The organism is Streptomyces sp. NPDC005402 (genome assembly GCF_040606575.1).
Lineage (GTDB): Bacteria > Actinomycetota > Actinomycetes > Streptomycetales > Streptomycetaceae > Streptomyces.
The window spans coordinates 54,639-111,366 of record NZ_JBEXFB010000008.1; the positions used below are offsets into that span (position 1 = coordinate 54,639).

52 protein-coding genes (2 of these 52 only partly in view) are annotated in these 56,728 nt (G+C 71.0%); 21 read left to right on the forward strand and 31 right to left on the reverse strand.

The window, feature by feature from the left end:
• Window positions 1-110: the 3' portion of a lipase maturation factor family protein gene (locus tag ABZT02_RS17360; protein WP_356018716.1), read on the forward strand. The gene continues 1,312 nt to the left of window position 1, outside the view; only the last 110 of its 1,422 coding nucleotides appear in the window; its start codon lies beyond the left edge, outside the window; its stop codon occupies window positions 108-110.
• 14 nt (window positions 111-124) lie between these two features.
• Here the strand turns inward: ABZT02_RS17360 and ABZT02_RS17365 are convergent, their stop codons facing one another.
• From ABZT02_RS17365 to ABZT02_RS17400, 8 genes are all read right to left on the reverse strand, one after another.
• A complete protein-coding gene (locus ABZT02_RS17365; protein ID WP_356018718.1) occupies window positions 125-961 on the reverse strand; it encodes an amidohydrolase family protein in 837 nt (278 codons plus the stop codon).
• The gene (locus ABZT02_RS17370) at window positions 958-1,272 is read right to left on the reverse strand and encodes an L-rhamnose mutarotase (RefSeq protein ID WP_356018719.1); all 315 of its coding nucleotides are present in this window, start codon (window positions 1,270-1,272) and stop codon (window positions 958-960) included. Before ABZT02_RS17370 ends, ABZT02_RS17365 begins: the two co-directional genes overlap by 4 nt.
• Window positions 1,269-2,237, reverse strand: a complete 969-nt coding sequence (locus tag ABZT02_RS17375) for an aldo/keto reductase (RefSeq protein ID WP_356018720.1) — start codon at window positions 2,235-2,237, stop codon at window positions 1,269-1,271. Before ABZT02_RS17375 ends, ABZT02_RS17370 begins: the two co-directional genes overlap by 4 nt.
• Window positions 2,234-2,989: an SDR family oxidoreductase gene (locus tag ABZT02_RS17380; RefSeq protein WP_356018722.1), complete on the reverse strand. Its 756-nt coding sequence runs from the start codon at window positions 2,987-2,989 to the stop codon at window positions 2,234-2,236. Before ABZT02_RS17380 ends, ABZT02_RS17375 begins: the two co-directional genes overlap by 4 nt.
• Window positions 2,986-4,335, reverse strand: a complete 1,350-nt coding sequence (locus ABZT02_RS17385; RefSeq protein ID WP_356018723.1) for an L-fuconate dehydratase — start codon at window positions 4,333-4,335, stop codon at window positions 2,986-2,988. Before ABZT02_RS17385 ends, ABZT02_RS17380 begins: the two co-directional genes overlap by 4 nt.
• Before the next feature lie 35 nt (window positions 4,336-4,370).
• Window positions 4,371-5,276 carry an ABC transporter permease gene (locus tag ABZT02_RS17390; protein WP_355734092.1) on the reverse strand — a complete coding sequence of 302 codons (906 nt, stop codon included), beginning with the start codon at window positions 5,274-5,276 and terminating at the stop codon, window positions 4,371-4,373.
• Window positions 5,277-5,403: 127 nt separating this feature from the next.
• Window positions 5,404-6,960 carry a sugar ABC transporter ATP-binding protein gene (locus ABZT02_RS17395; protein ID WP_356018724.1) on the reverse strand — a complete coding sequence of 519 codons (1,557 nt, stop codon included), beginning with the start codon at window positions 6,958-6,960 and terminating at the stop codon, window positions 5,404-5,406.
• On the reverse strand, window positions 6,957-8,030 hold the full coding sequence (locus tag ABZT02_RS17400; protein ID WP_356018725.1) for a sugar ABC transporter substrate-binding protein: 1,074 nt from the start codon (window positions 8,028-8,030) through the stop codon (window positions 6,957-6,959). Before ABZT02_RS17400 ends, ABZT02_RS17395 begins: the two co-directional genes overlap by 4 nt.
• Before the next feature lie 203 nt (window positions 8,031-8,233).
• Here ABZT02_RS17400 and ABZT02_RS17405 point away from each other — a divergent pair, with 203 nt between their 5' ends.
• The gene (locus tag ABZT02_RS17405) at window positions 8,234-8,935 is read left to right on the forward strand and encodes a FadR/GntR family transcriptional regulator (RefSeq protein WP_356018727.1); all 702 of its coding nucleotides are present in this window, start codon (window positions 8,234-8,236) and stop codon (window positions 8,933-8,935) included.
• Window positions 8,936-8,977: 42 nt separating this feature from the next.
• Here the strand turns inward: ABZT02_RS17405 and ABZT02_RS17410 are convergent, their stop codons facing one another.
• The 6 genes from ABZT02_RS17410 to ABZT02_RS17435 are packed head-to-tail and all read right to left on the reverse strand — an operon-like array spanning window position 8,978 to window position 18,381.
• Complete coding sequence (locus tag ABZT02_RS17410) at window positions 8,978-11,992, reverse strand: glycoside hydrolase family 38 C-terminal domain-containing protein (RefSeq protein WP_356018728.1); 3,015 nt, start codon at window positions 11,990-11,992, stop codon at window positions 8,978-8,980.
• A gap of 49 nt (window positions 11,993-12,041) precedes the next feature.
• Window positions 12,042-14,033, reverse strand: a complete 1,992-nt coding sequence (locus tag ABZT02_RS17415) for an endo-beta-N-acetylglucosaminidase (protein ID WP_356018729.1) — start codon at window positions 14,031-14,033, stop codon at window positions 12,042-12,044.
• A gap of 13 nt (window positions 14,034-14,046) precedes the next feature.
• Window positions 14,047-15,294: a glycosyl hydrolase gene (locus ABZT02_RS17420; RefSeq protein WP_356018730.1), complete on the reverse strand. Its 1,248-nt coding sequence runs from the start codon at window positions 15,292-15,294 to the stop codon at window positions 14,047-14,049.
• A gap of 32 nt (window positions 15,295-15,326) precedes the next feature.
• Window positions 15,327-16,157, reverse strand: coding sequence for a carbohydrate ABC transporter permease (locus ABZT02_RS17425; protein ID WP_356018732.1), 831 nt, complete (start codon window positions 16,155-16,157; stop codon window positions 15,327-15,329).
• Entirely contained in the window at window positions 16,154-17,092 is a 939-nt protein-coding gene (locus tag ABZT02_RS17430) for a sugar ABC transporter permease (RefSeq protein WP_356018733.1), read from the reverse strand. The genes ABZT02_RS17425 and ABZT02_RS17430 overlap by 4 nt, the downstream gene beginning before the upstream one ends.
• Before the next feature lie 2 nt (window positions 17,093-17,094).
• Window positions 17,095-18,381 (reverse strand): sugar ABC transporter substrate-binding protein, encoded by a 1,287-nt coding sequence (locus ABZT02_RS17435; protein WP_356018734.1) that lies wholly within the window; start codon window positions 18,379-18,381, stop codon window positions 17,095-17,097.
• Window positions 18,382-18,601: 220 nt separating this feature from the next.
• On the opposite strand from ABZT02_RS17435, the gene ABZT02_RS17440 reads away from it, so the two are divergent.
• Entirely contained in the window at window positions 18,602-19,612 is a 1,011-nt protein-coding gene (locus ABZT02_RS17440; protein WP_356019002.1) for a LacI family DNA-binding transcriptional regulator, read from the forward strand.
• Window positions 19,613-19,677: 65 nt separating this feature from the next.
• On the opposite strand, the gene ABZT02_RS17445 is transcribed toward ABZT02_RS17440, so the two are convergent.
• Both ABZT02_RS17445 and ABZT02_RS17450 read right to left on the reverse strand, forming a co-directional pair.
• A complete protein-coding gene (locus tag ABZT02_RS17445; protein ID WP_356018735.1) occupies window positions 19,678-21,210 on the reverse strand; it encodes an alpha-L-fucosidase in 1,533 nt (510 codons plus the stop codon).
• 10 nt (window positions 21,211-21,220) lie between these two features.
• Window positions 21,221-23,041, reverse strand: coding sequence for a family 20 glycosylhydrolase (locus tag ABZT02_RS17450; RefSeq protein ID WP_356018736.1), 1,821 nt, complete (start codon window positions 23,039-23,041; stop codon window positions 21,221-21,223).
• Window positions 23,042-23,290: 249 nt separating this feature from the next.
• On the opposite strand from ABZT02_RS17450, the gene ABZT02_RS17455 reads away from it, so the two are divergent.
• Window positions 23,291-24,634, forward strand: a complete 1,344-nt coding sequence (locus ABZT02_RS17455) for an amidase family protein (RefSeq protein WP_356018737.1) — start codon at window positions 23,291-23,293, stop codon at window positions 24,632-24,634.
• A 235-nt stretch (window positions 24,635-24,869) separates the two neighbouring features.
• Here the strand turns inward: ABZT02_RS17455 and ABZT02_RS17460 are convergent, their stop codons facing one another.
• The 3 genes from ABZT02_RS17460 to ABZT02_RS17470 all read right to left on the reverse strand — a co-directional run bounded on the left by ABZT02_RS17460 (window position 24,870) and on the right by ABZT02_RS17470 (window position 26,340).
• Window positions 24,870-25,118, reverse strand: coding sequence for a hypothetical protein (locus ABZT02_RS17460; protein WP_356018739.1), 249 nt, complete (start codon window positions 25,116-25,118; stop codon window positions 24,870-24,872).
• A gap of 490 nt (window positions 25,119-25,608) precedes the next feature.
• Window positions 25,609-26,115 (reverse strand): GNAT family N-acetyltransferase, encoded by a 507-nt coding sequence (locus ABZT02_RS17465; protein ID WP_356018740.1) that lies wholly within the window; start codon window positions 26,113-26,115, stop codon window positions 25,609-25,611.
• 51 nt (window positions 26,116-26,166) lie between these two features.
• A complete protein-coding gene (locus tag ABZT02_RS17470) occupies window positions 26,167-26,340 on the reverse strand; it encodes a hypothetical protein (RefSeq protein ID WP_007386357.1) in 174 nt (57 codons plus the stop codon).
• A 466-nt stretch (window positions 26,341-26,806) separates the two neighbouring features.
• On the opposite strand from ABZT02_RS17470, the gene ABZT02_RS17475 reads away from it, so the two are divergent.
• Entirely contained in the window at window positions 26,807-27,157 is a 351-nt protein-coding gene (locus ABZT02_RS17475; RefSeq protein ID WP_356018741.1) for a hypothetical protein, read from the forward strand.
• Between the two features lie 25 nt (window positions 27,158-27,182).
• Window positions 27,183-27,974, forward strand: coding sequence for an SDR family oxidoreductase (locus ABZT02_RS17480; RefSeq protein ID WP_356018742.1), 792 nt, complete (start codon window positions 27,183-27,185; stop codon window positions 27,972-27,974).
• A gap of 5 nt (window positions 27,975-27,979) precedes the next feature.
• Here the strand turns inward: ABZT02_RS17480 and ABZT02_RS17485 are convergent, their stop codons facing one another.
• The 4 genes from ABZT02_RS17485 to ABZT02_RS17500 all read right to left on the reverse strand — a co-directional run bounded on the left by ABZT02_RS17485 (window position 27,980) and on the right by ABZT02_RS17500 (window position 34,003).
• On the reverse strand, window positions 27,980-28,210 hold the full coding sequence (locus ABZT02_RS17485; RefSeq protein ID WP_356018743.1) for a hypothetical protein: 231 nt from the start codon (window positions 28,208-28,210) through the stop codon (window positions 27,980-27,982).
• 77 nt (window positions 28,211-28,287) lie between these two features.
• A complete protein-coding gene (locus ABZT02_RS17490) occupies window positions 28,288-29,808 on the reverse strand; it encodes an SDR family NAD(P)-dependent oxidoreductase (RefSeq protein WP_356018745.1) in 1,521 nt (506 codons plus the stop codon).
• Between the two features lie 104 nt (window positions 29,809-29,912).
• Window positions 29,913-31,241, reverse strand: coding sequence for a wax ester/triacylglycerol synthase family O-acyltransferase (locus ABZT02_RS17495; protein ID WP_356018746.1), 1,329 nt, complete (start codon window positions 31,239-31,241; stop codon window positions 29,913-29,915).
• Window positions 31,242-31,399: 158 nt separating this feature from the next.
• On the reverse strand, window positions 31,400-34,003 hold the full coding sequence (locus ABZT02_RS17500; protein WP_356018747.1) for a PA14 domain-containing protein: 2,604 nt from the start codon (window positions 34,001-34,003) through the stop codon (window positions 31,400-31,402).
• Window positions 34,004-34,167: 164 nt separating this feature from the next.
• On the opposite strand from ABZT02_RS17500, the gene ABZT02_RS17505 reads away from it, so the two are divergent.
• Complete coding sequence (locus ABZT02_RS17505) at window positions 34,168-34,551, forward strand: hypothetical protein (RefSeq protein WP_356018749.1); 384 nt, start codon at window positions 34,168-34,170, stop codon at window positions 34,549-34,551.
• Window positions 34,552-34,558: 7 nt separating this feature from the next.
• Here the strand turns inward: ABZT02_RS17505 and glgC are convergent, their stop codons facing one another.
• Genes glgC through ABZT02_RS17520 form a run of 3 tightly spaced genes read right to left on the reverse strand, consistent with a single transcriptional unit; the run spans window position 34,559 to window position 37,771 of the window.
• Window positions 34,559-35,779, reverse strand: a complete 1,221-nt coding sequence (gene glgC, locus ABZT02_RS17510) for a glucose-1-phosphate adenylyltransferase (protein WP_356018750.1) — start codon at window positions 35,777-35,779, stop codon at window positions 34,559-34,561.
• A gap of 49 nt (window positions 35,780-35,828) precedes the next feature.
• Window positions 35,829-36,983: a glycogen synthase gene (gene glgA / locus ABZT02_RS17515; RefSeq protein WP_356018751.1), complete on the reverse strand. Its 1,155-nt coding sequence runs from the start codon at window positions 36,981-36,983 to the stop codon at window positions 35,829-35,831.
• Between the two features lie 44 nt (window positions 36,984-37,027).
• Entirely contained in the window at window positions 37,028-37,771 is a 744-nt protein-coding gene (locus tag ABZT02_RS17520; protein ID WP_356018752.1) for a (2Fe-2S)-binding protein, read from the reverse strand.
• A 210-nt stretch (window positions 37,772-37,981) separates the two neighbouring features.
• Between ABZT02_RS17520 and ABZT02_RS17525 the strand changes: the two genes are divergently transcribed.
• Window positions 37,982-39,112, forward strand: coding sequence for a DMT family transporter (locus tag ABZT02_RS17525; RefSeq protein WP_356018754.1), 1,131 nt, complete (start codon window positions 37,982-37,984; stop codon window positions 39,110-39,112).
• Here ABZT02_RS17525 and ABZT02_RS17530 read toward each other — a convergent pair.
• Entirely contained in the window at window positions 39,102-40,292 is a 1,191-nt protein-coding gene (locus ABZT02_RS17530) for a transglycosylase family protein (protein ID WP_356018755.1), read from the reverse strand. The two genes, ABZT02_RS17525 and ABZT02_RS17530, sit on opposite strands and share 11 nt — an antisense overlap.
• 266 nt (window positions 40,293-40,558) lie before the next feature.
• Between ABZT02_RS17530 and gndA the strand changes: the two genes are divergently transcribed.
• Window positions 40,559-41,998, forward strand: coding sequence for an NADP-dependent phosphogluconate dehydrogenase (gene gndA / locus ABZT02_RS17535; RefSeq protein ID WP_356018756.1), 1,440 nt, complete (start codon window positions 40,559-40,561; stop codon window positions 41,996-41,998).
• A 588-nt stretch (window positions 41,999-42,586) separates the two neighbouring features.
• Here gndA and ABZT02_RS17540 read toward each other — a convergent pair.
• Both ABZT02_RS17540 and panD read right to left on the reverse strand, forming a co-directional pair.
• Complete coding sequence (locus tag ABZT02_RS17540) at window positions 42,587-42,937, reverse strand: GNAT family N-acetyltransferase (RefSeq protein ID WP_356018757.1); 351 nt, start codon at window positions 42,935-42,937, stop codon at window positions 42,587-42,589.
• 38 nt (window positions 42,938-42,975) lie between these two features.
• Window positions 42,976-43,395, reverse strand: coding sequence for an aspartate 1-decarboxylase (gene panD, locus ABZT02_RS17545; RefSeq protein ID WP_266951894.1), 420 nt, complete (start codon window positions 43,393-43,395; stop codon window positions 42,976-42,978).
• A gap of 209 nt (window positions 43,396-43,604) precedes the next feature.
• On the opposite strand from panD, the gene ABZT02_RS17550 reads away from it, so the two are divergent.
• Window positions 43,605-44,594 carry an SDR family oxidoreductase gene (locus tag ABZT02_RS17550; RefSeq protein ID WP_356018758.1) on the forward strand — a complete coding sequence of 330 codons (990 nt, stop codon included), beginning with the start codon at window positions 43,605-43,607 and terminating at the stop codon, window positions 44,592-44,594.
• 116 nt (window positions 44,595-44,710) lie between these two features.
• On the opposite strand, the gene ABZT02_RS17555 is transcribed toward ABZT02_RS17550, so the two are convergent.
• Window positions 44,711-45,961: a cytochrome P450 gene (locus ABZT02_RS17555; protein ID WP_356018759.1), complete on the reverse strand. Its 1,251-nt coding sequence runs from the start codon at window positions 45,959-45,961 to the stop codon at window positions 44,711-44,713.
• Window positions 45,962-46,082: 121 nt separating this feature from the next.
• Here ABZT02_RS17555 and ABZT02_RS17560 point away from each other — a divergent pair, with 121 nt between their 5' ends.
• The 11 genes from ABZT02_RS17560 to ABZT02_RS17610 all read left to right on the forward strand — a co-directional run bounded on the left by ABZT02_RS17560 (window position 46,083) and on the right by ABZT02_RS17610 (window position 55,576).
• Window positions 46,083-46,793 carry a DUF2071 domain-containing protein gene (locus ABZT02_RS17560; protein WP_356018760.1) on the forward strand — a complete coding sequence of 237 codons (711 nt, stop codon included), beginning with the start codon at window positions 46,083-46,085 and terminating at the stop codon, window positions 46,791-46,793.
• Window positions 46,790-47,428, forward strand: a complete 639-nt coding sequence (locus ABZT02_RS17565) for a hypothetical protein (protein ID WP_356018762.1) — start codon at window positions 46,790-46,792, stop codon at window positions 47,426-47,428. Before ABZT02_RS17560 ends, ABZT02_RS17565 begins: the two co-directional genes overlap by 4 nt.
• A gap of 185 nt (window positions 47,429-47,613) precedes the next feature.
• Entirely contained in the window at window positions 47,614-47,805 is a 192-nt protein-coding gene (locus ABZT02_RS17570; RefSeq protein ID WP_356018763.1) for a hypothetical protein, read from the forward strand.
• Between the two features lie 202 nt (window positions 47,806-48,007).
• A complete protein-coding gene (locus ABZT02_RS17575) occupies window positions 48,008-48,577 on the forward strand; it encodes a phosphodiesterase (RefSeq protein WP_356018764.1) in 570 nt (189 codons plus the stop codon).
• A 65-nt stretch (window positions 48,578-48,642) separates the two neighbouring features.
• A complete protein-coding gene (gene ctaD / locus ABZT02_RS17580) occupies window positions 48,643-50,349 on the forward strand; it encodes a cytochrome c oxidase subunit I (RefSeq protein WP_356018765.1) in 1,707 nt (568 codons plus the stop codon).
• 4 nt (window positions 50,350-50,353) lie between these two features.
• The gene (locus ABZT02_RS17585; protein WP_356018766.1) at window positions 50,354-50,848 is read left to right on the forward strand and encodes a DUF2243 domain-containing protein; all 495 of its coding nucleotides are present in this window, start codon (window positions 50,354-50,356) and stop codon (window positions 50,846-50,848) included.
• Entirely contained in the window at window positions 50,845-51,720 is an 876-nt protein-coding gene (locus ABZT02_RS17590; protein ID WP_356018767.1) for a cytochrome c oxidase assembly protein, read from the forward strand. Before ABZT02_RS17585 ends, ABZT02_RS17590 begins: the two co-directional genes overlap by 4 nt.
• On the forward strand, window positions 51,717-52,289 hold the full coding sequence (locus ABZT02_RS17595) for a hypothetical protein (protein WP_356018768.1): 573 nt from the start codon (window positions 51,717-51,719) through the stop codon (window positions 52,287-52,289). Before ABZT02_RS17590 ends, ABZT02_RS17595 begins: the two co-directional genes overlap by 4 nt.
• Window positions 52,290-52,452: 163 nt before the next feature.
• Window positions 52,453-53,655 (forward strand): hypothetical protein, encoded by a 1,203-nt coding sequence (locus ABZT02_RS17600; protein ID WP_356018769.1) that lies wholly within the window; start codon window positions 52,453-52,455, stop codon window positions 53,653-53,655.
• 1 nt (window position 53,656) lies between these two features.
• Entirely contained in the window at window positions 53,657-54,226 is a 570-nt protein-coding gene (locus tag ABZT02_RS17605; RefSeq protein WP_356018770.1) for a hemerythrin domain-containing protein, read from the forward strand.
• Between the two features lie 129 nt (window positions 54,227-54,355).
• The gene (locus tag ABZT02_RS17610) at window positions 54,356-55,576 is read left to right on the forward strand and encodes a PP2C family protein-serine/threonine phosphatase (RefSeq protein ID WP_356018771.1); all 1,221 of its coding nucleotides are present in this window, start codon (window positions 54,356-54,358) and stop codon (window positions 55,574-55,576) included.
• 26 nt (window positions 55,577-55,602) lie between these two features.
• Here the strand turns inward: ABZT02_RS17610 and ABZT02_RS17615 are convergent, their stop codons facing one another.
• Window positions 55,603-56,728 carry the 3' portion of an ABC transporter ATP-binding protein gene (locus tag ABZT02_RS17615; protein ID WP_356019004.1) on the reverse strand. It continues 776 nt past the right edge of the window, so the window shows 1,126 of its 1,902 coding nt (coding positions 777-1,902); its start codon lies off the right edge, out of view; the stop codon is at window positions 55,603-55,605.

Below are 56,728 nucleotides of genomic sequence, written 5' to 3' on the forward strand. Positions count from 1 at the left end.
GGTACACGACGTGGCGGGAGCTGCGGGAGACGGGGGCGTGCTGGGAGCGGACGTATGTGCGGGAGTTCCTGCCACCCACCCGGTTGGCGCAGCCGACTCGGCAGACCTGACGCGTACCTCGGGGTCAGAGACCGTAGGTCCGGGCGGCCGTACCGCCGAAGACGTCGGCGCGTTCGGACGGACCGAGACCTGCGGTGAGTTCCTTCGTCACGGACACTGTCTCGCCGTAGGTCGCCCCCAGTGTGCACACCGGCCAGTCCGAGCCGAACATCAGGCGGTCCGGGCCGAAGGCGTCAAGGACGGTGTCGGCGTACGGGCGAAGGTCGTCGGTGGTCCAGGTGGCGAGGTCCGCCTCCGTCACCATGCCGGAGAGTTTGCAGACGGTGTTGGGGAGGCCGGCGAGGGCGCGGACGTCGGTCGCCCAGAGTTCCAGCGTGCCGGAGGCGATGGGCGGCTTGCCCAAGTGGTCCAGGACGAAGGTGAGTTGCGGCAGCGACGTGGCCGCCTTGACGCAGGCGGGGAGCTGGTGCGGGAGGACCACCAGGTCGTGGACCAGGCCGGCGTCCGCCACGGCGGCCAGGCCCCGGCACACGTCGGGGCGCAGCAGCCATTCGGGATCGGGCTCGCCCTGTACCTGGTGGCGGATGCCCTTGAGGTACATGCCGCCGGGGAGTTGACGCAGCCGGGCCAGCTCGTCGGCGACGTCGGGTCGGGTCAGGTCGGTCCAGCCGACGACGCCCGCGATCAGCTCGTGTTCGGCCGCGAGGGCGAGGAACTCCGGGGTCTCCTCGGGGACGGTGACCGTCTGGACGAGGACCGTGCGGTCGACTCCCGCCGCGCGGGCCTCTGGTGCGAGGTCCCGCACGGTGAAGTTCCGTCGCAGGGGGCTGTCCGCCGCGATCCAGTCCTGGTCCCGCACCGACAGGTCCCACACGTGGTGGTGCGCGTCCACGACCGTCACGGCAGCTCCCACACGACGGGCAGGCCGGCGTCGGCACCCTCGCCGGAGTAGTCGTGCACCACGTCGAGGAGTTCGGCCATGCGGGCCTGCCAGGTGACGTTCACCGGCAGTTTCTCCAGTTCGGCGAGGAGGCGGCCGTAGTCCTCGCACTCCAGGACGTGGAAGAGGTCGGTGCCGCTGCGCCAGATCGTCCAGGAGGTGGCCCCGGCGGCGCGGATCGCGTCGGTGAGCTCGACCGGGACCTCGCGGTGGGCGGCCTCGTACTCCTCGACGCGATCCGCGCGGACCTTGGTGTGCAGAGCGACCCTCATGACGGCTCCTCGGCGGTCAGCAGACCGGTGTCGCGCAGCTCCTGCCAGAAGGCGGGGGGCACCGGGGTGGCGAACTGGTCGGCGGCGTCCCGGACCTCGGCGGCCGAGCGGGCGCCCACGAGGACGCTCGCGACGGCCGGGTGGGCCGCGCAGAAGGCGAGGGCGGCGGCGCGCAGACTGATGCCGTGCCGCTCGGCGACCTCCCGCATACGCAGGGCCCGGTCCAGCAAGTCCGCTGGGACCTGTGCGTAGTTGTACGTCGCCTCCGGCCTCGGGTCCGCCAGCAGACCGGAGTTGAAGGCACCGCCGATCACCACGGAGACGCCCCGCTGGACGGCGGCGGGCAGCAGTTCGGTGAGCGCGCTCTGGTCGAGCAGGGTGTAGCGGCCGGCGCACAGCACCACGTCGACGTCGGTCTCGCGGACGAAGCGGGTGAGCATCTCGGTCTGGTTCATGCCGGCGCCGATCGCCCCGACGACACCCTCCGAACGGAGCTTCTCCAGGGCCGGACAGCCCTCGCGGAAGGCCTGTTCGGCGTGGTCGTCGGGGTCGTGGAGGTAGACGACGTCCACGCGGTCCAGGCCGAGGCGTTCGAGGCTCGCCTCCAGGGTGCGTCGTACGCCGTCCGCGCTGAAGTCCCAGACGCGGCGCCGGGTGGCGGGGACCGCGAAGCAGTTGGCGAGGTCGTCGCCGCCGTCCGTGGACGGCTCCAGGCGGCGGCCCACCTTCGTGGAGACCGTGAACTCCGAGCGCGGAAAGGCACGCAGCGCCTCGCCCAGCCTGCGTTCCGACAGGCCCAGGCCGTAGTGCGGGGCGGTGTCGAAATAGCGGATGCCGCTCTGCCAGGCGGCGTTGACCGCCTCATGGGCCTGCTCGTCGGTCACCTCGGTGAAGAGGTTGCCGATGACGGCGCCGCCGAAGGCCAGCCCGCTGACCGGGACGCCACTGCCGCCGAGGGTGTTCACTGACCCACCGGCCTCAGGCGCAGGCCCTGCATGCCGCCGTCGACGGCGAGGGAGGTGCCGGTGGTGGCGCCGGAGAGGGAACTCGCCAAGTAGGCGATGGCGCCCGCGACCTCGTCCGCCGAGACGAGCCGGCCGCTGGGCTGGCGGGCCTCCAGGGCGGCCCGCTCGGCGGCCGGGTCGGGAGCCTTGGCGAGGAGCCGGCCGATCCACGGGGTGTCCGCCGTACCCGGGTTGACGCAGTTCACGCGGATGCCCTCGCGGACGTGGTCGGCGGCCATGGCGAGGGTCAGGGAGTACACGGCCCCCTTGGTCGCGCTGTACAGGGCCCGTTGCGGGAGCCCTGCGGTGGCGGCGATGGAGGAGGTGTTCACGATCGCGGCGTGCGCGGACTCGCGCAGGTGGGGCAGGGCGGCGCGGGCCACCCGGACCATGCCGACGACGTTGACGTCGAGGACGCGGTGCCATTCCTCGTCGTCGTTGTCCGCGACCGTGCCCTGGGCGCCGATGCCCGCGTTGTTGACCACGATGTCGAGTCCGCCGAGGTCGGCGGCGGCAGCGGCGACGGCCTCGCGGACGGAGGCGTCGTCGGTGACGTCGGCGCGGTAGGCGAGCAGGGGCTTGTCGACCGAGGACGGATCGAGGTCGAGGACGGCGACCCGGGCGCCGCGCGCGAGAAGGAGTTCGGCGGTGGCCCGGCCGATGCCGGAGGCGCCGCCGGTCACCAGGGCCTTGAGACCCTCGAAGTCGCTCATGCCGCCTGCCCCTTCTTCTGTGTGTCGTCGGCGAGGTCTTCTGCCCAGAAGGCTCCGTCGGGGAACGTGTACCGGGCAATGGACTCCGGACGCATGGCCGCCGAGAAGCCCGGTGCCGTGGGTGCCGTGTAGTGGCCCTCACGGATCACCACGGGGTCGAGGAAGTGGTCGTGCAGATGGTCGACGTACTCGATGACCCGGTTCTCGGTGGTGCCGGTGACGGCCGCGTAGTCGAACATCGAGAGGTGCTGGACGAGTTCGCACAGGCCGACCCCGCCGGCGTGCGGGCAGACCGGCACGCCGAACTTGGCCGCCAGCAGCAGGATGGCCAGGTTCTCGTTGACGCCGCCGACGCGGGCCGCGTCGATCTGGACCACGTCGAGGGCGCCGGCCTGGAGGAGCTGCTTGAAGACGACCCGGTTCTGGACGTGCTCGCCGGTGGCGACCTTCACCGGGGCGACCGCCCTGCGGATCGTCGCGTGGCCGAGGATGTCGTCGGGGCTGGTGGGCTCCTCGATCCAGTACGGGTCGAACTCGGCGAGGGCCTTGGTCCAGCGGATCGCCTCGTCGACGTCCCACCGCTGGTTGGCGTCGATCGCCATGCGGATGTCGGGGCCGACGACCTGGCGGGCGACGCGGCAGCGCCGTATGTCGTCCTCCAGATCCGCGCCGACCTTGAGCTTGATCTGCCGGAAGCCGTCCGCGACGGCCTGGGCGGCGAGCCGGGTGAGTTTCTCGTCGTCGTAGCCGAGCCAGCCGGCGGAGGTGGTGTAGGCGGGGTAGCCGCGCTCCAGAAGTTTCTCGGTGCGCTCCTGCGAGCCCGCACGCCCCCGCCGCAGGATCTCCAGCGCCTCCTCGGGAGTGAGGGCGTCCGTGAGGTAGCGGAAGTCGATCTGGGCGACCAGCCACTCGGGGTCGCCCTCGGCCAGCAGCCGCCACAGCGGCTTGTCCGCGCGCTTGGCGGCCAGGTCCCACACGGCGTTGACGACCGCGCCGATCGCCATGTGCATCACGCCCTTCTCGGGGCCGAGCCAGCGCAGCTGGCTGTCGCCGATCAGGTCGCGGTTCAGCGTTCCCGGGTCCGCGCACAGTTCGTCGACGGACCGTCCCACCACATGCCCGCGCAGCGCCTCGATCGCGGCGACCTGGACATCGTTGCCCCGCCCGATGGTGAAGGTGAATCCGTGCCCCTCGTGCCCGTCGGCCGCGTCCGTGCGCAGCACGACGTAGGCCGCCGAGTAGTCGGGGTCCGGGTTCATCGCGTCGGAGCCGTCGAGCTCGCGCGAGGTGGGGAAGCGGATGTCGTAGGTGTCTACCGCGGTGACGCGGGCGGGGGTCGAGGACACGGAAGGCCTTTCGGTAGGTGACGGGGCGGGCGGGCTCAGTCCTGGGCGCGGCCCGTCGTCACACGGGCGATCATGAGGGCGACCAGGATGATTCCGCCGTAGATGGCCTGGATCCAGAAGGACGGCACCTGGGCGAGCGTGAGCAGGTTCTGTACGACGCCCAGCAGGAGGACGCCGGTCAGGGCGCCGAACATGGTGCCCTTGCCGCCGTCGAGGCTGATGCCGCCGATCACCGCGGCCGCGAACACCGTGAAGATCATGTTCTGGCCCTGGTTGGCGCTGATCGCGCCGACGTAGCCGGTCTGCATGATGCCGCCCACGGAGGCGAGGACGCCGGCCACGACGAACACGCCGAGCATCACGCGCTCCACGCGGATGCCGGCGGCGCGGGCAGCGTCCGGGTTGCCGCCGATGGCGTACAGGGAGCGGCCGACGCGGTGGTACTTCAGGACGAAACCGGTGACGGCGAAGGCGACGGCGGCGAGCCACACGGACATCGGGATGTTGAGGAAGGTGGTCGTCGCCAGGGAGTAGAAGCTGTCCGGCATCCCGAAGAGGGTCTTGCCCTTGGTGGCGCCGACAAGCAGTCCGCGCAGCACGATCAGCATCGCGAGCGTCACGATGAACGCGTTGAGCTTGAACTTCACGACCAGGATGCCGTTGAAGGCGCCGACCAGCGCGCCGACGACGAGGATCGCCAGCATGGCGAGGACGGCCGGGAACTCCGTCCCCCAGCCGGACTGCGCGGCGGGCAGGACGAGGAGGGCGCCCACGGCGGGCGCGATGCCGACGACCGACTCCAGGGAGAGGTCGAACTTGCCGGTGATCAGGACGAGCGACTCGGCCAGGACCACCATCGCGAGGGCGGCCGAGGCGCCGAGGATGGAGATCAGGTTGCGCTCGGTGAGGAACGAGTCGTTGACGAACGCGCCGAGCACCATGAGCAGCAACAGGGCGGGTACGAGGGCGAGTTCGCGGGCGCGGCGCAGCAGGACCGTCCGGGTGCCGCTCGGGGTCTTCTTCCCGTCCCGCGCGGCAGTGGCGGTCGGCGTCTGCGTGGCTTTCATCTCAGTCACCCGGGCCTGCCCCTCGTCGGCCGGGGGTCCGGGGGTTGCCCCCCGGGGAGGCGCTGTGGCCATGGTGGTCCACTCCTTCGATGGAGGCGATCAGCTCGTGGTCGCGCCAGCCGGCCGGGTGCTCGGCGACCACGCGGCCGTGGAAGAGCACGAGGACGCGGTCGCAGCGGCGCAGGTCGTCGAGTTCGTCGGAGACGACGAGGACCGCGGTGCCGTCCTCGCGGGCGGTGTCCACGCGGGAGAGCAGGGACTCCTTGGACTTCACGTCGACGCCCGCGGTGGGGTTGATGAGCACCAGCAGGTGAGGATCGGAGGCGAGGGCGCGGGCCATGACGACCTTCTGCGCGTTGCCGCCGGAGAGGTCGGAGACGGGCTGGTCGGGGCCCTCGGTGTGGATGTCGAGCCGGTCGATCAGCTCGGTGGCGAAGCCGCGCTTGCGTTCGGTGCCGACGAAGCCGTGGCGGCCGAGCCGGTCCAGGACGCTGAGGGTGGCGTTGTCGCCGATGGTCATGCCGAAGATCAGGCCCTGGGCGTGCCGGTCGCGCGGCACGAATCCGACGCCCGCCTTCAGGCTGGCCTGTACGTCGCCGAACGGCAGTGGCCTGCCGTCGAGTTGCGCTGTACCGCTCGTCGGGGTGTGCAGTCCCGTGAAGGTCTCGGCGAGCTCGATCTTGCCGCTGCCGCTGATGCCGGCGAGTCCGACGACCTCACCGCGGCGCACGGTGAGGTCGACGTCCTCGTAGGCGACGGAGGTGAGGCCGCGGGCGTCGAGGAGGACGGGCGCGGTGTCCTCGACCGCCCTGAGCTGTACGGCCTGTTCGGCGACGGTCTCGCCGGCCATGGCCTCGATCAGGGCCGCCCGGGGCATGTCGGCCACCGGCGCCGTGGTGATCCAGCGGGCGTCCCTGAGGACCGTCACCGTCTGGCACACCTCGTACACCTCCTGGAGGTGGTGCGAGATGAACAGGAAGGTGACACCGGAGTCCTGGAGCGAACGCATCCTGCTGAAGAGCCGCTCGATCTCCCGCTTGTCGAGCTGCGCGGTCGGCTCGTCGAGGACGATGAACCGGGCGCCGAAGCTCAACGCCCGTGCGATCTCCACCATTTGGCGGTCCTCGACCTTGAGGTCGGCGGTGCGCGCCTCCGGGTCGACGGCCACGTCCCAGGTGTCGAGGAGCTCGGCGGCCTCCTTCTTCAGCCTGCGCCAGCTGATGAAGCCCTTCTTCAGAGGCTGGCGGTTGATGAAGAGGTTCTCGGCGACCGTCAACTCGGGTACGACGGTGGGCTTCTGGTAGACGCAGGCGACCTTGCTCCGCCAGGCGTCCCGGTCGGTGAGCGGGGGCGCGGGCTCGCCGTCGAAGCGGACGGTGCCCTCGTCGGGGGCCTGGAGACCGGTGAGGATCGTGACGAGGGTGGACTTGCCCGCGCCGTTGCGGCCGACGAGCGCATGGGACTCGCCGGGCAGGACGGTGAGGCGGCCGTCGGCGAGGGCGGTCGTGGGGCCGTACCGTTTGACGACCCCCTGAGCTTCAACCAGTGGGGTGCTCATTTGACCGTGTTGCCCCACAGCTTGGGGTCGTCGACGTTGTCCTTGGTGACCAGGGGCGCGGGCAGCTGGTCCTCCAGGATGCCGCTCGACAGCTTGACGATCGTGGAGTCGTGGTCCGTCGGACCGGGCTTGAAGGTCTTCCCCTGCATCGCCGCCTTGATGTAGTACATGCCGTACTTGGCGTACAGGTCCGCCGGCTGGGAGACGGTGGCGTCGATCTCACCCTTGCGGATGGCGTCGAACTCCTGCGGGATGCCGTCGTTGGAGACGATCGTGATGTGGCCCGCCTGCCCGGCCTTCTTCAGCATCCCCTTCGACTTGAGGGTCTGCAGGGTCGGCGCGAGGTAGACGCCGCCGGCCTGCATGTAGATGCCCTTGATGTCAGGGTTGGCGTTCAGGAGGGTGCCCAGCTGCGAGGCGGCCGTGTCGGACTCCCACTTGGCGGGGATCTCCAGGACCTTGAGCTTCGGGAAGTTCTTTTTCACGCAAGCCCGGAAGGCCTCGGAGCGGTCGCGGCCGTTGACGGAGGCCAGGTCGCCCATGATCTGCACGACCTTGCCGGAGGGGATCTGCTCCCCGAGGTACTGGCAGGCCTTCTCGCCGTACGACACGTTGTTCGCCCGTACGACCATGGCGACCTTGCCCTTGTCGGGGGCGACGTCGACCGCGACGACCGGGACGCCCTTGCGTTCGGCCTGGTCGAGGCCGGCCTCGATGGCGGCGCTGTCGAGCGGGGCGACGACGAGGCCCTTCACGCCCTGGTTGAGCTCGTTGTTGATGTCGGTGATCTGCTGGGAGGGATCGCTGTTGGAGTTGACGGTCTTCAGCGTGTCCACCCCCTCGGACTTGGCCATCTTGGGCACGTAGTCGTTGTACGACTGCCAGAACGGCGAGGTCAGCAGCGGCAGGATCACTCCCACCTTGCCGGTCCCGTCGCCTCCCTCGGTGCCGGCGCTGCCGGTGTCCTTGGTGCTGCCGCACGCGGCGAGCACGAGCGAGGCGCTCGCGGCCGCGGCCACCGCACCGATGATCCGCATTCTGTTCCGCTTCCCCACTGGCCTGTCGGGCATCTGGCGGCTCCTCGTTGAGCGTGCTTCGCGTGGTCGAACATGAGCGTGTTCGAGCAGATGACGGCATACTTATCAGACCACTCACCCTCGGCAATACCCTCTGGAGGCATTTTTTCCGGTCTTCCGGCCATAGTGGTCCGACCACATCGGCGGTTAGACTGCGGCGCACCCGGTGAGTGGCATCCGGTCAGTGGAGGAGTGGCGTGGACGAGACAGCCCCACAGAAGGGCACCGTGACGCAGCGCGCCATCGAGCAGATCAAGGCGATGATCGGCGAGGGCCGCCTGGAGCCGGGCCAGCGGCTGCCGACCGAGCGTGATCTGGCGGTCCAGCTGGGCATCTCCCGCAGTTCGATGCGGGAGGCGATCCGCGCGCTGACGGTGCTGGGCGTCCTGGAGGCACGGCACGGCTCGGGCATCTACGTCACCCAGCTGGAGGCCGGCGACCTGCTGGAGACCTTCGGGGTGGTCGCCGACCTGTCCCGGGGCCCGCAGCTGGTGGAGCTCCTGGAGGTGCGCCGCATCCTGGAGTCGACGGCGACCGCGCTGGCCGCCGCCCGCATCACGCCCGACCAGCTGGCCGAGGTCGAGAAGCACCTCACGGCGATGAACGCCACCGACGACCCTGAGGAGATCCTCGCCCACGACCTGGCCTTCCATCGCGAGATCGCGGTGGCCGCCGGCAACGACACGATGGCGGCGATCCTGGAGGGCCTGTCGTCCCGCACCTTCCGGGCCCGGGTCTGGCGCGGCTACCAGGAGGAGGGCGCGTTCGAACGAACGCGGCGCGAGCATGCCGCGATCCACCGGGCCCTGGTCGCCCACGACCCGGAGGCGGCCCGGGCCGCGGCGGCCGCGCATGTGGGCGAGGTGGAGGAGTGGCTGCGGGCACAGCTCGGGGCATGACGGAAGGGGAGTACGGGGGGCGGGTCTCCCCGCCCCCCGGTCTCAGGCCCTGGTGAACCGCAGGGTGACCAGCTCGAACGGCCGCAGCCGCAGGGAGACTTCGTTCCCCTCGCTCCGCGGGGAGGGAGCATCGGTCAGCGGGCGCTCCAGCAGATCCGTCACCGTCACCCCGGCGACCTCGAACCCTGCCCTGAGGGTCGCCCGCGTCCGTCCGCCGTGCGCCTCGTGGAAGCGGACCACCACGTCCCCGCTGCCGTCGTCGGCCAGCTTGACCGCCGTGACGACGACCGCCTGCTGGTCGACGGTCACCAGCGGGGCGACCTCCTGCGCACCCCGCACGGACCGCTCCGGCAGATTGATCCGCCACCCCTCCCGCACCGCGTCCCCGATCCCCGCCCCCGGCACCAGCGCGTGCCGGAAGCGGTGGACGCCCTGGTCGGTCTCCGGGTCGGGGAAACGCGGGGCACGCAGCAGCGAGGCCCGGACCGTCGTGGTCGTGCCCCGGTCGCCGTCCGTACGCACGGTTCGCGTCACATCGTGGCCGTACGTCGAGTCGTTGACGATCGCCACGCCCCAGCCGGGTTCCTCCAGGTGCACGAAACGGTGGTTGCAGGCCTCGAACTTGGCTGCCTCCCATGAGGTGTTGGTGTGCGTGGGCCGGTGGAAGTGCCCGAACTGTGTCTCCGACGCGTACCGTTCGGCGTGCACGTCGAGCGGGAAGGCGAGCTTCAGGAACTTCTCCGTCTCGTGCCAGTCGACCTCCGTGTCCACCAGCAACCGCCGCTCCCCCGGAGCCAGCGACAGGACCTGGGTGACACGGGAGGCACCGAAGGCCCTCGTGATCCGCACCCCGTGCCCCTCGGGGGTGATCTCGTCCACGTCGGTGAGATCCGTGACCGTGTGGCGGTAGAACTCGTCCACGTCCCACGCGTCCCACATGTTCGGGAAGTCCGGGTGGAGTTGGAGGAGGTTGGCCGCCTGCCCCGGTGCGACGGTCTCCCGGTCGGCCTCGATGTCGTACGCGGAGACGACCAGGCCCCGCGTGTCGATCCGGATCCGCAGGATGCCGTTGTCCAGGACGTGCCCGCCGCCGGAACTCTCGGTCACCGTCGTCCGGCCCTCGACGACCGCGGTTCCGGCGCCGCCCGCCGCGACTCCGCCACGGGCATGGGGGGCGGAGTTGAAGAGCAGTTCCCGTGTCCCCTCCCCCGCCAGCGCGCGCTGGGCCGCGTCGATGAGGCCGTTCAGCTCGTCCGCGAGCCGCTCGTACGTGCGCCGCGCCTCCCGGTGCACCCACGCGATGGAGGACCCCGGCAGGATGTCGTGGAACTGGTGCAGCAGCACCGTCTTCCAGATGCGGTCCAACTCCTCGTACGGATAGGGGAAACCGGTCCGTACGGCCGCCGTCGCCGCCCACAGCTCGGCCTCGCGCAGGAGGTGCTCGCTGCGGCGGTTGCCCTGCTTGGTCTTCGCCTGGCTGGTGAGGGTGGCCCGGTGGAGTTCGAGGTACAGCTCGCCCACCCAGACGGGCGGTTCGGGGTACTCGGTCTCGGCCTTCGTGAAGAACTCCGCCGGGGTCTCCCAGGCCACGGTCGCCGACCCTTCGAGGTCGCGCAGGCGGGCCGCCTTGGCGATCACCTCGCGGGTCGTGCCGCCGCCTCCGTCACCCCAGCCGGTGGGGGCGAGGGAGTGCCGGGCCACCCCCTTGTCCTTGAAGTTCCGTGCCGCGTGGGCGATCTCGCTGCCCTTCATGGAGCAGTTGTAGGTGTCGACGGGCGGGAAGTGCGTGAAGATCCGGGTGCCGTCGATGCCCTCCCACCGGAAGGTGTGGTGCGGGAACTTGTTCGTCTGCGACCAGGAGATCTTCTGAGTCAGCAGCCACTTGGAGCCGGCCGCCTTGATGATCTGGGGCAGTCCGGCCGCGAACCCGAACGTGTCGGGCAGCCACGCCTCCTCGTTCTCGATGCCGAACTCGTCGAGGAAGAACCGCTTCCCGTGCACGAACTGGCGGGCCATCGCCTCCGAGCCGGGCATGTTGGTGTCCGACTCCACCCACATGCCGCCGGCGGGCACGAACCGCCCGTCGGCCACGGCCTTCTTCACCCGCGCCCACACCTCGGGCCGGTGGTCGCGCACCCAGGCCCACTGCTGGGCCTGCGACATGGCGAACACGAACTCCGGCTCGTCGTCGAGCAGTGCGGTCATGTTGGAGGTCGTCCGCGCGACCTTGCGGACCGTCTCGCGCAGCGGCCACAGCCACGCCGAGTCGATGTGCGCGTGACCGACGGCACTGATGCGGTGGGCGGAGGGGGCGGCGGGCTCCGACAGGACCGTCTCCAGTCGGACCTGTGCCTGCGCCGCCGTGCCGCCCACGTCCTGGAGGTCCAGCGCGTCCAGCGCCTTCTCCACCGCCCGCAGGATCTCCCAGCGCCGCGCCGACTCCACCGGCAGCTCGGCCATCAGCTCGCCGAGGACCTCCAGGTCGATCACCAGCTGCCACACCGTCTCGTCGAGGACGGCGAGGTCCATGCGCTCCAGCCGGTACTGCGGTTCGCTGCCCGCGGTCTCCTTGTCGCCCAACTTCGTGGGCAGGAAGGGGTGGTAGTCGAGGATGACGGGGTTGGAGGCGGCCTCGATGTGCAGGCGCACCTCCTCGCCGCCCTCGACGGGCGCTCCGATCCGCACCCACTGGTTGCGCGGGTTGAGGCCCTTCACGGGAGTGCCGTCGGGCCGGTAGACAAGGCCCTCGCACTGGAAGCCGGGCATGTTCTCGTCGAAGCCGAGATCCAGGAGCGCCTCCACGGTCTTCCCGGCCCACTCCTTCGGGACGGTCCCGGTGACACGGAACCAGCTGGTGCCCCAGGGCGCGCCCCAGCGGGCGCCCACGGCGATGGGCTCCGGCTCGGCCGCCAGGCCCTCGGCGACGGGCACCGGTTCGTCGGGCGCGTGCCACACGACCACCTCCAGCGGCACGGACTCGGGGTACACGGCGGGGCGGAGGCGCTCGTCGAGGACACGCTTGAGGCGGCCCTCGACCAGGCTGCGGTCGTCATGCATGCGGGGTGCTCTCCAGGGTTCCGGGGGTTACCAGAGGTGGGTCACAGGGTCACCAGGGGTGGGTGACGGTCACAGGGTCGGACGACGTGTACAGCTCCCCCACGGCACGCAGCTCCAACCGCGCCTGCCGCTCGTCCTGTTCGGGCCGGAGGCCGCCGACGAAGTAGGCCCGCTGGCAGGTGCCGCCGAGGAAGCGCCGGGTGCCGTCGGGCAGGAGCCGGTGCAGGGTGTAGTGGCGAACGGCGCCGGGTGCCCGGTTCCAGGCGAGGCGCAGGTCGCCGCCGGAGGCCGCGGTGACGCGCAGGCCGGCGGGTGGGCAGGGGGTGCGGGGGGTGTCGTACACGGCGAGTCCGCCGAGCCGCCACTTCAGCGAGCCGGTTCCGGTGAGCCGCACGCCGAGCGCGTGGACGGTCCCGGCCGGCCCGGTGAGCCGTACGGTCGAGGTCTGCCAGCCGTCGCCACCGGCCACCGGCAGAAAGGTGTACGGCGGTGTCGCGCCCGGCGCGCCGGGCTCGGCGGTGGCCACGGCGAGCTCGACGCCCACCTCGCCCTCGTCCGCCCGATGGGTCACCTCGACGAGCGTGTCACCACTGATCGGCAGTCGTACGGCATACAGATCCACCGTGACCGGCGCGTCCAGCACACCGTCCACCAGCACGCTGCTGCCGCCCCGCCAGGCGTCCGCGAAGTCGAAGGAGACGGCCGGCCGCGTCCCTTCGGTCCGCACGACCCAGCGCCGTGACGGCAGCCGGTCCTGCAGCCCGAGGTGGTTCCACGCCGCCTCCGACGTGACAACGCCCTTCTCGTACCACCGCAGTCCGTGCCCGGTGTTGAACACGCTCGCGAACGGCAGCGAGGTCACCGTCGACCGGTCGGCGACCGACACCGCGGGTGCCCGCCAGGTGTCCGTCCCGTCCGGGCGGGACGGATCGAGCGACCTCCCCGTCCAGAAGCGGTCGTCGGCCGCGTGGAAGTCCTGCGGTGAGCGCTGGTCCGAGGGCAGGTGGTTGCGGGTCCACTCGGGCCGGTACAGGCCGATCGAGGTCGTATGGGGCTTGTCGCGGGGCGCGATCGCGTCCCAGTTCTCGGACGTGTTCCAGCCGCCCGCCTCCACGTCCACGCCCGCCCACAACTCATAGCGACTGCGCCCCAGTTGCCGGGTCAGCGTGCCCGAGGACGCCAGAGTGCCCGTCGTCCACCGGAAGTCGACGAACATGTCGTCGGCGGCCTCGAAGAACGCCTGGTTCCGGCTGTTCAGGGCGCCCTGCCAGCTCACCGTCCCGCCCGTGGTCATCGAGTCGTACCAGGTGACCCGCTGCCCCCTCGCTGCGGAGAGGGACTGCAACTCCCGCACGAATCCCAGCATGTTCGCCCCGAGAGCCGCGTCCCCTCCCCCGGTCTCCGCGTTCACGAACCACCCGTCGAAGCCGTACGCCGTGGCGACCGCGACGAGTTGCGCCGCCAGGGGGTACCGCCCCGTCGCGTCCTTCTGCACCAGGTCCCGGGTCCACCGCAGCTGTCCGCCGTACGCGACCGGCGGCAGGAAGATGTTGCCGAGGACGGGCACGCCGTGGCGGTGCGCGGCGTCCACGATCGGGGCGTTCGGTGCGAGGATCAGCCCCTCGCCGGACGAGCCGCCCCAGAAGACGAGTTCGTCGACGTAGGCCCAGTGCCCGAAGGCGTAGTAGTCGGACGTCGCCGAGCCCTGCGAGGGGTTGCCGGCCGTGGGCCCGAAGGAGACCAGCGACTGGATGCGCGCCTGGTCGACGCGTGCCGTCGTGTTCGCGGGGGTCGGGGTGAAGCGGGCGGCGAGCGGTACGGAGGCCGCGTTGAAGGCGAGGTCGGCGTCGTCGGCCGCCCGCCAGGCCTTGAGGCTGCGCCAGGTGATACCGGTGCCCGGGCTGCCGGAGGGCAGGGAGTCCGGGTACCAGTAGGTGGCGTACGGCTGGAGGGCGGTGGCCGTCGCTGCCTGCACCGGGAGTGCGGGGAGCAGCGCCGTCGCGGTCGCGGCGAGCAGGACCGTGCGTCTGGTGGGGTTCACGAGCGGGTGCCTCCTAGTGTTCCTCGCGGGATGGGAGTACCTGATCGGACGTGACGACCTCGGTGATGCCCCGCGCGGACAGGTGGTCCTGGTCGGCGGCACGGGTGTCGAGGACGGTGGTGGGGCGGACGCCGTCGGCGACCAGCCGGAACCAGGCGTCGAAGACGGGCCCGCCGGGCGCGCACAGCGAGCGGGAGGCGGGGTCGGCGGGGACGACCAGGGCTGTCGTACGGCTTTCAGGTGCGTCCGCACCCGCACGCGCCGCCCGCTCCAGCACCCGGGCCGTGTCCTTCGGCTTGCGGCCGTTGGTCAACAGGCCGAGGCCGTACTCGAGTTCGGGGAAGTCGGCGAGGTCCCGGGACACGTCGTGGGAGCACCACCAGGTGATGCCCCACAGGCCGGGGCAGTCCAGGGCGTTCGCCACGGTGGCCTCGGTGAAGGCGGCGGCGTGCTCGGGCGGCACCAGCGGCGCGGGGGCGCCGACCTCCTGGAGCCAGACCGGCCGGTGCGGGTCGTCGGACCAGGCCTTGCTGAGCTCGACGAGGTAGGCGGCGTGGTGCTCGGCCGGGATCGAGGTGCGGCCGTGGCGCTGGGCGGTGCCGTTGAACACCCAGGAGTGCACGGCGGTGACCCTGCCGTGGCGGGCGGCCTGGGCGGGGGTGAAGGGCTGGTCGTCCTGGTACCAGGTGGCGTCGTACTCGGCGTGCAGGTGCAGCCGGCCGGGGGCGCCCTCCTCGCAGGCCGCGAGCATACGGGTGAGCCAGGCGTCGATCTGCTCGGACGTGGCCCGGTCCGGATCGGGATGGGGGCCCGCGGAGAACTGGTTGACCTCGTTGCCGAGGGTCATGCCGAGGAAGTTGGGCCGGTCCGCCAGGGCCGCCGCCAGCGTGCGCAGGTAGGCGGCCTGGCCCTCGACGACCTCCGGGTCGGTGAAGAGGTTGCGCCGGTGCCAGGTCCGGGTCCAGGCGGGCAGGAAGTCGAAGCTGCTCAAGTGTCCTTGCAGACCGTCGACGTTGACGTCGAGACCGCGTTCGGCGGCGGCGTCGACGAGCCGGACGAGGTCTGAGACGGCCCGCTTCCGGATCAGGGTGCGGTTCGGCTGGAAGTACGGCCAGAGCGGGAAGACCCGGATGTGGTCGAGGCCCAGGGCGGCGATCGAGTCCAGGTCGGCGCGGACGGAGTCGAGGTCGAAGTCGAGCCAGTGGTGGAACCATCCGACGCTCGGGGTGTAGTTGACGCCGAAGCGCACGGCAGCAGGCATGCGGAGTCCTTGTCAGACGCGAAGCGGGGGATTCAGCCCTTCACCGCTCCCTCGCCCACCCCGCGGAAGAAGTACCGCTGGAGGCCGGCGAAGAGGGCGATCAGCGGAGCGACGGCGATGACCGTGCCCGCGGCGACGAGCCGTTCGTCGCCTGCGAAGGTGCCGTGCAGATAGTTGAGGCCGATGGTGAGGGTGAACTTCGACGGGTCGCTCAGCACGATCAGCGGCCACAGGAAGTCGTCCCAGGCGCCCATGAAGGCGAAGATCGCCACGACGGCCACCGTCCCCTTCACGGACGGCAGTGCGATCCTGAGGAACCGCTGCCAGACGTTGGCGCCGTCGACGTAGGCCGCCTCCTCGATCTCGTAGGGCAGGTTGAGGAAGGCGTTGCGCATCAGCAGGACGTTCATCGCGCCGATGCAGCCCGGCAGGACCACGCCGACCAGGGTGTTGTTGAGGCCGAGCTCCCGCATGGTGGTGAACTGGGCGATGATGATGCCCTCCACCGGCACGAGCATCGCCAGGACGAAGGCGAGCGTGGCCGCGCGGCGGCCCCGGTAGCGCAGCCGGGCCAGGGCGTATCCGGCGAGAGCCGAACCGGCGCAGTTGGTCACGACGTTGGCGGTGGCGACCTTCAGCGAGTTGAGTGCGTAGTCCCAGACGGGGATGGTGTCGGCGACCCGCTCGTAGTTGTGGAGGGTCGGATGCTCGGGCAGGAAGGACGGCGGTGAGCTGTAGATGTCCTCCGTGGGGCCCTTGAGCGAGGTCGACAGCTGCCAGAGGAAGGGGCCGACGGTCAGGGCGAGGACGGCGAGCAACAGGACGTAACGCAGCACCAGTTCGCGCTTGCGTACCCGGGTCACGTCTCCGCCCTCCGGTCGGCGCGCAGCACGAGCAGCATCAGTGCGACGGTGACGACGAAGACGACGACCGAGATCGCGGAAGCGTACCCGACGCGGCCCGTGAGGCCGGTGCCGGTGCGCTGGACGAGCATCACGAGCGTGGTGTCCTCACCGGCCGGTCCCCCGCTCGGGCCCGCCATCAGATAGACCTCGGAGAACACCTTGAAGGCGGCGACCGAGGACAGCGCCCCCACGAGTGCCATGGTCGAACGGACGGCGGGCACCGTCACCGTGACGAACCGCCGGACGGCCCCGGCCCCGTCCACAGCCGCGGCCTCGTGCAGCTCACGCGGCACGTTGGCCAGCGCCGCCAGGTAAATGATCATGTAGTAGCCGAGGCCCTTCCACACCGTGACGGCCATGGCGCTCAGCAGGAGCAGCCACTGGTCGCTCAGGAAGCCGATCCGGTCGGCCCCGACGCTCTCCAACAGCGAGTTGATCAGGCCGCGTTCGTCGAGGAGCCACACCCAGATGAGTCCGACCACGACGATCGACGCGACGACCGGGGTGTAGAACGCGGACCGGAAGAAGGTGATGCCGGGAATGTTCTTCTGGACCAGCAGGGCGAGCAGCAGCGGCAGGATCACCAGCGCGGGCACGACTCCGAGGACGTACAGCGTGCTGCTGCGCAGGCCGATCCAGAACATGTCGTCGTGCAGCAGTTCACGGAAGTTCGCCAGGCCCACGAACTCGCCCGGGATCAGGGTGCGTTTGTCGGTGAAGGCGTTGACCAGTGTGGAGACGAACGGGTACAGGATGAACGCGCCGATGACCAGCAGACCGGGCGCAGCGAACAGCCAGGGACTCAGCGGCAGTTGGCGCCGCACGCGCCGCAGGCCACGCACGTCGGGCGCGCGGCTCTCGCGCCGCACCCGGGACACGGTGGACGACGACATGGCTATCCCTGCTGCCGGAGCAGCGTGTCGCAGGCCTTGACAGCGTTGTCGAGAGCTTCCTTGGGGCTCTCCTTGCCTTGCAACGCCTTCGCGACCTCGTTGCGCAGTGCCGTCTTCATCTGTTCGCTGAACAGCACGGGCGTGTAATTGACCGCGTTCTTCAGGGACTTGGCGGCGGCGATCCGCACTCGCGTCTCGTCCGTGCCGTCCTCCTTGGTGAAGTACGGGTCATCCAGTGATCCCGCGGTGCTCGGGAAGATGGCGACCTTCTTCGCGAAGGACATCTGGTGCTCGGCGTCGGTGACGTAGTGCGCGAAGGCGACCGAGGCGGCCTTCTTCTTGGTCTGCGCGTTCACCATCACGCCCATCACGTACATGTTGACGTGGCCGGTGCTGGTGATCTGGTCGGTGATGCCGATGTTCTTGTACAGGTTCGGCGCCTGCTTCTTGAAGTTGCCGAGGTCGAGGGCGCTGCCGGGGTTCATGGCGACGGCCCCGGTGAGGAACTTCTTGCCGGAGGACTCGGGCGTGGCGGTCAGCGCCTGCGGATCGAGTGCCTTGGCGTCGTACAACTCCTTGTACTTGGTGAGCAGTTCGACCCCCTTGGCGTCGTTGAAGGCGAAGGCGGTGCCGCCGGAGTTCATGAGCTGGACGCCGTAGCGGCCGAAGTCCTCGATGGTGGGCACGTTGGCGAGGGTGGCGACCTCGCCGTCGCTCTTCTTCGCCAGTTCCAGGGCGTCGGTGAAGAGGTCGTCGTACGTCTTCGGCGGCTGGTCGGGGTCGAGCCCGGCCTCCTTGAAGAGCGACTTGTTGTAGAAGAGCGGGCCGGTGTTGAGGTACCAGGGGAAGGCGTACGTGCCGGTCATGCCCGGTATCCGGTGGCTGGCCCAGGCGCCGTCCAGGTACTCCTTCTTGTACTGTCCGGCCGCCTTGTCGAGGTCGAGCGCGAGGCCGGCCTTGGCGAGGGGCGCGACCAGGTCCGGGGAGACGTTGACGACGTCGGGCAGGGTGCCACCCGCGGCATCGGCGCTGATCTTGTCGGCGTAGCCCTCGGCGGGCTGGTCGATCCACTTCACCTTCGTGCCGGGGTACTTCTTCTCGAAGTCGGTGATCACGCCCTCGAAGTAGTCCTTGAAGTTCGCCCGGAGATTCCAGGTCTGGAAGGTGATGTCGCCCTCGATCTTGCCGGAGGCGTCACTCGAACCGCCGTCGTCGCCGGAGCCGCAGCCGCTGAGCGGCAGGACGGCACAGACGGCGGCGGCAGCGAAGGTTCTGCGGGAAATGGCCACGGCGAACCGTTCTCCTTTGCGGCGGAGTTGGTCAACGACGGAGACCTTGCACGCCGCTCCACGGGCCCGTCAATGCATCTCGCACAGCTAATTTGTTTAGTGACTAATGCGCATTAGGTTGACGCAGCTGAACCGCATTAGTGCATACTGTCCCGACGTACCGCCCGGGGAATGGAGAAACACCGTGTCAGGCAAGCGGTCGCCGGTCCGCAGGCCCACGATGAAGGACATCGCGCGGCAGGCCGGGGTCTCCCAGAGCGCGGTCTCCTTCGCGCTGAACGGTCGGCCCGGAGTCTCCGAGGACACCCGCGACCGGGTGCGACAGGTCGCCGAGGAACTCGGCTGGCGTCCCAGCACCGCCGCCCGGGCACTGTCCGGCGAGGGCGCCGCCACGGTCGGCTTCGTCCTGGCCCGCCCGGCCGAGACGCTCGGCGTCGACTCCTTCTTCCTCCAACTCGTCTCGGGGATACAGGAGGTGCTGGCGGAGCGTCATCTCGGGCTGCTGTTCCAGGTGGTGGAGGACGTCGAGGACGAGTGCGCGGTGTACCGGCGCTGGTGGGCCGAGCACCGGGTGGACGGCGTGTTGGTGGTCGACCCGCGAACGGACGACCCCCGCGCCGGAGTCCTCGACGAACTGGGCCTGCCCGGCGTGGTGATCGGCGGCGCCCCCGACGAGCGCCACCCTGGGCTGTCGACCGTCTGGGCGGACGACGCGGGCGCGATGGCCGCGGTCGTGGACGAGCTGTACGCGCTCGGCCACCGCCGGATCGTGCACATCGCGGGCCTGCCCGGGCTCGCCCACACCGAGCGCCGTGTCCGCACCCTGCGCGCGGAGGCCGAGCGTCGGGGGCTGACCGGGGTGAAGTCGGTGACCACCGACTACTCCGACGCGGCGGGCGCGGCCGTGACCCGCCGGGTCCTGGAGGCGTCCGCTCCCCCGACCGCGCTGATCTACGACAACGACGTGATGGCCCTCGCCGGAGTCGCCGCCGCGACCGAGCTGGGCCACTCGGTCCCCGGGGACGTGTCGGTGGTGGCCTGGGAGGACTCGGCCCTGTGCCGCATGGTCAAGCCCTGGCTGTCGGCCCTGTCCCGGGACAGCGTCCAGTTCGGCCGCACGGCGGCCACGGAACTGACCGCCCTCCTGGACGGCGGCCCGGCACGGACCGTGAGGGTACCGGTGCCGCGGTTGATCGTGCGGGACAGCACGGGGGTGGCGCGGGGCGCTTGAGACCTGGGGGACGTGAAGCGTCGGTGGCCACCAGGACGCCGGATACCTGGTGGCCACGCCCTCTTTCAGACCTGGGACCGGTACAACCCGAACTCCGCCATCCGTACAGCACCTCGGGCCCGCGTCACCCGCAGCCGCCATCTCCGGGCCCGCACCGGAGTCGGCAGCAGCAGGATGCGGCTCGCGCCGATGGTGCCGGCGCCCGTGATCTCCGTCCAGGTACCGTCACGGAAGGCCTCGACGACGAAGCTCTCCACCTGCTGGCCGTGCCGGATGTCCTCCGCGAGGCGGATGCGGTCGACCTCCGTCTCAAAGCCCAGGTCCAGCGTCACGCGGTCCGGCGCCGTGGTCCTGCGAGCGCCCTGGGCCAGATCGCGGGGCAGCTCGCGGTCGATGCGCTCACGGAACTCGCGCAGTCGGACGACGTCCGTGGGGTGCAGGAGCCCGTCGGTGTCCGGTGGGACGTTCAGCAGGAGTACCGCGTTGCGGCCCACCGAACCGAAGTAGATCTCGGTCAAGTAGTCGACCGACTTGGGCTGTTGGTCCGGGTGGTAGAACCAGCCGTCGCGGATGGAGACGTCGCACTCGGCGGGCCACCACTGGAGGTAGTCCGTCGCGGGCCGCGCCTTCACCAGGGCGGTGCGACTGCCCTCGTCCGGGGTGTCGTAGGACAAGGCCCAGTCGGTGCGGCCGTACTGGTTCTCCTTGACCGGGATGACGCTCCACTCGTCCTCGCGCGCGATGCCGCTCTCGTTGCCGACCCAGCGCAGGTCGGGACCGGTGACGGCGATCGCCGCGTCCGGGGCGAGGGCCCGCACCAGGGTGTACCAGCTGTCCCAGTCGTAGCTCTCCACCTTGTCGGGCGGGATGTGCCCCTGGGCGCCGTCGAACCACACCTCGTCGACGGGCCCGTACTCGGTGAGCACCTCGTAGAGGGTGTTGAGCATGTGGGCGCCGTAGTCGGTCGCGGGGAGGGTGAAGAAGCGGTCCGGGGACCGGTCGTCGTCCTCGACCAGGGTGGGGACGGTCCGCACGGACCGGGCGCTGCCGTTGGCGTACACGCCGTGGAGGTACTGGTTCTCGTCGGCGGGCGAGATGTAGACGCCGACCTTGAGGCCGTACCGCCGCATGGAGTCGGCGAAGGAACGCAGCACGTCACCCCGGCCGCCCCGCCAACTGCTCGATGCCACCGAGTGGTCGGTGTAGCGGGAGGGGTGGAGGACGAAGCCGTCGTGGTGCTTGACGGTGAGGATGGCCAGCTTGAAGCCGCCGTCCTTCAGGGCCGCCGCCCACTGGTCGGTGTCCAGCGCGGCGGGCTGGAAGACGTCGGGGTCCTCGTCGCCGGTGCCCCACTCCAGGCCGGTGAAGGTGTTCACGCCGAAGTGCAGGAACGCGGTCCGTTCCAGGCTCTGCCAGGCGATCTGCCGTGCGGTGGGCCGGACTTGGGACGCCTTGCGGACGAGGTCGGTCTCGGTGTCGTCCGGCGAGACGGGGATGCGGTAGCGGCGGTCACCTGCCATGGCCACCGCCGGGCCTGGAACGCCGGTCACGGCGAGGCCGGCGGCGGCGGTGACGAAGAGGCGTCTGGAGACGGACATGGGGTGCTCCTCAGCTCAGGTGCCAGACTGCGGGGGTGCGTTGGTCGGCCGGGTACTGCACGATCCGGTTGTCGTCCGTGATGGTGAGCGCCATCCGGGTGATCGCGTTGACGAGCCGGTAGCCGCCCGCCACGGGCTCCAGCACCCAGCGCTGCAAGGTGCTGGTCGTATCGCAGGTGTCCCAGGTCGCCTCGACTCCGGGCTGCAGCGGCACGTTCAGGGTGAGCTTCCCTGTGCTGATCGCGAGGCAGCCGGCCGCCGAACGGAGGGTCGCGTAGCCGTCCGCCGTGCGCTGCACCGAGGCCGTGAAGGACCGCCCGAAGGTGTACGTGCCGTCCGCCACCGGCACCCGGGTCAGGTCCCGCAGGCCGGGCGCGTGCCCCACCGCAGTGCCGCGTGCCATGAACGCGGCGTAGGTCGCGTCGGGATGCGGATCACCCCAGGTGGCCTGGGCGATGTGCCGCAGTGCGGGCCAGAGCCGTACGGCGACCTCGTTCTCGGTCTCGCCGCGTCCGTTGTCCGGCCACAGGCTGATCTTCGCGCCCGTGACACCCCGGGAGGAGGTCAGCTTCTCGCCCTCGAAGCTGCGCGGGTCCCAACTCTGGTCGTACAGCGACTCGGTGTCGCTGTGGAAGCCGCCGCGGATGAGATAGAGCGAATAGGAGGAGTTCATCAGCGAGTAGCCCTGCGCGATGAGCCCGCTGGGCTTGACCGCCACGTTCAGCCAGTGCTCGACCGTGGTGTCCTTGTCGACCGGCACGGTGTTGGCGCCGGTCAGCCCATCGTTCCAGATGCGCAGCCGCACTCCCCTGCCCGCCGCGTGGTCGTGGACGCGGTTGACGAAGTCGACGAAGGCGTCCTGCGGGGTGGCGCCCGAACCGTACCTGTTCCGGGCGTACTTGAGGATCTGCGGGTACTTCGCGAAGTCGGAGCCGAGCATGTACTCGTCGGCACCCATGTGCCAGGACTTCGAGGTGAAGACCTGGGCGTACTCGTCCATCAGGCTCGTGTAGTAGTCGAAGGCCGCCTGCTGGGTGATGTCGAGGCGTGAGGGCTGCTTGTTGCCGTCGGAGTCGGTCAGCTGGAGGTCCGGGCGGTTCTCGATCCACGGGTCCATGTGCCCGGGGGAGTTGATCTCGGGGATGACCTCGACGTGGTACTTGTCGCCGAGTGCGACGAGCTGCCGTATCTCGTCCCTGGTGTAGTAGCCCCAGGTGTTCGCCTCGGGGTGGGCGTCGCTCTTGACCTTCAGTTCCACGAGCAGCTGGTTGAGCTTGTTGTAGGCCATCTCGCGGACGAGGTTCTCCAGCCAGGGCAGTGAGATGTGGATGTAGCAGGCGCACACGCCGACGCCCCGCTCCTGGTAACGCGGCACGTCGACCGTGCGTCCGGCGGGGATGCGGTCGCCCTGCGCGAGGAGCTGGAGCAGGGTCCGGGTGCCGTAGAAGGCTCCGGTCTCGGTCGCTCCGGTGATCGACAGGTGGGTGCCGGCGCGGAGTTCGTAGCCCTCGGCGCCCAGGGAGCTCCGGGACGGCCTGACGTCGACAACGATGTCACCTTTCCGGGCTCCGCCGCGTACGACGGGGACCGAGCCGTGGCCTGCCGCCCGCAGGTCGGCGGCCAGGGTGTCGGCGACCCGGCGTTCGGCCGGATCGTCCGCGACCAGCCGGGCCCCGAGCCGGTGGACATAGGCGCCCGGCTCCGGAGTCCACCGGGGCAGGGCGGGCACCGTGACGGGCGTCCCCTCCTCGGAACGGGCTACCGCCGGGACGGGTGCCAGGAGCAACGTCAGCAGCGCCACGACGGCGGCGAATCTCAGCCGTTTCCTCATGAGCGACTCCCTATTCATCGGATGGCTGATAATTGAGGTCACCAGAGGGGCTGTCAACGGGGCTTAATCGGCCGTGAGTTGATCGAGAGATCGGATGACCTGCTGGTCGGCGCCCCTCACACGGCCTCGCCCGTCGCGAAAAGTCCAAGAAGACCGGTCCGAATGTCCAAGCGCGAGCGCTCTCGACGTGACGTCCGCCGCCGGGCAGAGTTCTCCCTACGTACTCGCCAGTAGCCCCGAGGAGCGCACGTGACCAGCTGGGTCGGCCGTACCGCCGCCGAGATCGCCGCCGCCGTCCGCGAGAAGCGGGCCACGCCCCGGGAGGTGGTGGCCGAGCACCTCGCGCGGATCGAGAAGCTCGACGGACGGGTCGGGGCGTTCCGGCTGGTGCGCGCCGAGGCGGCACTGGCGGAGGCCGACGAGGTGGGCTCCCGGGGCGATCTCGGCGAACTCCCTCTGGCCGGTGTGCCCGTGGCGGTCAAGGACAACCTCGCCGTGCGCGGCGAGACCAACCGCGTCGGCACCGCCGCGACCCCGGACACGCCCGCCGGGGCCGATCATGAGGTCGTGGCCCGACTGCGGGCCGCGGGCGCGGTGGTCGTGGGGCTGACGAACGTCCCGGAGCTGTGCGTCTTCGGTACCACGGAGGGCGTCCACGGCACCGCCCGCAACCCCTGGGACACCTCGCGCACGGCGGGCGGCTCGTCCGGTGGCAGCGCAGCCGCGGTCGCCGCGGGCCTGGTCCCGGTCGCCCTCGGCAACGACGGCATGGGCTCCCTGCGCATCCCCGCAGCCAACTGCGGGCTCGTCACGCTGAAGCCCGGCTCGGGGGTGGTGCCGGCCGGCATCAGTGACGGCGACTGGTTCGGCATGTCCGAGAACGGTCCCCTCGCGACCACGGTCGAGGACGCCCGCCTGCTGCTTTCGGTCATCGCCGGCACCGAGTTCGTACGACGGGACGCGCCCGCCACGCTCGACGTCGCCGTGTCGCTGCGCAGTCCGCTCGCCGGAGTCACGATCAGCGCGCCGTATACGAACGCGGTCCGCGAGGCGGCCGGACTGCTGATCAAGGCGGGGCATCAGGTGCGGCGCGCCGACCCGGCGTACCCGCTGTCGTTGGGCCTCACCTCGCTGGCCACCTGGACGGCGGGCACCTCGGTGGACGCGCAGGGGCTGGACCCCCGGCTGCTGGCCCGGCGCACCCGGGTGCACGCGACGATCGGCCGGCGCTTCGTCAAGGGCGTCCAGAAGGGGAAGGCCCGGCAGGAACTGCGCGAGCGCCTGGAGCCGTTCTTCGCCGAGCACGACGTGCTGCTGCTCCCGGCGCTGGCCCGCCGCTCCCCCAGGGCCGAGGCCTGGCACGAGCGGGGCTGGCTGCGCAACGTCCTCGTCAACACCAACTACTCGCCGCTGACCCCGCCGTGGAACCTCACCGGCTGGCCGGCCATGTCGGTCCCGCTCGGCGCCCTGCCCTCGGGCGCCCCCACCGCCGTACAACTGGTGGCCCGGCCCGGGTCGGAGACGGTGCTGCTGGAGGTCGCGGAGGAACTGGAGCGGCGGCAGCCGTGGCGGCGGACGGCGCCGCTCGACTGAACACCGGGCCTGGAGGGCCGGACAGATCATCTCAAGTGGCGTGTTCGACAACTTCAGCCACGGGTGCCGCCGGACGACCTCTGCCGGGGGCGACGAGCAGAGGGCCCCGGACCGATCGCGTTCCGGGGCCTCCGGCCTCACTTCGCAAGGAACGCAAGCCGCCACTGACGGCCGGCGGGTGCAGGGGCTCCGGGCCCGGGCGGCGGGATCCGGTTCAGTACGTCACGGGCCGGGGTTACCAGCCGTGACCGCAGTCGGAACCGATGTCGGTGCTCTGTCCACCCGGGCTGCCCTCGCCGTTGAGCAGGTTGCCGCCGAGGCCGTTGAGTACGCCCACTTCGCCGAGGATGTCGATGTTCAGGTCGTGGGACCTGCACCCGCCGTCAGAGCCTCCCGCAGCCCGGGCGGTGGCAGGGCCGGCGCCCATGAGGCTGAAGCCACTGATGATGGCGACCGCGACAGCGGCCTTGTGAAGCTTGCGCATGCTTCCTCCTGGAATCGAGTAGAGCGCACCGTCAAAGATCACCAAGCGCTCATTTCGGAGGCTAGATCGACATGTCCCGCGGCGCTCACCGGGAGAGCCGTCCGGGGCTCTGCGACTCGGACCGTCATGACGGCTCGGGTGTCGCAGGTGTGCATCCCGCCGGGGCGTCAGACGGAGGGGCCGACCGGGGAGGGGGTTTGTCAGGTGTCGGCTTCGTCATCGTGCTCGGGGGCGGGATCGCCGAAGGGTGCTGAAGCGCGAACTCTTCAACAGGCGTGAGGGCGCGGCGCTACTTGTGGTGGCGCGAGGGCAGCCGGGTGCATCCGGGTCACGAGTGTGAGCACGGCCGCCCGGGCCCCAGCGTGAGACAGCGGCTGCAGCCGCAGGTCACGAGCACGGGCACGGCCGCCGCCCTCCATGATCACTGAGCGTGGAGGTCCATGATCACGTCGACCTGCGCCGGCTTTGCATCCTCCCCCACGCTCGATGCCTATCGCCGGTCCTTCAAAACGGGCTGAAGGGCCTTGTACATGATGTGCAAGCCGACCCACCCGTGCCGGGGGTGTTCGAAGGCGTCCGGCACGGTGCCGAGGATCGTGAAGCCGAGCGAGGTCCACAGCTTCACGGCCGGGTTGGTCTCGACGACGGCGTTGAACACCATGCCCCGGTAGCCGTCCGCCGCGGCGGTGGCCAGGACGTGCTCGGCGAGGGCGCGGCCGATGCCGCGGCCGCCCTGGTCGGGGTCGACCATGAAGCCGGCGTTGGCGATCCGGGCGGCCGGACCGCCGTAGTTGGGGGTGACATAGGCCGAGGCGACGAGGGCGCCGCTCTCGTCCTCGACGACGTGGACGCGCTTGGCCGGGTGCATCCACAGGGCGCGCGCAGCTTCTTCGGAGGTGTCGGGGTCCCAGGCGTAGGTCTCGCCCGCGGCCACGATCCGGTGCCAGAACGGCCAGATCCGCGGCCAGTCGTCGGCCACGGCTTCTCTGATCAGCATGGGCGTGAGTCTCGCACGCCCATGCCGTCGGCGATCGCGAAGGTCCTGCCGTCAGTCCACGCTGGGCAGGATGTGGGGCTCGGCGAGGTCGTCCTCGTAACCCGCGAGACGGATGGGGGCGGAACGCGCCCACACGTCGAGGCTGCCGATGTCTCCGGGCCGTCGGCCCGCGCGCTCCGGGCGTTCCTTGGGGCGCTGTTCGCGATTCGTCTTCTCCGGTGTCACCGCGCACTCCTTATGTGTCGGGCTCACCCTCGGGACTACCTGTGCAACCTACGGTCGGTGCCTGGACGTCCGCTCGGGTCTGGGTCGAGATCGGTTCGGACGCGGTGGCGCCGTGCAACTCATATGAGAGCAGGCCGTGGTGACCGGCTTGTCCCGGGACGGACTGTGGGTGTGGGTGGGACCCCGTACTGCCGTCCGTCGGCTACAGATTAACCAGATGAGCGGGGGTCCGCTCGATAGGGGGTGAAAACAAGGTGTAACCATTGCAATTCACTGTGACTTTTCCGGCCAGGTTTCGCATGATTTGTCAGTTGATGTGCCTTTCTGAAGTCACTCGATCGGCCTACGGCTCGACCGACCCTCCGAGCCATCGGGGTCGCGCAGTTCAAGTCCCGTTGGCCGAATCGCAAGGCACTCATGATGCGCTGCCCCATGGCAACGGCCGGCCCGGCGGGAGGTCTCACGGATGGAACTGCGCAGTGTCGACGAGCTGATGGAGCTGCTGCACGCGTGCGGCGGCGAACACGCCCTGCGGACCGCCGCACTGCTGCGCCGCAGTCGTCCCGCCGACAAGGAACTCCAGGTGGCGGGTCTGATGCTGGGCACCGGACAGAGGGCCGAGGTCTTCCGCACCCTGCTCGGTGAACGGGTCCACCGCCTGGTACGCCGCCACGGCCCCGCCCCCGACGACGACCTGCTGCGCCTGGCAGGCGAGGAGAGCCTGACGGCCCGGTTCGACGCCGGCGTCCTGGAGGACTGGCGTGCCGTCCTGGAGCTGGTCGCGGCACGCAACTCCCGTCTGGAGACTGTCGACTGACGGTCCGTCATGAGACGGTACGGCGATGACGTCGTCGTACGGACTGCACGGCAGGGCCGCCCTCGTGACCGGCGGCACCCGCGGGATCGGGCGCGAGGTGGCCCGGCAACTGGCCGACGCCGGCGCGCTGGTGTGTGTCACGGCCAGGGACCGGGAGGACGTCCGGCGGGCCGCCGCCGACCTCGGCGGCATCGGGCTCGCGGGCAGCGTCGCCGACCCCGCCCATCCGCGCGCCCTCGTGGACCTCGCCCTGCGTGAGTTCGGCCGGCTCGACGTCGTGGTCAACAACGCGGCGACGAATCAGCCGTACGGCCCCCTCATGGAGGTCGATCCCGACGCGTGGCGCGAGGCCTTCACCGTCAATGTCGAGGCGCCGCTGCGACTGGTGCAGGCGGCGTGGCGCGGGTGGATGCGGGAGCACGGCGGGTCGGTGGTCAACGTCTGCACGGAGGGCGCCGGGCACGTGGGGCCGAATGTCGGCGCGTACGGCACCAGCAAGGCGGCGCTGGTTCACCTCACCCAGCAGCTGGCGGGCGAGCTGGCGCCGAGGGTGCGGGTGAACTCCGTCTCCCCCGGTCTCGTGCGGACGGAGATGGCGCGGTTCGTGTGGGAGAAGGGTCCCGTCGAGCTGCCGTTGGGGCGGATCGGCGAGCCCGAGGACGTCGCGCGGGCGGTGGTGTGGCTCGCCTCCGACGCGACCGAGTGGATCACCGGGGCGGATCTGCTGGTGGACGGGGGCACGCGGGTGCGGGCGGCGCACCCGGGCGGGTACGCCGTCCATGACCGGCTGCGGTCGGGCGCGCCGCCGCACTCATGACCGCGTCACGGGAACAGGGCGATGCCCATGAGGACGATCAGGCCCACGAAGACGACGAACGCGATCATGCCCCAGCTCCAGGGGTGCCTGATCGGATCGGAGGCACCGCCGCGGGGCCGGTCCTCCGGGAGCTCGTGCTGGACCGGACGGTCGCTCGCGTAGAACTCCTCGTCCGTGGGGTAGTGGTTGCGCGGATCGTTGAAGGCGCGCGGATCGATGCTGTGCGGACGGGCCATGACCACTCCTGGCGCGGGGAACTATCCGGCCCCCGGGTTCCCCCCTCGGCGGCGGCCCACACGTCAGAGCCGCCGGCTCACCACTTGCCGGGCGCGTAGTCCTTCAGGAAGACCCCGTACACGTCCTCGCCGTCCTCACCGCGCACGATCGGGTCGTAGACGCGGGCCGCGCCGTCGACCAGGTCGAGGGGGGCGTGGAAGCCCTCCTCGGCGAGGCGGAGCTTGTCGAAGTGGGGGCGCTCGTCGGTGATCCAGCCGGTGTCGACGGAGGTCATGAGGATGCCGTCGGTCTGGAACATCTCCTGGGCGCTGGTCCGCGTGACCATGTTCATGGCGGCCTTGGCGGCGTTGGTGTTGGGGTGGCCCGCTCCCTTGTAACCGCGGCCGAAGACGCCCTCCATCGCCGAGACGTTCACGACGTAGGCGCGTCCGCTCCTGGCCTTCTTCGCGGCGTCGGCCATGGCCGGGCGCAGTGCGCTGATCAGGATGAACGGTGCCGTGTAGTTGCACAGCTGGGTTTCGAGGAGCTCCACCGGCGAGATCTGCTCGATGGTCTGGACCCAGGTGTTGCTGTCGACGACGTCGGGGACGAGGCCACCCGCGTCGATGGCGGTGCCGTCGAGGTGCCGGGCCACGCTGGCGTTGCCCGCGACCAGGGCGAGGTCGGCGACCTGCTGCGCGTCGAGGCCGGAGATCCCGGCGGGCAGGGAGGCGAGTCCGTCGACCGCGCCGGAGCCGAAGGCGCCGATGACGTGGTGGGCGGGGAGTTCACCGGCGGGCAGCGGGGCGCTCTCGCCGTCGACCAGGGCGGCGTAGGCGGAGGGCAGCCGGCGCACGGTCTGTGTCGCGTTGTTGACGAGGATGTCGAGCGGGCCCGCCTCGGTGACCTGCTCGGCGAGGGCCACGGCCTGCGCCGGGTCCCGCAGGTCTATGCCGACGACCTCCAGGCGGTGGATCCAGTCCCCGGAGTCGTCCATGGCCTTGAAGCGGCGGATGGCGTCCTTCGGGAAGCGCGTGGTGATCGTGGTGTGGGCGCCGTCGCGCAGCAGCCTCAGCGCGATGTACATGCCGATCTTGGCGCGGCCGCCGGTGAGCAGGGCACGCTTGCCGTTGAGGTCGGCGCGGACGTCGCGCTTGGTGCGGTTCAGGGCGGCGCAGTCCGGACAGAGCTGGTGGTAGAAGTAGTCGACCTCGACGTACCGGGTCTTGCAGGTGTAGCAGGAGCGCGGGCGCTGGAGTATCCCCGCGATCCTGCCCTCCTCGGTGACCGACGACGGGAGGATGCCTTCGGTCTCGTCGTCGATGCGCTGGGCGGAGCCGGTCGCCGTGGCCTCCGTGACCGCCTTGTCGTGGGCGGTCTTGGCGGCCCGGCGCTCCTGTCGGCGGCGCTGCTTCACGGTGCGGTAGATCCCGGCGGTGGCCCGGCGCACGGCGATCGCGTCCGGGTGGTCGACCTCCAGCTTCTCGAGCTCGTCGAGCACGCTGAGGCAGACGGCCAGCCGCTCCGGGTCGATGCCGGGGCCGTGCACGACCTCGTCACCGGGCTCGCGCACGACCTCGTCCATGGTCGTCGTCGAGCCGTCCTCTGTCACCGTCATCGCGCTGCCGTTTCCCTGGTCACCCGTGCGGCGCTGTGCCGCGTCCGCTTGCCGAACGCGGAATTTTACTTCAGTGCCGGGCCCGGCCCGCAATCCGGAAACGATCAAGCACCGCAGGCGGTCAGCAGTTCCTTCACCTCCTCGGTCAGCGCCCGGGCGAACCGGTCCAGGTCAGGCACCGCTTCCGCGTCGGCGACGAGGCCGTAGTGGACCTGTCCCCGGTACGTCGAGATGGCGACCGCGAGGGACTGGCCGCGGGCCAGCGGGGCGAAGGGGTAGACCTCGGTCACCGGGTTGCCGCCGAGCTTCAGGCCGATGCTGGGCAGCGGCACGCTGGTGACGAGGATGTCGAACCAGAACCGGGCGCCCTGACCGGCCAGGGGCCCGCCGAGGCGGTGGCCGAGGGCCGGGACGTGGTCGGCGAGCAGGGCGACGGCGCCCGCTCCGCGGTGGGGGCCGGCGTCCTTCTTGCGGTCCATGGCCGTACGGACCGTGTCCAGGCGGCCCATCGGGTCGGGGTCGTCGACCGGAAGCCGCACCAGGTACCCGGAGAGCCGGTTGCCCTGAGGGTGCGCGGTGCGCGGACGGCGCCGGGAGACGGGGATCAGGGCGCGGGGCGTCACGCCCGCGCTGCCGTCGCCGCGCTCGTCCAGCCAGCGCCGCAGGGCGCCCGCGACGACCGCGATCAGGACGTCGTTGACGGTGCCGCCGCGGCTCTTGCGGACGCGGTGCACGTCGTCGAGGTCGACGACGACGCCGGCGGTGCGTCGGGTACCGCTCGGCTCGGAGGTCAGGGCGGCGGAGGAGCGCACACCCACGGAGGACAGGGCGACGGAGGCGCCGATGTCGAGGGCGCGGCCCAGGTCGGAGACGGCACCCCGAAGGAGGTCGGGCAGCTTGCGCACGTCCGGGAGCATGCTCTTGGCGGGCACCTCGGGGCGTGGCCCGCGGGTGGGCAGGTCCATCGGGTCCAGGATGGCGGCGGCGAGCGTCAGGGCCCGCAGTCCGTCGGCCAGGGCGTGATGGAACTTGAAGAGCACGGCGAAGGAGACGCCGTCCTCCCCCGGCAGCACATGCGCCTCCCACGGCGGCCGTTCGCGGTCCAGCGGCCGCTGCATGAGCCGGCCGGCCTCGGTGTGGAAGTCCGCGGTCGGGGCGTGCAGCAGGATGTGCCGCAGCGGGTCGAAGTCGGGGTCGGGGACGCGGGCGGCTCCCCCGAAGGCGTACGGGAAGCCGAGCGGCCACACGTCCTGGATGCGCATCCGCAGGCCGGGTACGGCGGCGGCCCGTCCGGCGAGCAGGTCGGCCGCGTGGGCACCGGCGGTGGGTGAGTGTGCCGTGAAGACGCCGAGCGCTCCCAGGTGCATCGGATGCTCGGCGGATTCCATGTTCCAGAACGCCAGGTCGAGAGGGGCCAGCAGGTCGGGAGTCAATGGGTTGCCTCGCGTCGACAACGGGTGGGTCAGCAGTCAATCGCCCTTCGGCGATTACGGTCAAGTACGATCAAGCTACGCTCAGTTAACAGCAGATTAAGTCCCGCCCCGGGGAAAGGGGCGGGACACATGGTGCGGATGGGGTCATCCGTGGGTGATCAGCACCCTCTTGGAGTCACCCGGGACGCATCCCGGATGAGGGCCTGGTGTGCGGCCCTCACCCGCTCGACGTCCGGTTTCAGGACCTTGCGGTCGTAGGTGAGCAGCCCGTTCAGCTCACCCTCGACGTCCGAGATCTGGGTGTAGACGGCCGCGTTGCCGCCCCGGCAGGCCAGGGCCCGTACCTCGTCGAGCTTGGCCAGGTAGTCGTCGGTGTAGGTCGCCGGATCGACGTCGACGTACGACTGCTGTACCGACCAGGCGTGTCCGGGGACCGCCAGGCCGAGGCCGCCGTACTCACCGCTGACCAGGGCACGTCTGCCGTCCGGGTGGGGTGGCAGGGCGGGACTGGGATAGCCGTGCTCGTCCATGATGTCGCCGGCGTTTCCGTCGGCGCCGAGGTTGAGGCCCGACTGGTTGTTGACCAGGCGGGTCGGATCCCAGGTCTTGGCCTGCTCGGCGATCCGGCCGACGTCGTACTGTCCCCAGCCCTCGTTGAAGGTCACCCACATGACCACCGACGGACTGCTGATGTGCTCGTCGATCATCTGCTTCATCTCGCGCTCGTACTCCGCGCGGGCGGCGGGACTCGGATTCACCCCCGCGGTCATCGCGGGCATGTCCTGCCACACCAGCAGACCCAGCCGGTCGGCCCAGTAGAACCAGCGGTCGGGCTCGACCTTGATGTGCTTGCGCACCGCGTTGAAGCCGAGCTGCTTGTGCACCTTCAGGTCGTACGCGAGGGCCTCGTCGGTGGGTGCGGTGTGCAGGCCGTCGGGCCAGAAGCCCTGGTCGAGGGTGGCCATCATGAAGACCGGCTCACCGTTGAGGACCGTGCGCGGGGTGCCGTTCACGTTCTCGACGGCGATGGAACGCATCCCGAAGTAGCTGCCGACACGGTCGGCTCCGACGGTCACCTTCAGGCCGTACAGGAACGGGTCGTCGGGCGACCACAGGCGCGGGTTCTCGATGCTCAGGGTGAGCGGCTCCCCGGTCCGGCCCCGGGCCGTGGCGACCTTCCGCTTTCCGTCGTACGCCGTCGCCGTGACCGGTACGCCGTCGCGGACGCCCTGTGCCTCGACCGTCAGCCGGCCGGCGGCGACGTCGGGGGTCAGCTTGAGGGAGTCGACGTGGTCGCGGGCGACGGGCTCCATCCAGACGGTCTGCCAGATGCCGGACGACGGGGTGTACCAGATGCCGCTCGGGTCCAGGCGCTGCTTGCCGAGAGGCGGGTTCTCGCCGTCGGCCCCGTCAGTCGGGTCGTACACGCCGACGATCAGTTCCTGGGTACGGCCGGGCTTCAGGGCGTCGGTGATGTCGGCGCCGAACTTGTCGTAGCCGCCGGCGTGTTCGGCGACCCTGGTCCCGTTGACGTACACCTCGGACCGCCAGTCGACCGCGCCGAAGTTGAGCTGCAGGCGTGTGCCGGAGCCGATGCGCCAGTCGGCCGGGACGGTGAAGGTGCGGCGGTACCACATGCGGTCCTCGTGCCGTTCCAGGCCGGAGAGCTGGGACTCGACCGGGTACGGGACGAGGATGCGCTCGGCCAGGTTCCTGCCGACCGGCGGCTGTTCTCCCGCCTCGGCGGCGGCGAACTGCCAGCGCCCATTGAGGTTTTGCCACCGGTCGCGGGTCAACTGCGGGCGCGGATACTCCGGATGGGCGTTGCCGGGGCCCACCTCGTCGGCCCACTTCGTCCGCAGCTCGTACGTCGAGTGGTTGGGGCCGCTGCTCCAGAAGGCGTTGACAACGTTGCCGTCGGTGCTGGTGAGCCCGCCTTCGCCGTCGTAGCGCAGGTCGGCGGTGCCGCGGGCGGTGCCGGTCCTGTTGCCCACGACGGGTTCGGCGAGGGCGACGAGAAGGGCCCGGGGATCCCGCGGGTCCTGTTTCGCCGTCCCCAGGGGCCACTTGGCGCCGCCGATCACGGCCTGGAGGTGGTCCGTGAGGCCGGCCGGGGGTGCGGCGAGCGGCTGGGCGAAGTCGAGCTTCAGAGTGCGGCCGGTACCGAGGACGGTGGTCGCGACCGGGCCGTCGTAGTCGTAGCCCTCGGGAAGCCGGAACGCCGACTGCGGTACGGCTTCCTTGGTCCCGCCGGGCCGGACCCAGCGCAGATGCAGGTTGGAGCCGCCGTAGTGCTCGAAGTACTCGACCTTGATGTCGTACGACTGTCCGGCCGTCAACTCGACCGGCTGCGCGCTCTGTTCGCGGTCCCAGTCGTCGACCCAGTGGTCGATGAGGAGCTGCCCGCCGATCCACAGGCGGAAGCCGTTGTCGCCGATGACGGAGAAGGTGTGGGGGCCGGACGCCGTCGGCACGATCCTGCCGGTCCAGCGGACGCTGACGTCGTCCGAACGGCCGGTCGCGGCGGCGAGCCGGGGTTCCAGGGTGTCGAAGTCGAGAGTCGGGTCGAAGGTGGTGGCCTTGAGCTCGTGGAAGTCGAAGGCGCCGGGGGCGGACTGGGTGTAGTACTCGCCCTTGAGTCCGCGGGCCTCGACGGGGTCGTCGGCCAGGGCGGGAGTCGCGGTCAGGCCGGCGAGCCCGAGGAGGGCGGCGAACAGTAACGCCAGCCGGCCTCTGAGGCGGGTGAGGTGCCCGGTGTGCACGAAAGCCTCCATAACAACGTTGTCATGGGCAGGAATTGGCATGACAACACGGATTCCGGTCTCCGTCCAGGGACATGACAAGTCCGGCCCACCGCATGCCGTCGACGCACCCCGCGCGGACAATGGGCACAAGACCCCTCCTCTGCCGGAAGAAGGCGACGGAGATGCCGAAGGTTTCCCGCGACACAGCCACCCAGGGCGGCGACTACGGGGCGGTCGTCGACCGCGCCGAGGAGTTCGGCGACTACACGGTCGACTTCCTGACGTTCCGCGAGGACGTCGACCACCGGCCTCTGCTCAAGGGGCTTCCCGACGACCGCTGCCAGTGCCCGCACTGGGGCTATGTCTTCAGGGGCGAACTCACCTTCCACTACGCGCACCACGACGAGGTGTACCACGAGGGCGACGCGTTCTACGCCCCCGCGGGACATGTGCCGGTGCATACCGAGCCGGGCAACGAGTACCTCCAGATCAGCCCCTCGGACGAGCTGCGCCGGACCAGCGAGGTGATCATGAAGAACTTCGCGTCCCTGCGGGAACAGGGCTGAACGGGCCCTAGGACACCAGCTGGCCCTTCCCGAGCGCGATCACCCCGCCCTTGGACACGGTGTACAGCTCCGCGTCCCGCTCCGGGTTCACGCCGATCGTGGCGCCCGGCGGGACCTCGACGTTCTTGTCCAGGACGGCGCCGCGGACCACCGCGCCCCGTCCGATCTTGACGTTGTCGTGGAGTACCGAGCCCTGGACGACGGCCCCGGGGTCGACCAGGACACCGGGTGAGAGCACGGACCGGGTGACCTGGCCCCGGATCAGGCAGCCCGCGCTGATGATGGACTCGCTGGCGATGCCGCCCGCGTTGAAACGGGCCGGGGACAGCTGGCCGGAGTGGGTGTAGATGGGCCACTGCCGGTTGTAGAGGTTGAAGGCGGGGCGCTCGGCGATGAGGTCCATGTGGGCGTCGTAGTAGGCGTCCAGGGTGCCCACGTCCCGCCAGTAGCCGCGGTCCCGGGTGGTCTCGCCGGGGACGTGGTTGGCGCTGAAGTCGTAGAGCTGGGCCTCGCCGCGGTCGGTGAGCTGCGGGAGGATCGAACCGCCCATGTCGTGCACGGAGTGCTCGTCCTCGGAGTCCCGCTGGAGCGCCTCGATCAGCGCCTTGGTCGTGAAGATGTAGTTGCCCATCGAGGCGAACACGCACTCCGGGTCGTCCGCGAGCCCGGGCGGGTCGGCCGGCTTCTCCAGGAAGCGCTCGACCGTGAGGCCGTCCGAGCCCGGGGAGATCACCCCGAACGACGGGGACTCGGAGCGCGGGACGCGGATCCCGGCCACCGTGACACCCGCGCCGGACTCGATGTGCTGCGCGAGCATCTGGCGCGGGTCCATGCGGTACACGTGGTCGGCGCCGAACACCGCGACGTACTCGGGGCGCTCGTCGTAGAGCAGGTTCAGGGACTGCAGGATCGCGTCCGCGCTGCCCAGGTACCAGCGCGGTCCGAGGCGCTGCTGGGCGGGCACCGGCGTGACGTAGTTGCCGAGCAGGCTCGACATCCGCCAGGTGGTCGTGATGTGCCGGTCCAGCGAGTGCGACTTGTACTGCGTGAGCACACAGATGCGCAGGATGTCGGCGTTGACGAGATTGGACAGGACGAAGTCGACCAGTCGGTACGTCCCTCCGAAGGTGACCGCTGGTTTGGCGCGGTCCGCGGTCAAGGGCATCAGGCGTTTGCCCTCTCCGCCCGCCAGTACGATGCCCAGCACCGAAGGTCCGCCACGACGCATGGCCGCTCCCCTCACCGTGATTTCACCCATCACTGCCCTTGCGAGGGGCTTAGTACGCCTGTTTGACGATCTCCTCGTAGAGCCGGACCGTGCGCCGAGCGACCGCGTCCCAGCCGAACTCGCTCACCGCGCGCTCCCGTCCCGCCTCGCCCATCCGACGTGCCGTCGCCGGATCGCCGATCACGGAGTCGAGTGCCCCCGCGAGCGCCGTCTCGAACGCGTCGTCCACGGTCACCAGCAGTCCGGTCCTGCCGTCGTCCACGACCTCGGGGATTCCGCCGACCCGCGAGGCCACCACGGGAGTGCCGCAGGCCATCGCCTCCAGGTTGACGATGCCGAGGGGTTCGTACACCGAGGGGCAGACGAACACCGCCGCATGGGTCAGCAGCTGGATCACCTCGGGGCGCGGCAGCATCTGCGGGATCCAGTGCACGCCCTCGCGGACCCGGCTCAGCTCCTCGAAGAGCTCGCGGAACTCCCGGTCGATCTCGGGGGTGTCCGGCGCGCCCGCGCACAGCACGACCTGTGCGGCCGGGTCGATGTCCCGTACCGCCCGCATCAGATGGGGCACGCCCTTCTGGCGGGTGATGCGGCCGACGAACAGCACGAACGGGCGATCGCGGTCCAGGCCGATGCGGTCCAGTACGTCGGTGCCGTGGTCGGGCCGGTACAGGGCGGTGTCGATGCCGTTGTGCACGATGTGGACCTTGGCCGGATCCAGCGCCGGGTAGCAGCCGAGGATGTCCTCGCGCATGGCTCCCGACACGGCGATCACCGCGTCCGCGGTCTCGATCGCGGTGCGCTCGGCCCAGCTGGACAGGGCGTATCCGCCGCCGAGCTGCTCGGCCTTCCAGGGGCGCAGGGGCTCCAGGGAGTGGGCGGTCATCACGTGCGGGATGCCGTGCAGCAGCTTGCCGAGGTGGCCGGCGAGATTGGCGTACCAGGTGTGCGAGTGGACCAGTTCCCGGCCTTCGAGGCCCGCGGCCATGGACAGGTCCACGGAGAACGTGCGCAGTGCGTCGTTGGCGGTGTCGAGCGCGGACCAGGGCCGGTGCCGGACGACACCGTCCGCACGGCCTTCGCCCCAGCAGTGCACATCCAGGTCGACGAGAGATCTCAGCTCCCGGGCGAGGAACTCGACATGGACACCTGCGCCGCCGTACACGTCCGGCGGGTACTCCCGGGTCAGCAGGCCCACACGCACCCGGAACCCCCTGTCTCAACGGCTGATCGGCATTGCTTTCATGGTCACCCAGATGTGCCGCGCGGGGAAGAGCGCGGGGCTCGTGTGAAGCAACAGTCACCGCACACGCCACCTTCCGGCAACCGGTAGTACAGACAGCAGCTGCGGCGGCGGCCCGTGGTGCTTTCGAGGGTGCCTTCGAGCAGCGGATGGGCGAGGAGTGCGGCCGAGAGGTCGCGGACGCGGGCGGAGACGTCCGGACGGTGGCCCAGCTGACGGGCGGCGCCCGCGAGGGCCGAGGCGGCGTTGCCCCACAGCAGTCCGGTGGCGAGCCGGTACTCGGCGCGCAGCGCCGCGGTGAGCGGTTCGAGGTGCCCGTGCAGGACGACGTCGGCGATCGTTTCGGCGTCGCCCGGCAGCGGCTCCACGGCATCCAGCCACAGGTCGTCGGGGGCGCTCGCGTCGGGATCCCAGTGCAGCCGCCGCGGCGAGAGGTCGGGGATCCGGCCGTACAGGACCGCGCAGCCGAGGGCCACCGACCACAGCCGGGCCGCGAGGCCCTGGTGGGCGATGGAGGCCGCGATGCGGGGCTCGGGGGCGCGCAGAGCCCTGGCGACCTTTTCCACGCGAAAAGTCATGGAATTTCCATAAACATCCGAGGCCCGGTTCTCGTAGACTTGTGCGAGGGTCGGCAGCGCCGGGCGGGCGGTCCCGGGAGTTTCGCCGACCGTCCGTAGTGCGAAGAAGGCGCCGAGCGGTCGCAGCGCCGCGAGATCAGGGTCGAGGTCCACGACCAGCAGTAGTACCAAGGCCCGTAGGGGTACCCCGCAGGGGGTCTCCACCCCGTGTCACCCGCCTTGGGGAGGACACGGACCCTTTTGTACTCCATCGGCAGTAGGACCCATTGCCTGCTCAGGGACGACGACGGGAAGAACTTTTCCGGGCATCGTGTTGGTCATGGAAGACGACCGTTCGTCGCGCCGGGCAGAGCGCCCCCGCCTTACGCAGAGGAGCAACTCATGAGTGCCCTCGCGTTGTCCGTGCTCCTCTCCCTCGTCTCCGCCGTCGCCTACGCGGGCGGAGCGATCGTGCAGGAGCAGGTCGCGGTGTCGCACCCCGACGAGCACTACGCGCCGCTGCGCCGGCCGAGCTGGTGGGCGGCGGTCGCGCTGAACGGCCTGGGCGGACTGCTGCACGTGGTGGCGCTCGCTTACGGTCCCCTCAGCCTGGTCCAGCCGTTGGGCGCCCTGACGATCGTGTTCGCGCTGCCGATGGCCGCGCTGTTCGTCGGCCGCAGGGCCGGGGCCACCGCCTGGCGGGGCGCGATCATGGCGACGGTGGGCCTGGCCGGTCTGCTCTCCCTGGTGGGGACCTCCGACGCGCACTCGCTGAGCTCGACCCAGCGGGTGTTCGCCGCGCTGGTGACGGCCGCCGCGGTGGTCGCGCTGATGATCGCGGGCCGGGCCGCGCACCGGCACCCGGTGGTGCGCAGCGTGCTGCTCGCGACCGCGTCCGGCATAGCGTTCGGCATGTCCTCGGTGTTCACCAAGACGGTCGCCGTCGACTGGAACGGCGGCGTGTCCGCGGCGGACCTGCCCTCGCTGGCCGCGATCGGCGTCCTGGCCACCGCCGGACTGATGCTGTCGCAGGCCTCCTACCGCGGCGCCGGTCTCGCGGCCCCGCTGGCCACGCTGACGGTCGTGAACCCGGTGGTGGCGGCGGTGGTCGGCATCACGATGTTCGGCGAAACCTTCCGCTACGGCACCACGGGCACCGCGCTCGCCCTGAGCTGTGCCGTGGTGGCGGCGGGCGGCCTGATCCTGCTGACGACGGAGCGGATCCAGCGCACCCACGCCGAGCCCCCGGCGGCCGCGGTCCCCGATGGCGGGGAGGCGTTCGTCCCGGCGCCCGCCGAGGAACCGGCCGCTGCTCTCGTGCGCGAGGGCGTGCTCGTCGAGCAGGTCGCCGCACTGCGCGAGGAACTGCTCCTGCCGGCCCCGGCCGCGCCCGAGGCGGCGCCGAGGGACGACTCGTCCGAGCAGCTCCCCGACCCGGGCGACGAGCCCCCGGCGTACTACGGCCCCTTCTTTGGCGCCGCGTACATCCCGATGCCGGTCCTGGACCGGCACCGGCCCCGCGTCAAATCCTGATGCCGCCGGCCCGGAGATACGCCACCGGGTCGATGTCGGAACCGAAGCCGGGCCCCGTCCGCACCTCGAAGTGCAGATGCGGGCCCGAGCTGTTGCCGGTGGAGCCGGAGCGGCCGATGCGCTGCCCGGCGCCCACCGGTTGCCCTGCCTTCACGGAGATCGCGGACAGGTGGGCGTACTGGGTGTAGCGGCCGTCGGCGTGCCGGATCACCACCTGGTAGCCGAAGGAGCCGCCCCACCCCGAGGTGACGACCATCCCGGCCCTGACCGCCTTCACGGACGTCCCGGTGGGCACCGGGAAGTCGACGCCGGTGTGGTAGCCCTTCGACCAGGCGGAGCCCGCCTTGCGGTACGGGGTGCCGAGGGAGGCGCTCACGGGGGCGACCAGACCCGTGTCCGCGGCCTTCTCGGTCTTCTCCTCGCTCTTCCTGGTCTTCTTGGCCTTCTCCTGGGGGTCGGAGGAGGGCTTTTTCGTCGCGGTGTGGTCGGTGGTGGTGCTCGTGCCGGCGGTGGCGCGCAGCTTCAGCCGCTGTCCGGGCAGGATGAGGTCGGGATCGGCCCCGACGGTCCTCCGGTTGGCGGCGTACAGCCCCCGCCAGCCGCCCCGGACCTTCTGCGCGTCGGCGATCCCGGAGAGCGAGTCGCCCCGGACCACGGTGTACATCTCGGCGGACCCGGCCCGCGACTGCGGGGTGGTCTGCGGCTGGACGTCCCGCACGGAGGCCGTCTTCTTCGTCGGCGGCTGGGCGTCCCGTGCCGGGGCCGTCTTCTCGGTCAGCGGCTGGATGCCGGGGTCCGAGCCCCCGCGCGTCAGCCCGGCCCGTACCGAGCACGCCGGCCAGGCGCCGGGCCCCTGTCCGTCCAGCACCTTCTCGGCCACGGCGATCTGCTGGTCCCGGGTGGCCAGATCCGCTCGCGCCGCGTACCGGGTGCCGCCGTACGCCTCCCAGGTGGACTGGGTGAACTGGAGCCCGCCGTAATAGCCGTTGCCGGAGTTGATGCTCCAGCTGTTGCTGGACTCGCACGCGGCGACCTTGTTCCAGGTGTCCACGTCGGCGGCGTGGGCGGTGCCGGTGCCGATGAGCGGGACCGCGATGCCGACGCCGCCCGCCGTGACGGTGAGTGAGGCGCGGTTGATCCTGTTCGGCTGATACCGGCGGTGCCGGCCGCGTACGGCCATGGAGGCCTCCCCCTAGACATGCGTCATGCGCCAGGAGGGGCAAAAGTAAGCGCACCGAACAGGCCATGACAAGACGGCAACCGGCCGCGTGGGGGCGTGTGTCGGACCGGCGTCCCCGGCTGAACGCAACGAGGCGCCCGAACCGTATCCCTGGTGTGCGGCCAGTCCCCCGACAAGCCAGGATGTCCGGTGGACGATACTGACAAGCACGACCGGCAGCGATAGACGACCTACGCGATCCACAGGATCTTTTGGGAGCAGGCGGTATGAGCACAACAGCGCAGATCGGCGTCACGGGCCTCGCGGTCATGGGCCGCAACCTGGCCCGCAACTTCGCCCGCAACGGCTATACGGTCGCCCTGCACAACCGGACCGCGTCGCGCACGCACGCCCTGGTCGAGGAGTTCGGCTCCGAGGGCGACTTCATCGCGGCGGAGACCGCCAAGGAGTTCGTGGCGGCCCTGGAACGCCCGCGCCGTCTGGTCATCATGGTGAAGGCCGGTGAGCCGACCGACGCGGTGATCCAGGAGTTCGCACCGCTGCTCGAGCCCGGCGACATGATCATCGACGGCGGCAACGCGCACTTCGCGGACACCCGGCGCCGGGAGCGCGAACTGCGCGAGCAGGGCATCCACTTCGTCGGCATGGGCGTCTCCGGCGGCGAGGAGGGCGCGCTCAACGGCCCCAGCATCATGCCGGGCGGCCCGAAGGAGTCGTACGACTCGCTCGGCCCGATGCTGGAGAAGATCTCCGCGAAGGCGGCGGACGGTGCGCCCTGTGTGACCCACGTCGGTCCCGACGGCGCCGGGCACTTCGTGAAGATGGTCCACAACGGCATCGAGTACGCCGACATGCAACTGATCGGCGAGGCGTACCAGTTGCTGCGCGATGTGGTCGGTTACACCCCCGCCCAGATCGCCGACATCTTCCGCACCTGGAACACCGGCCGCCTGGACTCGTACCTGATCGAGATCACGGCCGAGGTGCTCTCCCACGTGGACGCGGCGACGGGCAAGCCGTTCGTGGACGTCGTCGTGGACCAGGCCGAGCAGAAGGGCACCGGCCGCTGGACCGTGCAGATCGCCCTCGACCTGGGCGTCCCGGTGTCGGGCATCGCGGAGGCCGTCTTCGCGCGGTCGCTGTCGGGCCACGCGGAGCTGCGGGAGGCGTCCCGCTCGCTCGCCGGGCCCAAGGCGTCCCCGTTGTCGGAGTCGGAGGCCGGGGCCTTCGCGGACCGCGTCGAGCAGGCGCTGTACGCCTCGAAGATCGTGTCGTACACGCAGGGCTTCCACGAGATCGCGGCCGCCCGTGAGGAGTACGACTGGGACATCGACCTGGGTGCCGTCTCCGCGATCTGGCGCGGCGGCTGCATCATCCGCGCGGCCTTCCTGGACCGTATCCGGTCGGCCTACGACACCCGCGCGGACCTGCCCAGCCTGCTCTCCGACGACACCTTCGCCCAGGAGATCGCCGACGCGCAGGACGACTGGCGTGACGTGATCATCGCGGCGACGCGGCAGGGGGTGCCGGTGCCCGGGTTCTCGGCGGCGCTGGCGTACTACGACGCACTGCGCGCCGAGCGTCTGCCGGCCGCGCTCACGCAGGGGCAGCGGGACTTCTTCGGTGCGCACACGTACCGGCGCACGGACCGCGACGGTTCGTTCCACACCCTGTGGGGCGGTGACCGGTCCGAGGTGACGGGCTGAGCATCGCACTGACGTGGAGGAGGGCCACCGGTTCGGTGGCCCTCCTCCACTGTGTGCACGCGTCGTCGTCAGCTGAGCGGTGGCCCCGGCTCCGGGTTCGGTACCGGCTCGGGACCCGGCGGTACCGGGGACGGCGACGGGTCGGGGGCCGGCCCGGGGCCCGGGGTCGGGTCCGGGGGTGACGGGGGCTGAGGGGTCGGGCCCGGCGTGGGGACCGGCCCGGGGCCGGGAGTGGGGCCCGGTGGGACGGGGTCGGGGTACGGGTTGGTCATCAGGTCCTCCAGCCTGTCGGTCGACGTCGGCTCTGGACTACTCCCCCGCGTACCCGTGAGCCCTGCAGCCAGTCACCCGCCCGCGTGACGAGCGGGGCCCGCGTGGGTGTGCCCGGGGTGCGGGTAGGGGACTTCAGCTGTCCTGGTGTGCGGTGCGGCACGCGGGGCCGGGGTGGCCGCGGGACGGTGCGGGGCGTCTCGCCGGGGGCCATCCGGCCGCGGGCTCATACGGGACGCCCCGCCGGGGCCCCCGACCGCGGCTCATACGGGACACGACGCCAGGCCCACCCAACCGCGGGCCGATGGACCTGTCCGCTCAGAATCCCTCGGGATTGGCCGCCAGCCACTCCTTCGCCGCGCGGAGCAGCTCGGGGTCGGCCGCCGGGGCCTCGTCGGGGTGGCGTTCGGCCCACTTGACGACGTACGGGCAGAGAGGGGCGACGGAGACGCCCTCGCCGGCCGCGATGGTGTAGAGCTCGCGGGCCAGGGAGCCCGCGATGCCCTGTCCCTCGTGGGCCGGTTCCACGATGGTGTGGACCGGGACCAGGGCGCGCTCGGGGGATTCGAGGACGAAGTACTGGATGTGGCCGACGACTTCGCCTTCCCCGGAACCGAAGGCCTCCAGGCGCCCGGCCTGTCGGTCGTCGCGGATCTCGATGTCGCTCATGGGCACGCTCCTGGTCCGAAGGTCGTCGAGCGGCAGGGTCAGGCCGGTACCGCCTGAGGGCTGCGCTCCTGGTCGGAACCCGGCACCGGCTCGGACGGATCGGCCCCCAGGGCCACGATGCGGTTGTCGCGGTCCACGTGCACGACCCGGGGTTCGAGTGCCCGCGCCTCGGCGTCGGTCACCTGAGCGTAACTGATGATGATCACCAGATCTCCGGGGTGGACGAGATGGGCGGCGGCACCGTTGATGCCGATCACCCCCGAACCGCGCTCCCCCTCGATGACGTACGTCTCCAGCCGGGCGCCGTTGGTGATGTCGACGATGTGGACGAGCTCACCGGGCAGGAGGTCGGCGGCGTCGAGAAGGTCCGCGTCGATGGTCACCGATCCCACGTAGTGCAGGTCGGCCTGGGTGACGGTGGCCCGGTGGATCTTGGACTTGAACATGGTACGGAACATGGAGAAACTCCCGTTTTGTCGGCTCCCTGCCCGCTCTTTGCAGGTCAAGGGCGTTCGCCGGAGGTTACAACGACGTCGAGGCCGCTGCCACCGTGTGCACAGGAGTCCGCAGGGAGCTGTACCTCGCTCGGTCCGGTGTCAGCCGGGTACCCGTTCCGCCAGGGAGGCGGGCGCGGGGCGCCCGGCTCGGCTGAGCTGAGGAGGGACCCATGGGACTGCGCGATCAGGTGGTGGTGATCACCGGAGCGTCGAGCGGCATCGGACGGGCCACGGCCGAGGCTTTCGCCCGCAAGGGCTGCGCCGTGGTGCTGGCCGCGCGCCGCGAGGAGGCGCTGGAGGCGGCGGCCCGGGAGTGCGAGAAGCATCGCGGGGCACGGACGCTGGTCGTACCGACGGACACGACGGACGCCGGAGCGGTCGAGGGCCTCGCGCGGCGGGCGGTCGCGGAGTTCGGCCGGATCGACATCTGGGTGAACAACGCGGCGGTCAACGCCTTCGGCCGCTTCGAGGACGTACCGCTGGAGGACTTCCGCAAGGTCCTCGACGTCAACGTGATGGGCTACGTGCACGGCGCCCGGGCCGTGCTGCCGGTGATGCGGGAGCAGGGGACGGGCACGCTGATCAACGTGTCGTCCATCGTGGGTGCCGTGTCCCAGCCGTACAGCCACCCGTACAGCATGTCCAAGCATGCCGTCCGAGGGCTCGGTTCGAGCCTGCGGCAGCAGCTGAGGGTAGAGGGCGTGAAGGGCGTACACGTGTGCACGGTGATGCCCGCGACCATCGACACCCCGCACTTCCAGCAGGCGGCGAACTACACCGGGCTCAAGGTGGTCGCCATGCCTCCCGTCTACACCCCGGAACGCGTCGCCCGGGCGATCGTCGACCTCGCCCGCCGTCCCCGCCGCGAGGTGGTGGTCGGTCCGGCCGGCCGCGCTCTGGTACGCCAGTCGCGGATCGCACCCGGGCTCGCCGAGCGGGCCATGGCACGGCAGACGGACAAGGGCCATCTCGATCACGACGAGGAGGCACCGGCCACCCACGGAGCGCTGCACGTACCGGCTTCCGGGGAGGGCGCGGTGCACGGCGGCTGGCACGGGCGGCGGCGCACCGCGATGCGCAGGACCGCCGTCGCCGCCGCGCTGGCCGGAGCGGCCGTGACCGCCGGGCGCAGGATGACTCGTGGCGCGGCGGCCGCCTGACCGTTGAGCGGCACCGTCCCGTGCCGGTACGGCGCTGCCCGCCCGGTGCGACACCGAGCGGGCAGCGGCCGCCGAACCAGGAGCAGGTCGGACCAGGTCGGACCCGGTCAGTGCCCTCAGTGAGCCGCCACCGGAACACGGGTCGGGACGGCGTGGATGACGAAGCCGCTGCGCACGCGCGTCGGCATGCGGTTCAGCGGGATCCGCAGGTCCTGTTCGGGCACGTCGTACTCCAACCGGGCCAGCCGCGGACCGAGGGCCGCCAGCAGCGCGACGGTGATGTCCTCGCCGGGGCAGCGGTGGCCGGTGGCCCGGTCCCCGCCCCCCTGCGGAACGAGTTGGTCGCGGTGCGGCGGCCGCCCCACGAAGCGCTGCGGGGCGAAGGCGTACGGCTCGTCCCAGAGGTCGGGATCGTGGTTCTGCCCGTACAGGTCGAGCAGGATCAGGGTGCCGGACGGGATCGGCTCGCCCCGCCACTCCAGATCGGTCACGGCCCGGCCGCCGAGGAAGGGCGCGAAGGGGTAGAAGCGCCGCAGCTCGTGGGCGAACGCCACGGCATAGGCGGGGTCGTCCTCGCGCAGCCGGTCCCGGACACCGGGGGTGCGCAGTGCGTGACCGGCGTAGGCGACGAACCAGCACACGGCGACGGTGGGACGGATGACGTTGAGCAGCTCGACCGCGGCGGTGCGCGGGTCCAGGAGCCGGCCGTCGGCGTCCCGGTGGCGGACGATCGCGTCCAGCGCCGATCCGGTCGGCGCCGTGGCCTTCCCCGCCCGTACCTCCTCGACCAGATCTCCCAGCCATGCCTCGCTGCGCGCCCGCGCCCGGCGGGCCCGCCAGTGGCGCGGTCCCGGCGTGGCGAAGCCGTCGACCATCGCGACCATGTCCCGGGCCGTGGAATCGGCGTCGTCCAAGGGGATGCCGACCCACCGGCAGACCCCCTGGGTGAGAATCCGGCTCGCTTCGTCGAACAGGACGACCGGACGCTCGGCCCACGACCGCACCGCCTCGTCCCACACCGCCGTGACGCAGTCGACCAGCTCGGCGACCGCCTTCGGTCCGGTGAGCAGGGAGAGAAACATCTCCTTGCGGCCGCGGTGCGCCTGTCCGTCGAGGGTGTGCACCGCGCCGTGGCCGAACAGAGTGCTGAGCACCGGACCGGGGAGCGCAGTCGCGCGCTCCACATGCCGTTCGTCGTAGAAGAACCGCACCGCTTCCGGACCGTGCAGGGCGACTGCGTGCTGTCCCATCAGCCGGGTGCGCACGAGCGGGGCGTCGGTACGGCGTCGGCGGTCGGGCAGCCAGGTGTACGCCTTGGCGAGGAGGGCGAGCGAGCTGTCGGCAAGGGGCGGACGACTCTGATTCATGGCGTCGCGGGTGCCCGCCGCCCCCGACCGGAAACGCCGCCCGGTACGGCAGCCTCTGCACCGGTCAGGCCCCCCGTCGCCTGTGCGTTTCCGCCCGCCCCCCGGTGGGGACCCGGCGCGCGTGGTGGCGTACGGAGCGGAGCAGCGGGTGCGGGTGCCGGTTCTGCGGGCCCGGTGGCTGCGGCAGACGTTCGTTCACTGGCCGTTCCGGCCGGCGGACGTGCAGGCTCTGCTGCCCCCGGGGCTGGTGGTGGACGAGTACGACGGGGCGGCATGGGTGGGTTTCACACCGTTCGTGATGGCGGACGTGCGCCCCGCGGGCGTGTCCTCGGCGGTGCCCGGTCTTCCGACGTTCGCGGAGACCAATCTGCGCACCTATGTGTGCCGCGAGGACGGACGGGACGGGATCTGGTTCCTGTCCATCGAGGTGGCCAACCCGCTGATGCTGGCGGCTCGTGCCGTCGGGGCGCCGTACACACCGGCACATCTGCGCGTCACCACGGACGGCGACACCGTGTCGTACGCGGGCTCGCGCGGGAAGGGCCGTGTCTCGTACCGCCTGGACGTGCGTCCCGGTGATCCCGTCCAGCCGACCGAGCGCGACGTGTGGCTGACCTCGCGCTGGCGGGCGTACACCCGTCGGCTGGGCATCCTCCTGGAGACCCCCGTGGAACACGAGCCCTGGCCGCTGGCCGACGCGGCCGTGGACGTACTGAAGGAGACGTTGACCGCCGCGGCGGGTCTGCCCGCCCCGCTCGACGAGCCCGTCGTGCACTTCTCCCCCGGGGTCGAGCACGTCCGGCTCGGGCCCTCGCGGCCCCTTTTCACGTGAACGGGCGGTCGAGCGATGCCTCCCGCGGCGGGCGGTTGCGCTTCGACGGCTGGATCGCCGGCCTGGGCACGGCCTCCGGAACCCGCATCGTGCTGGGGCACTGGCCACGGTCGCCGTTCGGGCCGTTCAGCGATGTGATGCTGGAACGGCCCGACGGGGAACGGCTGTTGCTCGCCCCGACCCGTGAGACGGCCGATTTCATCAGCGGCACCTACGTCTTCGACACCGTACGCGTCGTCCCGGTCGGCGTGCGCGTCGTGGACGACGTCTGGAGCGTCACCGCCGGGCCCCTCGACCTGCGCTTCACGACGGGCCGCCGACGGCTCCTCGGGCTGCTGCTGTGCGCGGTGCCCGGCGTACTCGCCGGCCGACCGGGCTGGTCCGTGCTCACGTCCCTGCCCGCCCGCGTGCTGCTGCCCGGTGTGCGCACCCGCGGCAGCGCGCGTGCCGGACGCCGTGAGTGGTACGGCGCCCGGGACCTGCGGCCGATCCGCACGGTGACCGGGGTCTTCGAGGGCGACGACCTCGGCGCGGCGGCACCCGTCGTCCCGCCCGTGCGCTTCGGGTTCGGGTCCGTGCCGAGAGGACCCGCGCTGACCAGGGTCACGACGACGGTGGCCGTGGAGCCGGAGTGAGGACGCGTGTCCAGGGGTACCCGGCGGGCCGGCAGCTGCTGCCGCGCGCGCCCGGTCGGCACACGGGCACAAGGGCACACGGGCACACGGGCCCACGAGGGGTCGGAAACCATGGGCGCCCGGCCGCCGTCTCCCCGCCCGCGTCTCCCCGGACGACCACTGGACCCCCGAGAGTGAGGCCGACGATGAGTGAGCAGACCCCGTCCCAGGCGGAAGGCGAACCGCAGGAGACCATGCCCGACGAGGAACAGCAGTCCGGCCGTCGTGACGTGCCCCGGACCACCCCTTCGCAGGCGGAGGGCGACGACACGGAGGACGAGGACACCGAGCAGAGCGATGAGCGCGGAGAGCGGGACAGCGGCTGGTCCGGTCCGTGAGGCGGGACGAGGTCCGCGCCCCTCGGCGGCGCCCGGGGCGGACGCCCGAGCCCTGGGCCGCCCCCGCGGCCGAGGCCGGCTTCCGTCGGCTGGCCCGGCTGCACGGGGCTCCCGCCCTGCACCCACAGGGGCTGACCTGCACCCAGAGGGGCTGACCTGCGCGGCCACCCTGGACGTCGTCGACGGCGACGAGCGCTGGGGCGTGCCCTGGCTGGACGCGCCCGGCCGGTACGACGCCACGGTCCGGCTCTCGCGAGCGGCCGGTCTGCCCCGGCGGCTGCCGGACGGACTGGGTCTGGCTGTCCGCGTCGAAGGGGCCGACGGCCCGGACGGCGTCCTCGACCTGCTGCTGACGAGCTGTGGCCGCGGCCGGGTCACCCGTCATCTGTCGTCACCCCGCGCCGACGTGCTGGGCGGTCCGTACTCCGGCCTCCTGCCGTACCGGGTCGGGGACCGTCGTGGCGTCCTGGCCGCCTTCCCGCGCCGTTCCCGGCCCGGGCCGGTGTACGGCGACCCGACACGGCTGGGTGAGGCCCTGGCGGCCGCACCGCTCGTCTTCGACCTGTGTGCCGGGACGTCCCGGCGGTCATGGCGGCCGTTCGGCGTGCTGGCGGTGGGGGCTCCGCTGCCCCTGGGGCAGGACGAGAGCCTGGGGTTCGACGTGTACGCGCACCGTCTGCGCGGACTCGCCCCGGTCGGCGCGCCGGCCGGAGTGCGCCGCGCCGCGTATCGGGGGTCCCGGGCGGGGCGTCGGCAGAAATGCCAGGACTAGCTTCCGGCAGGCTGGTTACACGCTGCCCCACACGAACACCCTTCGCACCACCGTAGGGCGGACAGATGGCGACATACACCGAACCGGTCGCCCCGGTCCCGGCGGCCGAGCACCGGAGCAGAGGACAGGTGGTCGTTTCCTGGCTGACCACGACCGACCACAAGAAGATCGGCCATCTCTATCTGATCACCTCGTTCTGCTTCTTCCTGATCGGCGGGGCGCTGGCGATGGCGATCAGGGCGGAACTGGCCCGCCCCGGGCTGCAGTTCCTGTCCACCGAGCAGTACAACCAGGCGTTCACCATGCACGGCACGATCATGCTGCTGCTGTTCGCCACCCCGACCTTCGCCGGGTTCGCCAACGCGGTCATGCCCCTGCAGATCGGCTCCCCGGACGTCGCCTTCCCGCGGCTGAACATGTTCTCCTACTGGCTGTTCCTCTTCGGCGGCCTGATCGTCCTCGGCAGCTTCCTCACCCCGCAGGGCGCCGCCGACTACGGCTGGACCGCCTACACCCCGCTCAGCGGCCCCATCCGCAGCGGCTACGTCGGCGCCGATCTGTGGATCATGGGACTCGCGCTGGCCGGATTCGGCACCATCCTCGGCGCGGTCAACTTCATCACCACCATCATCTGCATGCGCGCCCCCGGCATGACCATGTTCCGCATGCCGATCTTCACCTGGAACGTGCTCCTCACCTCGGTGCTCGTCCTGCTGGCCTTCCCGGTCCTGGCGGCGGCCCTGCTCGCCCTGGAGGCGGACCGGCACTTCGGTTCGCACGTCTTCGACGCCCAGTACGGCGGACCGCTGCTGTGGCAGCACCTGTTCTGGTTCTTCGGCCATCCCGAGGTCTACATCCTCGCCCTGCCGTTCTTCGGAGTGATCAGCGAGATCATCCCGGTCTTCTCCCGCAAGCCGATCTTCGGTTACGTCGGTCTGATCGGCGCCACGATCGCCATCACCGGTCTCTCCGTGACCGTGTGGGCGCACCACATGTTCGCCACCGGGGCCGTGTTGCTGCCGTTCTTCTCCTTCATGAGCTTCCTGATCGCCGTGCCCACGGGCGTGAAGTTCTTCAACTGGATCGGCACGATGTGGAAGGGCTCGATCTCCTTCGAACCGCCGATGCTGTGGGCGGCGGGCTTCCTCGTCACGTTCCTGTTCGGCGGGCTGACCGGCGTGATCCTCGCCTCGCCGCCGATGGACTTCCACGTCACGGACAGCTACTTCGTGGTGGCGCACTTCCACTACGTGCTGTTCGGCACGATCGTCTTCGCGATGTTCGGCGGGTTCAGCTTCTGGTGGCCGAAGATGACCGGCACCATGCTCGACCACCGCCTGGAGAAGATCCACTTCTGGACGCTGTTCGTCGGCTTCCACACCACCTTCCTGGTCCAGCACTGGCTCGGCGCCGAAGGCATGCCCCGCCGCTACGCCGACTACCTGGCCGCCGACGGCTTCACCGCCCTCAACACCATCTCCTCCCTCGGCGCGTTCCTGCTGGGCCTGTCCACCCTGCCCTTCCTCTACAACGTGTGGAAGACCGCCAAGTACGGCACACGGGTCGAGGTCGCCGACCCCTGGGGATACGGCCGCTCCCTGGAATGGGCCACCTCCTGCCCACCCCCGCGCCACAACTTCGCCGCCCTGCCCCGGATCCGCTCCGAATCCCCCGCCTTCGACCTGCACCACCCGGAGACGGCCGAGCGGGACCAGAAACAGCACTCCGGCAGGCGCGACGTCCTGGACGCCGAGGGACACGAGCAGGAGTGAGCCCATGAGGGCATCCGACCGGCCGGACACCACCCCCGGCACACGCACCGAGCCCCGCAGGTCGATGGCCGTGTGCGCGCTGATCGGGGCCGCGGTGACGGCCGCGGTCGACGAGATCGTCTTCCACCAGATCCTGGGCTGGCACCACTTCTACGACCGTTCCACCGCCGGTGCCGGTCTGCTCTCCGACGGCCTCCTGCACACCGCCGAACTGCTCGCCCTGTGTGCCGGGTTCTTCCTCTACGCCGATCTGCGCCGCCGCGGATCCCTGGCGGCACCCCACGCCTGGGCGGGCCTCTTCCTCGGCATGGGCGCCTTCCAGCTCTTCGACGGCATCGTCGACCACAAGTTGCTGCGCCTGCACCAGATCCGCTACGGCGTCGACGTCACCCCCTACGACGTGGCCTGGAACCTCGCCGGTCTCTTTCTGCTGCTCACCGGCGTGGGCCTCGCCGTGCGCGCGGAGCGGCGGCGCGCCGACGGCCAACCGCCGGTATGACACCCGCGCACCTGCACCCGGGCCCCGCCGGGCCGGGCCCGGCCGAGCTGGTCCTCACCGGGGCCGCGCTGCTGGTGACCGTCGTCTACCTGGCGGCAGCGGGGCGGCTGCGGCGGCGCGGGGACGTCTGGCCCCACGCCCGGGACGCCTCGTTCGCCGCGGGAGGCGTGGCCACGGCCTGGGCGACACTGGGTGCACCCTGGGGCGGCCCCTTCACCCAGCACGTGGTGCGGCACCTGGTCGCCGGCATGGCGGCCCCGCTGCTGTTCGTCGCCGCCCGCCCCCTCACCCTCGCCCTGCGCGCCCTCGCTCCCGGCCGGGTACGGCGGCGCCTGGTGGCCCTCGCGCACTCCGGTGCCGTCGGTCTACTCCTCTTCCCTCCCCTGGCGGCGGTGCTGGACATCGGCGGCCTGTGGCTGCTGTACCGCTCGGAGCTGTTCGCGGCGACGGCGCACCGGCCGCTGCTGCACGGGGCGGTGCAGGTGCACATGGCGGCCGCGGGGCTGCTGTTCACCTTCGCGGTGGGCGGGCTCGATCCCGTGCGCCGCCGTTGGAGTCTCACCGTGCGCGGCGCGACCGTACTGGCCGCCGGTGCCGCGCACGCGGTGCTGGCCCGCACGCTCTACTCCCGGCCGCCGCCCGGCACCGGCTTCACCACCGCCGACCTGCGGCACGGCGCTCAGTGGATGTACTACGGCGGCGACCTCGTGGAAGCAGGACTGGCCGTGCTGATGGGGGTGGCCTGGTACGCCGGCGCCGGGCGGGCCCGAGCCGTCCGTCGGCGCCGGGGCTTTCAGGACAGAGTCGTGGACCGGCACGGCCGGGGCACTCGGAGGCCATCACAGGACTCCGGCAGCCGGAGGGGACCATGAACACGACGGCACGGACCACGCTCGACGGTCCGACGCGGCAGAAACGGCTGGCGATCTATCTCAACGACCACCTGGCCGGCGCGACGGCGGGCGTCGAACTCGCCCGCCGTATGACGCGGGAGCACCGCGACTCGCCCTACGGCGAGACCCTGGAGGGCCTGCGGAAGGAGATCTCCCAGGACCGGCAGGCCCTGGTTCGCCTCCTCGCCGACCTCGACGTCCCCGTCAGGCGCTACAAGACGTACGGGGCGTGGCTCGGCGAGAGGGCCGCGCGGATGAAGCCCAACGGCCGCCTGCTGCGTCGCTCCGGCCTCGCCCTGCTGGTCGAGATCGAGGCGCTGCGGCTGGGAGCGCAGGGCAAGGCCTCGCTGTGGCGCGGGCTGCTCGCCGCGTCGGCGCAGGACTCGCGTCTGGACGCCGACCGGCTGGAGGAGCTGCTGCGCGGGGCGGTGCGGCAGATCAAGACGTTGGACTCCCTGCACGCCAGGGCCGCCACGGCACTGCTGTTTCCCGCGGCGCGGCCGGAACCGGCGTCGACGCCCACGACGGAGACGAGCTCATCGGCCTGACCTCGCCGGCCTCCGCCGGTACGGGCGGGCTGCGACAGGCGGCGCAGACACTCCTCGTCCGTCTGGCCGATTCCGCCCCACCACACTCTTCACCTTTCGGTTACACGCCACAGGCACGGGTACCCGCGCGGCTCCGCTCCGGCCCACAGCCGAGGAGAACCCCATGGGCTTCAACCCACTGGAACATCAAGGCATCCCTCTGGACCGCCAGTTGCGCAACTGGCGCGAGCTCGACGTCGAGCCCGTCGACCCCGACCACGGTGACCCGTACACCAAGTGCCGCATCATCGCGATGAACGGCATCGAGGTCGAGGCGATCCTCTTCAGCCACCAGTTCGCCCGCCACTGTCCCGACCTCGACGTCAAGCGGCAGCTGGCGGAGGTCCGTTACATCGAGCAGCAGCAGCAGAAAGCCGTCAACTGGCTTCTGCCCGGCCTCGCCTCGGTCCTGGAGACGACGATCTCCTACGAGCAGGTCGCGGTCGACCTCACCGGCTGGATCGCCCGCCACGAGCCCGACCCGTACCTGAAGCAGGCGTACGAGTTCGGCGTCCTGGAGGACTTCGACCACCTGTACCGGTACTCCAACCTCTACGAGATGATCGAGCACCGCAAGGCCGAGTCGATCGTCGATGGCCTCACGGAGGTGATGCCGGGACGGCCGACCAAGTTCCACCACCGCCACCCGGCCGACAACGTGCGCGAGCCCTACGACCGTTCGACGGTCAACCCGATCTCCCGGCTGCACGCGCTGACCATCATGGCGGCCGAGCAGCAGACCCTGAACTTCTACCTGAACGTCGGCCCCCAGTACATGGAGCCGATCGCCCGCCAGCTGTACCAGGAGATCGCGCTGGTCGAGGAGGAGCACGTCACGCACTACGAGTCCCTGGTCGACCCGGGCGAGACGTGGTGGGAGCAGCTCGTCACCCACGAGTACAACGAGTGCTACCTCTACCACTCCTTCATGGAGCAGGAGCCCGACCCGAAGGTGAAGGCGATCTGGGAGCTGCACCTGAACATGGAGCTCGAACACCTGCGGATCGCCTGCGATCTGATGCGCCGTCACGACGGCCGGGAGCCGCAGGAGATCCTCGCGCCGGAGCTGCCGAACGTGCTGACCTTCGAGGAGAACAAGCAGTTCGTGCGGGGTCTGCTGGACACCCAGATGGACCTGACCACCTTGGGTACCGGCTATGTCCGGGACGCGCACGAGCGCTTCCAGAAGATGCAGGAGCAGATCCACGGTGGCGAGGAGCCGCCCAGCGAGCGGGTGATGGCCCAGCACCGGGAGATGTTCGGCCGCGAGTACCGCATCGAGTCGGAGGGCGAGCACCCCGACGTCGCCTCCCGGGAGAGGAGCTGACATGGCCGGGATCGCGGCGAGCGACGCCGATGTCGTGGCCCTGCTGATGCGGCAGCACGGTGACATCCGCAACCTCTTCGACGAGGTGGAGCGGACGACCGGGGGCGAGCGCCGGGCGGCGTTCCGCAACCTGGTCCAGCTTCTCGCCGTGCACGAGACGGCCGAGGAGGAGGTCATCCGTCCCTTCACCCGCACCTCCGTGCCGGACGGCGCGAAGGTGGCGGACGAGCGGCTGGCCGAGGAGCGGGAGGCGAAGGAGCTCCTGTCGCGGCTCGACGGGATGGACACCGACGACCCCAAGTTCCTGCCCGAGCTCCAGACGCTGCGCCTGGACGTGATGAAACACGCCCGCGCCGAGGAGCGGTACGAGTTCAACCACATCCGCCGCCACGCGGACCGGGCACGTCTGTCCTCCATGGCCACCGCCCTGAAGGCGGCCGAGGCCGTGGCCCCGACCCACCCGCACCCCGGGACCGAGTCGGCGGCCAAGAACATGGCCCTCGGGCCGATGGCCGCCCTGGTCGACCGCACCCGGGACGCCGTACGCAAGGCCATGGGCAAGGACGGCTGACCGGCCACGCCTCCTAGTCCGGCACGACCATCCTGGGCTGTGGCTTCGGCAGTGACGGCCGCGGCTCAGGAGTCAGGTGTCCGCTCGCGGGTACGCGAGGGGTGTCCGATCGTGCGACGGGGTGGTGGCATGGTGAACACCAGTGACACCGGGTGGATGCTGCGGCGGCTGCTGCAGGCCGCGCACACGGTGACGCTGGAGCAGTTGCCCGGTCTCATCGCCGACCATGCGGGCGCCGCCGGGTTGTACGACGTGGCCGTCTACGCCGTCGACATCCGCGAGACGCTGCTGCGGCAGATCACCGGCCGCGGTCTCGACGCGGCGGCGGGCGGGGAAGAGCTGCGGATCGACGGCACCCTGCCCGGGCGGGCCTACCAACGGGTGACGCTCCTCGCCGAGACACCGCACGACGCACGCTCACGGCGGCGGTGGTGGGTGCCGGTGACCGACGGCGTCGAGCGCATCGGCGTCCTCCGGGCGGACACCGAGGACGGCGACGACCAGGCCGTACGACAGGATCTGCGCGACCTCGCCTCCCTGGTGGCCCTGGTCCTGCTCAGCAAGAGGTCCTTCAGCGACTCCTTCGCCCGGCTGGTGCGCACGGAACCCATGAACGTGGCGGCTGAGATGCAGTGGAAGCTGATGCCGCCGCCTGCCTTCGCCGCCCACGACGTGACCGTGGGTGCCGCGAGCGAGCCCGCCTACGAGATGGGCGGTGACGCCTTCGACTACGCCGTCAGCGGCAGCACCCTGCACCTGTCCGTGCTGGACGCCATGGGCCATGACACCACCGCGGGCATCACCGCGAACGTGGCGGTGGCCGCCTGCCGCAACGCCCGCCGTCAGGGGGCCTCGCTCGCCGAGACGAGCCAGGCCGTCGAGGACGTGCTGGTGGCCCACTTCGGGACCAGCCGCTACGTCACCGGCGTCCTCGCCGAGCTCGATCTCGACACGGGCCATCTGACCTGGATCAACCGCGGTCACCCGCTGCCGCTCGTGATCCGCGACAACCGCTGGACCCTTGAGCTGCCGTGTCCGCCCGCGGGGCCGATGGGTACGGACCTGGGGCTGCCGATCGTCGTCAGCCGCCATCAGCTGGAGCCCGGCGACCGGCTGCTGCTGTACACCGACGGGATCGTCGAGGCCCGTGACGGTGAGGGGCGGCGGTTCGGCCGTGAGCGGTTCACCGACTTCATCGTCCGCCATCACTCCGGCCGCCAGACGCTGCACGAGACCCTGCGCCGGCTGATGCACGCGGTCCTCGACCACCACCGCGGCCGGCTGGACGACGACGCCACCGTCCTGCTGACCGAATGGCGCGCCGCCCACCAGGACCGGCTCACGCCCTGACCCGCATGGCCGTGGCGGCCGGGTGCCTAGGCCACGGTCTCGCCCGCCGCCGCGATCTCCGGCATCCCACCGTCCTGCGCGGTGAACTGGGTCCGGTAGAGCTCCGCGTACCGGCCGTCGAGGGCGAGCAGTTCCTCGTGCGTGCCCCGTTCCACGATCCGCCCGTCCTCGACCACCAGGATCTGGTCGGCCGTGCGGATCGTCGAGAGACGGTGGGCGATCACGATCGCCGTCCTGCCCTCCAGCGCCTCGCCGAGCGCCTCCTGCACGGCGGCCTCCGAGGTGTTGTCCAGGTGGGCGGTGGCCTCGTCGAGAATGACGACCCGCTGGCGGGCCAGCAGGAGGCGGGCGATGGTCATGCGCTGGCGTTCGCCGCCGGAGAGCCGGTAGCCGCGCTCGCCGACCACGGTGTCCAGGCCGTCCGGCAGGGACCGTACGAGAACGTCGAGGCGGGAGCGGCGCAGGGCGTCCCACAGCTCGGCCTCGCTCGCCTCCGGGCGGGCCAGCAGCAGGTTCGCGCGGACGGTGTCGTGGAAGAGATGGCCGTCCTGGGTGACCATGCCGAGGGTGGCCCGCAGGGAGCCGGCGGTCAGGTCCCGGACGTCGACGCCGCCGACGCGGACGGCGCCCTCGTCGACGTCGTAGAGCCGCGGCAGCAGTTGCGCGACGGTCGACTTGCCGGCACCGGACGAGCCGACGAGGGCGACGGTCTGGCCGGGTTCGGCGCGGAAGGAGACGCCGTGCAGGACCTCGGCGCCGCCGCGGGTGTCGAGGGAGGCGACCTCCTCCAGCGAGGCCAGGGAGACCTTGTCGGCGGACGGGTAGCCGAAGCGGACGTCGGAGAACTCGACGGCCACCGGTCCCTCGGGAACCTCGCGGGCGTCCGGTTTGTCCTCGATCAGCGGCTTCAGGTCGAGTACCTCGAAGACCCGCTCGAAGCTGACCAGCGCGCTCATCACCTCGACACGGGCGCCGGCCAGGGCCGTGAGCGGGGCGTACATCCGGGTCAGGAGCAGTGCCAGGGAGACCACGGCGCCGGGTTCCAGGCTGCCGCGCAGGGCGAACCAGCCGCCGAGGCCGTAGACCAGGGCGAGGGCCAGGGCGGAGACCAGGGTCAGGGCGGTGATGAACACCGACTGGGCAGTGGCGGTC

Bases quoted from the DNA above. Each gene is read 5' to 3' on its own strand.
- ABZT02_RS17400 (WP_356018725.1), bottom strand. From the start codon at position 8,030: ATGCCCGACAGGCCAGTGGGGAAGCGGAACAGAATGCGGATCATCGGT.
- ABZT02_RS17450 (WP_356018736.1), bottom strand. From the start codon at position 23,041: ATGAGGAAACGGCTGAGATTCGCCGCCGTCGTGGCGCTGCTGACGTTG.
- ABZT02_RS17570 (WP_356018763.1), top strand. From the start codon at position 47,614: ATGAGTGAGCAGACCCCGTCCCAGGCGGAAGGCGAACCGCAGGAGACC.
- ABZT02_RS17505 (WP_356018749.1), top strand. From the start codon at position 34,168: ATGCCGAAGGTTTCCCGCGACACAGCCACCCAGGGCGGCGACTACGGG.
- ABZT02_RS17480 (WP_356018742.1), top strand. From the start codon at position 27,183: ATGACGTCGTCGTACGGACTGCACGGCAGGGCCGCCCTCGTGACCGGC.
- ABZT02_RS17380 (WP_356018722.1), bottom strand. From the start codon at position 2,989: ATGAGCGACTTCGAGGGTCTCAAGGCCCTGGTGACCGGCGGCGCCTCC.
- ABZT02_RS17595 (WP_356018768.1), top strand. From the start codon at position 51,717: ATGAACACGACGGCACGGACCACGCTCGACGGTCCGACGCGGCAGAAA.
- ABZT02_RS17525 (WP_356018754.1), top strand. From the start codon at position 37,982: ATGAGTGCCCTCGCGTTGTCCGTGCTCCTCTCCCTCGTCTCCGCCGTC.
- ABZT02_RS17475 (WP_356018741.1), top strand. From the start codon at position 26,807: ATGGAACTGCGCAGTGTCGACGAGCTGATGGAGCTGCTGCACGCGTGC.
- ABZT02_RS17490 (WP_356018745.1), bottom strand. From the start codon at position 29,808: ATGACGGTGACAGAGGACGGCTCGACGACGACCATGGACGAGGTCGTG.
- ABZT02_RS17540 (WP_356018757.1), bottom strand. From the start codon at position 42,937: ATGAGCGACATCGAGATCCGCGACGACCGACAGGCCGGGCGCCTGGAG.
- ABZT02_RS17590 (WP_356018767.1), top strand. From the start codon at position 50,845: ATGACACCCGCGCACCTGCACCCGGGCCCCGCCGGGCCGGGCCCGGCC.
- ABZT02_RS17390 (WP_355734092.1), bottom strand. From the start codon at position 5,276: ATGGTGCTCGGCGCGTTCGTCAACGACTCGTTCCTCACCGAGCGCAAC.
- ABZT02_RS17600 (WP_356018769.1), top strand. From the start codon at position 52,453: ATGGGCTTCAACCCACTGGAACATCAAGGCATCCCTCTGGACCGCCAG.
- ABZT02_RS17555 (WP_356018759.1), bottom strand. From the start codon at position 45,961: ATGAATCAGAGTCGTCCGCCCCTTGCCGACAGCTCGCTCGCCCTCCTC.
- ABZT02_RS17395 (WP_356018724.1), bottom strand. From the start codon at position 6,960: ATGAGCACCCCACTGGTTGAAGCTCAGGGGGTCGTCAAACGGTACGGC.
- ABZT02_RS17550 (WP_356018758.1), top strand. From the start codon at position 43,605: ATGGGACTGCGCGATCAGGTGGTGGTGATCACCGGAGCGTCGAGCGGC.
- ABZT02_RS17440 (WP_356019002.1), top strand. From the start codon at position 18,602: ATGAAGGACATCGCGCGGCAGGCCGGGGTCTCCCAGAGCGCGGTCTCC.
- panD (WP_266951894.1), bottom strand. From the start codon at position 43,395: ATGTTCCGTACCATGTTCAAGTCCAAGATCCACCGGGCCACCGTCACC.
- ABZT02_RS17610 (WP_356018771.1), top strand. From the start codon at position 54,356: ATGGTGAACACCAGTGACACCGGGTGGATGCTGCGGCGGCTGCTGCAG.
- glgC (WP_356018750.1), bottom strand. From the start codon at position 35,779: ATGCGTCGTGGCGGACCTTCGGTGCTGGGCATCGTACTGGCGGGCGGA.
- ABZT02_RS17530 (WP_356018755.1), bottom strand. From the start codon at position 40,292: ATGGCCGTACGCGGCCGGCACCGCCGGTATCAGCCGAACAGGATCAAC.
- ABZT02_RS17410 (WP_356018728.1), bottom strand. From the start codon at position 11,992: ATGCATGACGACCGCAGCCTGGTCGAGGGCCGCCTCAAGCGTGTCCTC.
- ABZT02_RS17485 (WP_356018743.1), bottom strand. From the start codon at position 28,210: ATGGCCCGTCCGCACAGCATCGATCCGCGCGCCTTCAACGATCCGCGC.
- ABZT02_RS17370 (WP_356018719.1), bottom strand. From the start codon at position 1,272: ATGAGGGTCGCTCTGCACACCAAGGTCCGCGCGGATCGCGTCGAGGAG.
- ABZT02_RS17465 (WP_356018740.1), bottom strand. From the start codon at position 26,115: ATGCTGATCAGAGAAGCCGTGGCCGACGACTGGCCGCGGATCTGGCCG.
- ABZT02_RS17460 (WP_356018739.1), bottom strand. From the start codon at position 25,118: ATGCGCAAGCTTCACAAGGCCGCTGTCGCGGTCGCCATCATCAGTGGC.
- ctaD (WP_356018765.1), top strand. From the start codon at position 48,643: ATGGCGACATACACCGAACCGGTCGCCCCGGTCCCGGCGGCCGAGCAC.
- ABZT02_RS17420 (WP_356018730.1), bottom strand. From the start codon at position 15,294: ATGCCTGCTGCCGTGCGCTTCGGCGTCAACTACACCCCGAGCGTCGGA.
- ABZT02_RS17585 (WP_356018766.1), top strand. From the start codon at position 50,354: ATGAGGGCATCCGACCGGCCGGACACCACCCCCGGCACACGCACCGAG.
- ABZT02_RS17445 (WP_356018735.1), bottom strand. From the start codon at position 21,210: ATGTCCGTCTCCAGACGCCTCTTCGTCACCGCCGCCGCCGGCCTCGCC.
- gndA (WP_356018756.1), top strand. From the start codon at position 40,559: ATGAGCACAACAGCGCAGATCGGCGTCACGGGCCTCGCGGTCATGGGC.
- ABZT02_RS17430 (WP_356018733.1), bottom strand. From the start codon at position 17,092: ATGTCGTCGTCCACCGTGTCCCGGGTGCGGCGCGAGAGCCGCGCGCCC.
- ABZT02_RS17605 (WP_356018770.1), top strand. From the start codon at position 53,657: ATGGCCGGGATCGCGGCGAGCGACGCCGATGTCGTGGCCCTGCTGATG.